Raw genomic sequence first — 57,671 nt, 5'->3', positions numbered from 1 at the left:
GGTCCTGGACGCAGAAGACCGCCTCGTTGATCGTCAGCATCAGCACGCGGTTGGTCACGAAGCCCGGCGCGTCCTGGACGACGATCCCTTCCTTGCCGAGCGCCTCGAGCAGGGCCAGCGAGGAGTCCAGGGTCTGCTGACTGGTGTGATACCCCTGGACGACCTCGACCGTGTCCATCAGCGGCACCGGGTTCATGAAATGCAGCCCCAGGACGTCCTGCGGACGCCCGGTGACCGAGCCGACCCGGGTGACCGGGACCGCGGAGGTGTTGACACCGAAGACCACCCCGGGCGCGCAGATCCGGTCGATGCTCTCGTAGACGCCGCGCTTGACGTCCCAGTTCTCCGTGACGTTCTCGACCACGAAGTCCGCTCGGGCGAGCTCGGCCAGGTCGGTCGCCGTGGTGATCCGGTCAAGGACGGCCTCCGGCTCCTCCTCCAGGTGCCGGGGGCGGAACAGCCCCTGGAGCCGGAGGTCGTCCTTCACCTGGGCCACGGCGGAGTCGAGTTGCCGCTGCGAGACGTCAACGAGCACGACGTCGAAGCCGGACTGCGCGAAGGACTGCGCCACGCCGCGGCCGATCGTGCCGGCGCCGATGACACCTACAGTGCGAATGTCCATGAGTCTCTTGTCTCTGCGAGTCGGAGGGAACGGGGACAGGGAGCGAGCGCGACCGGGTCAGCCGCGGGCCGTCTTCCGGTCGATGTGGGCCGCCAGTTCGGCGACCGTGACGTACCGGAAGAGGTCGACCATCGAGACCCTGACCCGCATGGTCTTCTGGATGCTCTGCGCGATCCGGAGCGCCACCAGGGAGTCGCCGCCGAGCGAGGTCGAGCTCTCGTTGACGTTCAGCTCGGTGAGGCCGAGCTCCCTGGCCCAGATCGCCGCCAGGCGGCGCTCCGTCTCGGTGTACGCACCGTCGTCGTGCCCGGACAACCGGACCTCGTCGACCGCCGGAGCCGGCTCCGCCGGAGCACGGCGGCCGGCCGCCGCCTGCTCGGCGGCCAGTCGGCGTCGCACGGCCTCTGAGAGGACCAGCGGTGCCCGGCTCAGCAGACGGTCCGACACTTCTGGTGCCAGGCCCGCGAGCAGTCCGTAATTGATCTCACCGACGATCACTCGCGGACAGGGCGCAGCCAGAATCTCGTCGAGGCTGCTGATCGCGTCATCGATCTCGATCGACCGGAAGAAGCCCTGGTCGCGGTGGACGCCGTGGTCGACCGCCATGCCCGTGCCGAGCCAGTCGGTCCACGCCACGGTGACCGTCGCCAGGCCCCTGGCGCTGCGGTCCTCGGCAAAATGGTCGAGGAAGCTGTTGGCCGCAGCGTAGTCGCTTTGGCCGGCGACCCCGAAGACGGCAGTGGTCGACCCGAAGTTCACCATCAGCCGCGGCGGCTCGTCTGCGGTCACCAAGTCCAGGACGGTCGCCCCCAGTACCTTGGGGGCCATGGTGCGCCGGAACGTCTCCGGGGCCTTGCGTACCAGGAAACCGTCGCCGGCCACTCCGGCGGCGTGCAGGACGCATCCGATCGGACCGAGCTCGGCGCGCACGGCGCGCACGACGCGCTCCATCGCGGTGAGGTCGGTGGCGTCGGCCTGGTAACAGCGCACCAGGGCGCCGTCGGCCTCCAGTTCCCGTAGTGCGGCGATCTGTTCGCGGTGTCGGCCGTCCGTCGCGGCGATCTCGTCCCACTGCTCTCGTGGGCCCGGTCCGCGGCGGCCGACCAGGGCCAGCCGTATGCCGGGAACAGTCCGGCTGAGATGCCGGGCGACGGCCAGGCCGAGCCCGCCGAATCCGCCGGTCACCAGGTACACGCCGTCGGGTTGCTGCCCGGTCCGCAGCGATTGCTCCTGGAGATGGACCGGCGTCAGCTCCGCGACGAACCGCTGCCCGCTCCGCAGTGCGACGTGAGATGTGCTCCATGGCCCGAGCAGTTCGCCGGCTATCACGTCGGGGTCGGCGTTCCGGTCGACGTCGAGGCAGAGCACGGCGGTGCCGTCGTTCTCCTGGCCGATCACCTTGGCCACGCCGAACAGAGTCGCATGCACCGGGGCGGTCGCCGGCTCGGTCCCGGTGACTCGCGCCACCTCCGGGGCCACCACGCACAGGTGCTCCGGCACGGCGTCCTTCGAGGCCAGGGCCTGGAAGAGGTGCAGCATTCCCTCGGCACCGTGGCGGAGCCGGTGCTCCAGCGCCGCCACGCTGCTCTGGACCCCGTCGGCGGGAGCCGCGACGACGACCACCCGGGTGGGGAGGCCGTCAGCCAAGGAGCTGAGCAGCCGGTCGAACCCATGGGCCGTCGGGGGTACCCGCCAGGAGCCGTCCACCGATTCGCTCCACTCCTCGGCGAGTTCGGCGGCGACCACCGGCACGCCTGCGGAGCGCAGCTGCGTGCACAGCCCCGGGGCCAGGCTCCCTGGCTCGCTGATGACCAGGACAGGGCCGTCAGACCCCATGCGCTCCCCGGTGGCGGGGGGCGCCGGAATCCACCGCAGCCCCTGGTGGCGGGCGTGCGGGCGCAGCTGTGCCACCGTCCGCCGCGGGTCGGAGACGCGCTTGACGGTGAATCCGGTGATCTCGACCGCGGTCTCGCCGCGGTCGTTGAACACCGTGACGTCGACCTTGCGGACCTCCGCGCTCGGTCGTTCCCCCGCATGCGAGCGGATGAGGCTGAGGCCCGTCGGCGGCAGGGCGGCGTGGATGCGGAGGCTGTCGTAGCCGACCGGGAGGAAGAACGCGCCGTCGTCCTGGTGGACGCGGACCGCCTCTTCCGATTCGAGGACGGCGAATCCGCCGAACCCGGTGGCCAGGTCCAAAAGGGCCGGATGCAGGACGAGGTCCTGACACTCGGCCCGGTACTCGTCGGGCAGCGTCAGCTCGCCGACGGCCTTGCGAACGCCCACTCGTACCGTCCGCAGGCTGTCCCGCCAGCGTCGGCCGAACTCCATGACCCGGTGCTCGGCCTGCGCCGCACCGAGGTCGACCTTCTGCAGCGCGCACTCGGCACGCAGTTCTGCGAGGTCCTGGACCGGCGGTTGCCCGGCGGCGGTCGTGGAGGTCCTGCCCTGGGCGTGCAAGGTCCAGATGTCCCGGTCCGGATCATGGCTCGCGACGGCGAACTCGGCCCGGCCGTCACCGAGATCGCGGACGGTCGTGTGCACAGTGCGTGGACCTGACTGGGTCACCAGCAGCGGCACGAGGAAGTCCACCTCGGAGAGTTCGGCGACCGCCCGGTCCAGATGGGCTGCGGCCGCTGCCCGTGCCATCTCCAGGTAGGTGGTTCCGGGGACGATCGCCTCGCCGAGCATCCGGTGCTCGGCCAGCACCCAGTGCCGGTCGAGCGAGAACTCGGTGGAGAACACCGTCTGGCCGTGCGAGCGCAGCACGATCTGGTCGAGCAGCGGATGCGAGCCCGGTTCGCCTCGTACGCGGCGGACAGGCGCGGAAGCGAGCCAGCAGCTCTCCCGCTGGAAGGGATAGGCCGGCAGGGGCACCCTGCGCCGCTGCTCGGCGGCGTAGTACCCGGCCCAGTCGGGCTGGACACCGCACAGCCAGAGCTGGCCCAGGGTGCGACGGATCGTTTCGCTGTCGCCGCGCGGGTCGCGGCGGTGCGGAAGCGACGCGGTGACGGTACGGGGGTTGTCCGTGTCCCTCAGGGTCCGGCGGGCCAGCGCCGTCAGAACCTGTCCCGGGCCCACCTCCAGCAGGACGGTCCCGGGTGCCTGGGCGACCCGCTGCACCCCGGCTGCGAACTCCACGGCGGCCCGGATCTGGCGGCCCCAGTAGGCGGGGTCCTGTGCCTGTTCGGACGTGATCCAGTCGCCGGTGATATTGGAGACGAAAGGAACCGTCGGTTCCGATCGCGCGCTCCGGGCCACAGCCGCCGTGAACTCGTCGACCACGGGCGCCATGAGTTCGGAGTGGAATCCGTGCTCGATCTCCAGCGGCCGAACCGGCCACCCCCGTTCGTCGGCGAGGGCGGCGAATTTCTCCACCAGGTCGGTGGCGCCGGAGACGACGCATTCGCGGGGGCCGTTGTGGGCCGCGAGGCTCAGACCCGGCAGTAGGGCCTGCTCGACCTCGACGCGGTCCGCCACGACGCTGAGCATCGACCCGGGGCTGCAGCGCTCCATCAGCTCGCCGCGCAGCGCCACCAGCCGCAGAGCGTCCTCCAGGGTGAACACCCCCGACACGGTGGCGGCCGTCCACTCGCCGAGGCTGTGACCGAGCAGCCGGGCGGGCTCCACACCCCACGCCCGCCACAGCCGGGCCAGCGCGTACTCGACGACGAAGAGCGCCGGCTGCGCCCAGCGGGTGCGCCGCAGCAGGGCCCGGTCGGCCGGGGTGTCCGGGAGGAGCACCTCACGGATGTCCCTGCCGGTCACCGGCTCCAGCAGCCCTGCGCACTCGTCCACCACGGAGCGGAAGACCGGCTCGGTGTCGTAGAGGCCCCGGCCCATGTCCGGGTACTGCGACCCTTGGCCGCTGAACAGGAAGACGATCTCCGGCGGGACCGAGGGGGCGTGCCCGGTCACGACCCTGGCCGGGTCCGCGGACTCGAGCGCCGCCACCGCCGAGTCGACGTCGGCCGCGCACACGGTCCGGCGGAAGGGGAAGGACCGACGCCCGCGGGCGAGGGTGAACGCGGCATCGGCCAGGGCCGGGCGCTCGCGGCGCAGGGAATCGGCCAGCCGCCGCGTCGCCTGCTCCAGTGCCTGCTCGGACCGGGCCGAAAGAGTGAGCAACTCGCAGTCGCGGGGGCTGTCCGAACCCGCCGCCGGCAGCGGCGCCTCCTCGAGGACGACATGGGCGTTGGTCCCGCCGAAGCCGAAAGCGCTCACCCCGGCGCGGCGCACCCGCTCCGAGCGGGGCCAGTCGACGAGTTCCGTACGCACCCGGAACGGTCCGGCCGAGAAGTCGATGTCGGGATTGGGGGTCGTGTAGTTCAGCGACGGCGGCAGCTGGCCGTGGCCCAGCGCCAGCACGGTCTTGAGCAGTCCGGCCATGCCGGCGGCCGCGTCGAGGTGGCCCACGTTCGCCTTGACCGAGCCCAGACCGCACTCGACCGCCCCGGTGAAGGCCCGGGACAGTGCCTGGACCTCGATGGAGTCCCCGATCAGGGTGCCGCTGCCGTGCGCTTCGACGTAGTCGATGCTCTCCGGCTCGACGGCGGCGGCGGCCAGCGCCTCGCTGATCACGGCGGCCTGTCCGCCGATGCTCGGCGCGGTGAAGCTCGCTTTCGAAGAACCGTCGTTGTTGATGGCGGAACCCCGAATCACCGCGTGCACGGTGTCGCCGTCGGCGAGGGCATCAGCCAGGCGTTTGAGCACCACGATCCCCACTCCGTTGCCGAACACGGTGCCCTGGGCCCCGGCGTCGAACGGGCGTACTTGCCCGTCCGGGGAGAGGAATCCGCCGTCGACGTAGGAGTAGCCGGTGTCGGCCGGGACTTTGTAGGACACTCCGCCGGACAACGCCAGGTCGCACTCGTAGTTGAGCAGGCTCTGACAGGCGTTGTGCAGGGCGACCAACGAACTGGAGCACGCCGTCTGGACGGGGAAGCTCGGGCCCTTCAGGCCCAGCTTGTAGGAGACCCGGGTGGTCAGGAAGGCAAGCTCGTTGCCCAGTCCGACGTTCTCCCCGCGCACTTCCTCCCCGTCATCCATGTTGCTCAGGACATTGGTGAGGTAGGCACTGCTGCTCGCCCCACCGAAGACGCCGACGCTCCCGTCGTGGTCGGTCGGGTCGTAGCCCGCGTGTTCCAGGGCCTCCCACGCCGTCTCCAGGAACAGCCGGTGCTGCGGGTCCATGATCTTCGCCTCGCGGGCGGTGTAGCCGAAGAACTCCGCGTCGAAGCGGTCCATGCCCTCGAACTTCGCCGACGCCTTGACGTAGTGGGGATCGTCGATCAGCTCACGTGGGACGCCGGCGGCCTCCAGCTCCGCGTCGGTGAGCGGGGTGATCGACTCCACGCCGTCCCGCAGGTTGGCCCAGAACTCGGCGAGGTCCGCCGCTCCCGGGAAGCGTCCCGACATGCCGATGACGGCGATGCTCTCCAGGCCGGTCTCTCCGTCTTCGACCGGGGTGTGGGTGTCGTGCCCGTCGGTCACTGCTGCCCTCTTGTCGTTCGGAAGCGTTGCACCAGTCACTGCTCTGCCCTCAGCTCCTCGATGAGCCGGCCCAGGGTGCGGACCGTCGGACCCTCGTAGACCACGGTCAGCGGTACCGCGAGCACCAGCTCCTGCCTCAGCCGGTGGACGACCTGGAGTCCGAGTAGCGAACTCCCGCCGAGCTCGAAGAAGTTGTCGTTCGCCCCGACGCTCTCCACGCCGAGCAGCTCCTGCCAGACCCCGGCGACGCGCTGCTCCATCTCCCCTTCCGGCGCGACGAACGGGTTGCGCAGATTGGGGCGCTCGTGGCGGCGGGTGGCGGGGGTCGTGGCCACGACCGGGTCCGCCCACTCGTCGTAACGCTTCGACACATCACCGGTGGACACCACCACCTGCGCCTCGGGCGCGGCGGACAGCAGGGCGTCGATCACCTGGCGGCCCTCGGCCGGTGTCAGGGCGAACTCCTGGACCGAATCACCGATACCCGGTCCGGACGCCGCTTTCCCGGCGAAGTCCCAGGCCTCCCAGTTCACGCTCGTCCACGGCTGGCCGGGACGGTGGTGGGCCTGCGCGAAGGCGTCCAGCACCGCGTTGGCGGCACTGTAGGCGGCGAAGCCGAGGCCGCCCAGCAGCGAAGCGATCGACGAGCAGAGAATGGCGAAGTCCAGCTCTTGGTCCGCCAGCACGTCACGGAGGACGTACGCTCCGGCCAGCTTGGGTGCAAAGTGCCATGAGGCCTCCTCGGCGCCGAGATCGGCGATCACCCGGTGTGCCGGGGCTCCCGTGGTCCCAGCGCAGTGCACCACACCGTTGATCCGGCCGTGAGCGGCGAGGATCTCGTCCCTGACCTCGCGCAGTCGTACGGGATCACTGACGTCTGCGGCCATGACCGTCACCGTGGCGCCGAGTTCCTCCAGCTCCGCGATGGCACGGACGAGCGACCTGACCTCGTCGGAGTGCCCGGGGTCGGCCCAGGTGGTGCGCGGCGGCAGGGCGGTCCGGCCGAGCAGCACCAGGTGCCCGTGGGTGCGTTCGGCCAGGGCCCTGGCCGTGAGCAGACCGATCTTCCCCAGCCCGCCGGTGATCAGGTAGACGCCGTTCTCGGCGGGGTCGCCATCGTTCGGCCGTAGCGCGTGCGGCACGTATGAAGGGGCCCAGCGGTGTGCCCCGCGCAGCGCCAGCGTGCGCTCGACCGCGGGGGCGGTGAGCTCGGCCAGCACCTGGTCGACCAGCGGACCGGTACCGGAGGAGCCGGGCAGGGCCAGATCCAGGTGGACGCACGTCAGCGGCGGGTACTCCTGGGGGAGCACCTTGCAGATGCCCTGGACCGCGGCCTTCGGAGGGCACAGCGACTCGTCGCCGGTCACCGAGAACACCTCACTGGACAGGACGTCCCAGCGCTGGGGCCGGCTCATCAGGTCCGACTCGGTGGCCTGTGCCCAGTGCAGCAGACTCCGGAAGCCCAGGTCCAGCAGGGTCTCGGCGTCTTGCTCCGCGCCGGCGCGGTCGGCGTCGCCCCCGACGCTCCAGCAGTGCAGCACCCGGTCGGGGACCGTGTTCGCCGCCTTCAGCGCGGCGGCGAGCCGGGCGTAGTGGTCAGGTCGGGCAGGGTTCAGGGTGTACCGGTCGCCCGGCGTCTCGGCCCACTCCTCGCCCGCCGTCACAACGCACACCCGCTCGCCCGTCTCGCGCAGACGGTCGGCCACCGCCCGGCCCAGACCGGTGCCGTCGGCGAAGACGAGGCGGCAGGACATGCCCGCCGGGGAGGGCTCGGACGCCGGGGCCGGGCCGGGGCCCAGCCTCGTCCAGGACGGGGCGTAGAACCAGTCGGACGGCCGGACGCGCCGCTGGGCGACGGTCCGCTCCGCGGCGGCCGCCGCCGGCTCCAGCCAGTAGGCGCGACGCTCGAAGGGGTAGGTGGGCAGCGGCACGCGCCTGGCCGTGGGAGAGCCGGGGAAGGGATGCTCGCGCCCGGCCATCCACAGCTTCGCCGCGGCGGCGAGCAGGGTGGCCCGGTCGGACTGGCCGTCGAACATGCCCGGCAGTGACGGTACGACGGTACGGGAGGCACCGGTGGGACCTTCCGGATGCTGGAGGGCGCCGGTGGTGAGCGTCTGGCCGGGGCCGACCTCCACCATGGCGAGGTCCGGCCGACCCCACAAGGTGGCGACGCCGGCTGCGAACCGCACGGTGCGGCGCACGTGGGAGGCCCAGTAGGCGGGGCTGGTGGCCTCCTCGTCGGTGATCCAGGTCCCGGACACGTTGGACACGAACGGTGTCGTCGGTGGGTCGAGCCTGACTTTCCGGACCAGCGCGGCGTACGGCTCGACCACCGGGTCCATCAGCGGCGAGTGGAACGCGTACCGGGTGTTCAACCGCCGGAACGGCACACCCGCGGCGCTCAGATCGGCCTCCACCTGGGCGATTCCCGACAGGGTCCCGGACAGCACACACGTCTGCGGGCCGTTCACCGCGGCGAGGGCCACGGCGTCGTTCGTGTGGCGCAGCGCCTCCTCCTCGGAGAGCGGGACGGCCACCATCGCGCCCTCGCCCTGTTCCTCGATGAGCCGGGCCCGTTCGACCACCAGGTGGAGCGCGTCCTCCAGGGAGAAGACGCCGGCCCGGCAGGCGGCGACGTATTCGCCGAGGCTGTGTCCGATCATCGCGTCGGGCTGTACACCCCACGACTCCCAGAGCTCGGCCAGCGCGTACTCCAGGGCGAACATGGCGGCGTACCCGAGCCGCGGCTGGTCGAGCGGGTGCTCGCTGCGCGTCGGCTGGAGCAGCATCCGGCGGAAGGCGTCCGGCGCCCCGGCCGGCGCCCCAGCGGGCGCCGGTTCCTCGGAGACCGGGTGCATGACGTCCAGGATGTCCTGCCCCAGCAGGGGTTTGAGGAGCTCCGCGCACCGGGCGAGAGCTTCCTGGAAGACCGGCTCACTGTCGCGGAGCCCACGGGCCATGCCCGGGTACTGTGCGCCGAATCCGGTGAACATGAAGGCGACCGGGCGGTGTGCCAGGTCCGGTGCCAGGCCGGTCAGCAGCCGGCCGCCGTCCGGGGCGTCCAGGACGCTCAATGCGTCGTCGATGTCCTCGCACACCGCGGTCCGCCGACAGGGCAGCGCCCGACGTCCCTGCTGGAGGGTGAAGGCCACGTCGGCGAGGCGGAGTTCGGGGTGGGCCCGGAGGTGGTCGCGCAGCCGGTCGGTGACGGCCTCGAGGGCCTCGGGACTCTTGGCCGACAGCACCAGCAGCTGCTCGCGGTCGGCCTGCGGCAGGCTCGGCGCGGCGGTGGGCATCTGTTCGACGATGACGTGGGCGTTGGTCCCGCCGAGGCCGAACGAGCTGACCGCGGCCCGCCGCGGTCCTTCGCCGACCGGCCAGGGCACAAGCCCGGTGTTGACGTAGAACGGGCTGTCCGCGAGGTCCAGCCGGGGGTTCGGCTGCTCGAAGTGGAGGGTCGGGGGGATCTCCCCGTGCTCTACGGCGAGCACCGTCTTGATCAGTCCGGCGATCCCGGCGGCGGAGTCGAGATGCCCGATGTTGGTCTTGACCGAGCCGAGCGCGCAGTGGCCCGTCGGCAGTCCGGTGTAGACCGAGGCGAGTGCCTTCACCTCGATGGGATCGCCGAGCGCGGTGGCTGTGCCGTGCGTCTCGACGAGGCGGACGCTGTCCGGTTCCACATCGGCGTTGGCCAGTGCCGACGCGATGACAGAGGCCTGCGAGGCGGCGCTCGGCGCACTGAACCCCGCACGCTCGGCACCGTCGTTGTTGACGGCCGAGCCCTTGATCACCGCGTGGATGTGGTCGCGGTCGGCGAGGGCGTCCTGCAGCCGCTTGAGGACGACCATGCCGACGCCCTCGCCGCCCACGGTGCCGTTCGCCTTCGCGTCGAAGGTGCGACATCGCCCGTCGGAGGAGAAGATGCCGTCCGGCCGGTACGTGTACCCGTCGCGTCGCATCACGTCCACGGCGACACCGCCGGCAAGTGCCATGTCGCACTGATAGCTCAGCAGCGCCTGGCTCGCCTGGGCGACGGCCACCAGCGAGGTCGAGCAGGCCGACTGGATGTTGAAGCTCGGACCTTTGAGGCCGAGTTTGTACGACACCCGGGTGGTGAGGAAGTCGGATCGGTTGCCGATCACCAGTTGGTTGCCGCCCATCACCTCGACCGTGTCGCGACGCGAGGCGATGTTGAGAAGCAGGTACGTGTTGTTCCCGGCACCGGCGTAGACGCCGATCAGGCCGTCGTAGCGCTGGGGGTCGTGTCCGGAGCTCTCCAGCGCGGCCCAGGCGCACTCGAGCAGGACGCGGTGCTGGGGGTCCATCAGCTCGGCCTCGCGCGGCGAATAGCCGAAGAACGCGGCGTCGAACTTGTCGCTGTCCTCGAGCAGGTAACCGACCGGCACGAAGTTCGGGTCGGCCAGCGTGGATGCGGAAACGCCCCGGTCCAGCAACTCCTGTTCGCCGAACTCCGTGGCCGAGCACACGCCCGCCCGCAGGTTCTGCCAGAACTGCTCGACGGTGTCGGCCTTGGGGAAGCGGCCGGCCATGCCGATGACCGCGATGTCCAGACTGTCGTCCTCGGGCTCGGGATCGAATTCCGGGAGCTGCTGTTCACTCACCGCGGCCTCGCTTCGCTCGCATCTGCTGTTCCCGTCGTTTCATCAGCGCGTTGCGCCGGACATCGGCTGCGCGGTCGGAGGGCACGGGCTGGTCCGGGTCCGCCGGCCGAGAGAGGTAGGCGGCCTGGGACCGCACGGTCGGGTACTGAAGGAGGTCGAGCAGGGAGATGTCCCCCACGCTCAGCCTGAGCCGGTGCTGGAGCTCCACGAGGAGCAGGGAGTGGCCACCGAGATCGAAGAAGCTCTGCTCGGCGCCGACGCTCTCGATGTCGAGAAGCTCCTGCCACACGGCCGCGACCGCGCGCTCTGTCTCGTTGCGCGGTGCACCGCCGGATCCTGTGGCCGGAGTCGGCGCGACCGGCGCGGGCAGGGCCGAGCGGTCCACTTTTCCGTGCGCTGACAGAGGCAGGCGGTCCAGGACCACGTAAGCCTGCGGCACCATGTGGGGGGAGAGCCGCTTTCGCACGTACAACTTCAGGGTGGCGAGTTCGAAGGCCGCCCGGTCACGCGGCTGGACGTACGCGACGACCCGGCGTTCACCCGGTGAGTCCTGGCGCACGATGGTCAGTGCTCGGTCGACCGAGGGATGGGCGGCCAGCGCGGAGTCGATCTCGCCCAGGGTCACCCGGTAGCCGCGGATCTTGATCTGGTCGTCGCGGCGTCCCAGGAACTCGATGGTCCCGTCGGGCAAGCGGCGGACGATGTCGCCGGTACGGTACAGGCGGCCGTCCGGGCGCCCGCTGAAGCGGTCCGTCGTGAACGCCCTGGCGGTGAGCTCCGCCCGGTTGTGGTAGCCGCGCGCGACGTAGGCGCCCGAGATCAGCAGCTCGCCCGGGACACCGGCCGGGACCACTTGGTCGGACCGGTCGACCACGTACACCTGGGTGCCAGCCAGGGGAACGCCGATCGGCGCTGTCTCCCAGTCGGCGTCCAGATGGTCGGACACGGACAAGGTCAGCACACCCACCGTGGTCTCGGTCGGGCCGTAGTGGTTGAACACTCGGCAGTGCGGAACGCGATGCTGCAGGTCGCGCATCCAGCGCCATTCCGACGCCTCGCCGCCGATGACCAGCAGGCGGCGCGGCAGCAGCTCTTCGAAGCGGGGGGACCCCTGCAGGGCGCGCAGGTGGGAGGGGGCGATCTTCAGGCAGTCGACACCGTGCTGCTGCACCCAGTCCGCGAACAGCTCGGGGTCGAGGGCACACTCGCGTGACACCACGTGCAGTTCACCGCCGGTGATCAGCGGCGGCACCAGCGCGGTGAGGGTGGAGTCCACGGTGAGGGGCTGCACCATCAGGTGCTTGAGCGGGGCGTCCATGCCGAGGCGCCGGATGGCGCCGGAGGCGTAGCTGATCAGCTGCCGGTTCTCGACCACCACTCCCTTGGGAGCGCCGGTGGATCCCGAGGTGTAGAGCACGTACGCGGCGTCGGCGAGAGCCGAGGGAGACACGGGGAGGTTGTCCGGGGCCGCTTCCGCCAGGACACTCCACGCGTCGTCGAGTGCGACGACCGGAATGTCACCGTAGGTCCCGCCGTCCGCGGGGAGGCCGTCGACCACTACGACACGTACCCCGGCGTCCCGCAGGATCGTCTCCCGCCGCTGGGCTGGATCGCGAGGATCCACCGGGACGTACGCCCCGCCGGCTTTCAGGACCGCCAGGACCGCCACGATCAGCCGGACGCTGCGGTCCATGCAGATCGCGACCGTTCGTTCGGGGCCGATCCCATGGCCGCGCAGGATCCGGGCCAAGCGGTTGGCGTGCTCGTTGAGATCGCGGTAGATGAGGGAGGCCTGGTGGGAGCGGACGGCGATCGCGTCCGGGGTTTTCTCCGCCTGCTTTTCGAAGAGTTGGTGGAACGTCAGCTCCGGTGTCTCGGCGGCGACCCCGTTCAGCGTGCCGACGGTCTCCTCCTCCGCGAGGGTGAGGAGCGGGAGGGCGGACACGGGCGCGGCCGGGTGGGCGATCGCGCCGGCCAAGAGGACGGACAGGTGGCCGACGGCCCGTTCCGCCGTGGACCGGTCGAGGACCTCGGTCGCGAATTCCAGCCTGCCGGACAGGTGGTCGCCGTCCCACACCAGGTGCAGGGATAGGTCACCCGGGGTCGTGCCGGCCTCCACCGGCAGGAACCGTGCCCTGAGCCCATCAGGGGTGGTGATCGGCGGGACATGCCGGGCGGTGAAGGCGGGCCGGGTGAGGATGTCCATCGGGGCCGTGCCGACAGGCCGGAGCAGCGCGTTGCGCACCCGGTCCAGCAGTTCATGGAAGGTGAGGTCGCCGTCGATCTCGCACAGCAGTGCGGTGGTCATCCCACCGGCGTCCGGATTCCCCGGCCCTTCCGGGGTCAGGCCAGCGGGTACGGCTGTGGCCAGGCGTGCCTCGCCGCTGTAGCGGTGCAGCAGCAGCAAAAAGAGCGCCAGGACGACCAGGGTGGGGTCGACACCGTGCCCGGAGCCGAGTCGGCGAAGCGCCGCGACCACTTCCGTGGGCAGTTCCACAGGCACCGATTCCGCCGCGAAGGTCCGTTGAGCCGGCGTGGGGCGGCTGAACGGCAGGGCCGGCGCCGGCGGCAAGGCATCCGGTTCGGCAGCCGGTTCCTCAGCGTCAGGGTCCGGATGTGTCGGGAACGGGTCCTCGGTGTGCCCGGCACCGTCCCGGATGGCCGTCTCTCCGGCGATCATGCGTCCGTAAGTGTGTAGGGCGTCCGCGAGCAGGGCCTCGGCCAGCCGCACATCGCCGGCTGTCCGGTGCAGGACCAGGAGGACGACGTGCTCTTTGTCGTCCGTGGTGATCAGACGGGCTCGGGCCGGCGGGTCGGTGGTCGGCACGAACGGTGTGCGGACCATTTCCTCGATCAGCTCCGTCAGGTGTGCCGAGCGCTTGGATGCCGGCAGGCCGGTCAGGTCGTGGTGGTCGACAGGCACCGAGGCCGACTTGGCGCCGCCGTCCACCAAGCGGCCGTCGACGACGGTGAGCCGGCGTACCAGGCGCGGGTCGGTGGACAACGCTGTGCGCAATGCGTCTTCGAACACAGTCTCCAGCGGCCCATTCAGCCGGATCATCGCAGGAGCATGCGCGATCGTAGTGCCGATGCCCGCATTGGCGAGGAACCAGCCCTGCTGCTGTGCATGGCGAATCGCCCGAGAGGACAAGGTCATTGAGCGCTGTTTCTCCCCGTTACCAGCCGCGTTCATCCGACCGCGACTGTTGAAGACTGAATAGGTCCGCCGGCCGCACACGCCTGCATCAGCGAACTTCTGTGGAATTTTCCATGGGTGAGACGCAATGAAAAAATAGCCGGTGGACACGAAAGGGGCAATGAATGACGGCCCGCTTTGCGGTGGCTTTCCGCAGCCACCTCGTGTGTTCGCGAATCCCTCGACCGTATCGCCAGTCGGAGATCGAACTCGAGGGACGTTAGCCCGATTGTGATCTACCGACAACCACTTGCAGTGTGGCTTGCGTCACACGTCTTTCACGAATCTTTCAGTCGTCTTTCTGTTGATTGACAGAACGGGGCCTGCTCGGGTTTCGTGCCACTCGACCGTGTGCGCTGCAGCCCAAGATGGTGCGGAGGAGTGGATGAATGTCGGAAGAAAATCGGCTCCCTGGACCCGGCGACTGTCCGGAATGGGCTCAGGGGGGCGGATCCGACTCTTCTGCTTCCCTTATGCGGGTGGTGGCGCGTCGACTTTCCGAAGCTGGGCCGAGCTGCTCCCGGAGGAGGTCGATGTCTATGCGGTCCAGCCTCCCGGTCGCGAGGACCGGCTCTTCGAGACTCCGGTCGACGATATCGCCGTGGTCCTGCGCGAAGTTGTCCCCGAAATTCTGGAGTTCTCCAGCGAGCCGTTTTCGCTGTTCGGGCACAGTCTGGGAGCGGTGGTCTGCTGGGAGGTCGCCCGCGCGCTGCGTGATGACCACGGTGTCGAGCCGGAGCACTTGTTCCTCTCCGGGTGCCGAGCGCTGCCGACGCTGCACGATGGGCGACGGGACCTCTACGCGCTCTCGGACCGGGAGTTGGTCGCCGCGCTACGAGAGATGAACGGCACTCCTGAGGAAATCCTCCAGAACGACGAGTTCATGCGCCTGTTTCTGCCTGCGGTCCGCGCCGACTACGCGATGCTGTCGCGTTACCGCTTCGTCCGCGGCACCGCTCCGGCATGCAGGGCCACCGTGTTCGGCGGCGCGGAGGACCCGGCGGTGAGCAGGGAGCAACTCGAGCGGTGGGTGGACGACCTGCCGGACGGATCGCAGACCTTGGTTCTGCCGGGCGACCACTTCTTCCTGCACTCCTCGCGGGTCCGGCTGCTGTCCGAGATCGGCAGCCGGCTGTCCTCGGCGGAGCTCTCCGCCTGAGCCGATCGGCGGCAGGCCCTGATCAGTCCACCCCACGTTGCGAAGGCGTCGTCATGACCACCGAAGCGCATCAAGAAGCAAGAGCATGCCGAGAGGCCGTCCTGCGGGCTTGGCTCGACACCCTCGAGCGCGTCCCTGAGTCCGACGAGCAGAACTTCTTCGAGGCGGGGGGCAATTCGATCCTGGCGGTGCAGTTCCAGCGTCGGCTCGCCGGGGCGCTGGGCCGCCGGATCTCCCTCAAAGAGATCCACGAGAACCCGACCGTGCGCGGGCTGCTCGGACTGCGGGCGCTCCGCGGGCGGCAGGAGGCTGCCCGCGACGCCGGCCCGGCGTCCGTGCTGAACCTGTACTGCCTGCCGTACGCGGGCAGCTCGGCCCGGATCTACGCACCATGGCAGGACGAGCTGCCCTCACGGGTGACGCTGGTGCCGTTGGAACTGCCGGGACGGGGAACCCGTTGGTCCGAGCCTGCGAAGTCCGATCTGAGTGAGCTGCTCGACGACCTGGCCGGACATGTGCAGCAGGCGCGTCAGACGCCGTATGCGATCTTCGGGCACAGCTTCGGTGGAGTTCTCGCCTTCGAACTTGCCAGACACCTTCGCACGCTGGGTTTCCCGGCACCCCGGCGGCTACTGGTGTCCGGATGCCCGGCGCCCCACCTGGCCGTCCCCGACGAGCCCAGCCATGACTTGCCGGCCGAGGAGTTCGTGCGCCGTCTGCGACAGCTGCGGGGCACACCCGAGGAACTACTGGAGAACGACGAGCTCATGGAGCTCTATATCCCGGTCATTCGAGCCGATTACATCATCCTTGACCATTACAAGGCACCTCGCGCAGAACCCCTGAACTGTGCTATCACTTCCTTTTACGGGAGAGATGACGAGGATGTCGATCGGGACGCGGCCGAAGCGTGGAATTCATACAGTGACGATGGCTTTTCGGTCGAAGAGATAGCTGGCGATCACTTCTTCCTACGGGATTCCCAGTCGGAGCTGCTGGCAGGGGTGACTCGATATCTGACAGATGACGCCGACGGGTGATCTGCCTACATTTTGATTTTCTCAAGATCCGTATCCGTGAACGGCGAGATGGGTCGAAGGTCGTGCCCTCGCCAGCAGGTCGGCGTGTCTGTGTCGTGCGCTTTTCTGTTCACGCGGTATCCCTTCCTATTCAAAGAGCTGACCTCATGACGACGATCCGAGATGCCTTCGAGGCCCAAGCGGCCCGCACGCCCGAAGCGGTGGCCGTCCGGGCGACCCGCACGTATACCTACCGAGAGCTCTCGGCCCTGGTGGACGCTCTTCGCGAATCGATCCTTGGCCGGACGCCGGCCGGCTCCCTGATCGCCCTCGACGCCGAGGGCCAGGCCAGCGGAGTGGTCGGCATCCTCGCCGCAGCCGCCGGCGGATGTGCCGTGCTCCCGTTGAACCGGGAGAGCCCCTCCGCCCATCGCGCACGGATCCTTGCAGACGCGCGACCAGCCCTGCTCCTGACGGAGACCGCAGAGTGCGCCTTCGATCTGGAGTCACTGCCCGATAGCCGCGAGCCCACCATGAGCGACATCGCTTACGTGATGTACACGTCGGGTTCGACTGGCCGGCCCAAAGGGGTGCTGGTCCCCCACGCCGCGCTGCTGGACCGGTTGGCCGGGCTCGCGGTGACCCCGGGACTGCGGGAGGGCGACACGATCGCCGCACTGACCGCCATGTCCTTCGACATATGCATGGCAGAGCTCCTGCTGCCGCTGACCGTCGGTGCATCCTTCGCGACGATGCCCGACGACGTACGTTACGACCCCGGCACTTTCGAAGACTTCATGGCAATGCACCGCCCTCAGGTCGTCCAGGCCACGCCCAGCTTCTGGCGCATGATGATCGCTGCGGACTGGTCCGGCGCCCCCGACACCGTCGTCTGGTGCGGCGGGGAGGCGCTGACACCCGAACTCGCCCGTCGGCTGCTGTCGCGCTGCGCCGAGCTCTGGAACCTCTACGGACCGACCGAGGCGACCATATGGGTCACGGCGGCGCGAGTTGAGTCACCGGACGCCATCTCCCTCGGTGAGCCGCTGGCCGGTGTCGGCCTCTACCTGGAGGCCGCTTCGGACGGCGTGGCGACGGACTCGCAGCCGACGGCCGCGCAGATGGGTGAGATCGTCTTGTACGGGTCCGGCCTCGCCCGGGGCTACCTCGACCGCGCGGACCTGACAGCGGAGCGTTTCCCGGTGGTGGCGGCGCCGGACGGTATCACCCGGCGCGTCTACCGCACCGGCGATCGCGCCCGCTACCGGCCCGACGGTTCCTTGGAGTACCTCGGCCGGATGGACGACCAGATCAAGCTGCGCGGACACCGCATCGAGCTCGGCGAGATCGAAGCCGTGCTGGAGGAGCACCCGGCCGTGACCTCGGCAGCGGCGGTGCTCAAGGACGCGGGCCGGCCGGACCACTCGTCGATCGCGGTCTTCGTGACCACCCGCGGGGACGCCCCGGCTGAACGGGCCCTCAGGCAGTGGCTGGCGCAACGCCTGCCGGCCAGCCACCTGCCCAGCCGGATCGCCGTGCGGGACGTCCTGCCGCGCACCCCGGCCGGAAAGGTCGACCGCGTGCTCCTGGCGAGCGAATGACACAGACATCCCCACCTCATGGAGGAAACGAGTGAACCAGGAGAAGACCGCTCCGATGACCTTCGGGCAACTGTCGGTCATCAGGGACCTCGACCTCTCCGGTCCCGACGAGCAGAGCGACGGCAACCTGCCGCTCGTCCTCCCGCTGCCGCCCGGAACGTCGAAGGAGACGGCGGTCGCGGCCTGGGCCCGGCTGGTCGAACGACATGAGGCCTTGCGCACCGTCTACGACCGCGGAGCGACGCAGCCGACTCAGACCGTGCGACCCTTCGAGCCCTTCGAGCTCGATACCGTGGAGTTGGCCGACGCCACTGAGGACGCCGCGCTGAACGCGGCCGCCGACTGGGCGAAGCAGGAGATCCACATCGACCGCGAACACTCCTGGCGAGCTGCGGTCGGCATGCACGAAGGCGCCACCACATATCTGGTCTGTGTGGTGCACCACCTGGCCGCCGACAGCGCCGCCTGCGCGTTGCTGGAGCAGGAATTCGCCACGCTTATGGCCGGTGGCACGTTGCAGCCCGACCCGCCGCAGCCGTTGGAGCTCGCCCTGGAACAGCACGGTGACGCAGATCAGCGCGAGCAGACGATCGAGTACTGGCTCGAGGAATGGCAGGGCTTCGTCGACGAGGACCGACAGGGCGGTGACGCCAGTCGGCGGGTCCGGGCGGCGCTCTACTCGGAGCGTGCCCTGACAGCCGCGCACCGTGTGGCCGAGCGCCTCTCCGTGTCCGTGCAGTCCGTGATCTTCGGTGCGTCAGCACTGGTGCTGTGCCGCTTGAAGGACCGCGAGCGGGCCACCTTCGGACTGCTAGCGGGCAACCGCGCCGAGAAGCGCTGGCAAGGCCTGCTCAGCAGCATGAACCAGCTCGCCCCGATCACGGTGGAGGCACGCCGCGAGTCGAGCCCGGACGTGTTCCTGCGCACCCTCTACCTGCGCAGCCTGGAGCGGCTGTTGTACGGCGCCTACAGCATCGACGAGCTTCGCCGTCGCCTCACCGAGGCTGAGCATGCCAACCCGGACCCGCTGCAGTTCGATTGTTACTTCAACTTCCTCGGCGATATCGCCGAGCCGCCGGCTACGGGCTCGCCGGCGCTGGACGACGTCGAGTGGTTCGACGACGCCTGGCAGGGAGGCCCGAGCTTCAACCTCAGGGCTTCCATGGGCGCGGGGCTCTACCTCTCCCTGACTGCCAGCGACGCTTACCTGGGCACCGAGGCGGTCGGCCGCTTCCTCACCGCGACGGAGGCCGCCTTGGTGAACCTCGCGGACGACACGCCTGACACGCTGGCAGAGATGAGCCTGGCACCGCTGCGGCAGGTCAGTCTGTCCAGGGAACCAGGACTGCGGACCGTCGACCATGAGTGATCGGGAACGGACGGCACCGGGCATCCCAACGCCGGGACGGTGTCCCTACCAGACGACCGGCCGCACACAGCCCGACCCGTGTATCGACTACCTGCACCTGCGGTCGGACGAGCCGGTGCGGTGGGACGAGGACTTGGGGGTGTGGTTGGTCACCGGGTTTCAAGAGGCCACGGAGCTGCTACGCCACCCGCAGCTGTCATCCGCCTGGCCCGAGCGCGGCAGGACGCCGTTGCACGCCTCGGACACCAACCGCACCTCGGAACTGGTGCGAAAGTGGTTCATGTTCACCGACGATCCGGTGCACGCCGAGGCCAGGCGTGTCGTCGCGCCCCTCTTCACGGCCCGGAGCCTGGCGCGACTGCGCCCGTTCGTCGAGCAGACCGTCGACGAGTTGCTGGCACCGCAGCGCGAGGCACTCGATGTCATCGCCGATCTCGCAGCGCCGCTGTCGAGCCGGGTCATCTGCCGCATCATCGGGCTGCCGCAGGAGGTCGCACCCCGTCTGGCTGTCTGGGCACCCGACATAGCCGCCCTGCTGGTTGCCGACTACCTCCCCGAGGTGGTCACCCGGGGGCACAGCGCGCTGCGAGAGGTCACCACGGCGGTCGACCAGGCACTCAACGGGGAGGTGCCCGAAGACTCGGGCCTGTGGCTGCTCCGTGAGGCGCAACGGCGCGGGGTGATCGCCTCGGAGGACGTGTGGGCCACGGCGAGTCTGCTGATCTATGCCGGCTTCGAGACGACGTCCACCTTCATCGGCAAGGCCGTACGAGCCGCCCTCCACGCCGGGGCCTGGGACGCCGTCCGCAAAGCGGAACCACGCATGTCAGTGGACGAGTTGCTGCGCTTCGACACCTCGGTCCAGCAGGTTGCCCGGTTCGCGACCCGCCCGGTCACGGTGGCTGGTAAGCGCATCGCACCCGGAGACCTGGTGCTGATCATGCTCGGGGCGGCCAACCGTGATCCGGCCGTCTTCGAGGACCCGAATCTGCTCGACACCGACCGTCGCATCGGGCGGCACCTGACCTTCGGATACGGCGTCCACTATTGCCTGGGAGCGGCACTCGCCCGGCTGGAGGCCGAGGTCACCCTCGAACGACTCGCCGCCCGCTGGAGCGCGATGGAGTTGTCGGGTGCTCCCACCACTCGTTCCCATCACGGCATCACGGTCCTGGAGCATCTCGTGGTACACCGGAGAACCGAAGGCGAGCGGATATGACTCCCCACCCCTACGCGTGCGGAGAACTCATCCACGAGGCGGTGACCCGGCAGGCGCGCGATTTTCCCGAGCGGCCGGCGCTGGTGCAGGGCCGGGTGCGCCTGTCGTACCGGGAGCTGGACGCCGCGAGCGACGACTACGCCGCCGAACTGCGCAGCCGAGGGGTGGCCGAGGGACACCGCGTGCCGGTCCTGACCGGACGCACCCCCCAGTACGTGGCCCTCATTCTGGCGGTCCTCAAGTGCGGGGCGGCGTACGCGGCGCTGGACCCGCGCTGGCCCGAGGAACGGCTGCGGTCTGTCGTAGAGCGCCTCCAGCCGCCGGTCACCGTCCTGGACCGAGCTCTCGGTGATCTGGGCGTGCCGGTCTGGCGGGCGGACGGGCTTCCGCTCGATGCAGCCCTGCGCAGCGGGCGCCCGGCTCCGCGGGCGGTGTGCGACGGCGGCGACGAGGCAACCATCTTCTTCACATCAGGCAGCACCGGTGTCCCGAAAGGCGTGGTCACCCCGCACAGGGCGACGACCCGGCTCTTCCGGCCCGACAGCTTCGCCGACTTCGGTCCGGGCCACGTCACGGCGGCGTCGGCCGCACTGCCCTGGGACGCGGCCAGCATGGAGGTGTGGGGGCCCCTGGTCAGCGGCGGCACCGTGGCTCTGATGGAGGACGAGTACCTGCTCCCGTCCGGCCTCGCCGCGCTCGTACGCGAACAGGGCGTCGACACGGTCTTTCTCACCACCTCCCTGTTCCATGCGTTCGTGGCTGAGGACCCGGCATGTTTCCTGGGCATCGGGCACGTCATGACGGGCGGCGAGCGGCTGTCCCCGCGCCATGTGCGGCAGTTCTTGAGGGCCCATCCGTCGGTGCGGCTGACCAACGGCTACGGCCCGGTCGAGTCCTGTGTCTTCGCTACCACCCACGACGTGCGGGAAGAGGACACCGAACGCCCGGACGGCATCCCGCTCGGTCGGACAGTGCCCCGCACCACGGTCCACGTGATGCGGGACGCCCGGCTCTGCGCACCGGGAGAGACGGGAGAGATCTGCATCGGCGGCGACGGCCTTGCCACCGAGTACCTGGGCCTTCCGGAGGAAACAGCGGACCGGTTCGTGTCGGCAGAGGTCGACGGCACGGCTGTTCGGCTCTACCGGTCCGGAGACCTGGGTTATCTGTCGGCCGACGGACTTCTTCACTTCGTCGGCCGCGGCGATCGCCAGGTCAAGGTTCGGGGCCGGCGAATCGAGCCTCAGGAGATCGAGAACGTCTGCCACGACCTGCCCGGGGTGCAGCAGGCGGTCGCCGTGCCGGTCCCCGGGCCGGAGGGCTCGTACACCGGGATGGTCCTGTTTTACGTGGCGGAGCCCGGCGAGATGGGCACAGTCCCCGACCCTACTGCGGTCCGCGCGCGCCTCGCGGCCGAGCTGCCTGACTACTGCGTACCCGACCAGGTGCGGAGGCTCGACACGGTCCCGCTCATGCCCAACGGGAAGACCGACACCGCGAGCCTGCTCGCGTCGGCCGCCGCGCCCACAGAAGCTGCCGCGAACTCGTCGGCGGAACTCACGAAAGCGCCCGGGGGGCGTTGGGGGGCCGTGGTGCTCGACGAGTTCCGCCGACTCCTGGGGCCGGGCGTGGCGACCGACGCTCCGCTGGCACTCATGGGTGGTACGTCCATCGACGCCATCCGGCTCTGCGCCCGGCTGACCGCCCGCACAGGAGTGACTGTTCCGGTCTCCGCGTTCTTGCGCCGACCCACCGTCGAGGGCCTTGCCGCATGGCTGGAAGAGCGCTCCGGCTCCGGTAGTGAGCCGGACTCCTGCCAGCCGGACAGCCACGACGGAGTTGGCCCTCACCGCGTTCAACTGAGGGGAATGCGAGCGCACTTCAGCTTGCTGCATGAACTGGACCCAAGTGACTCGACGGCTCTGTGCCACCTCGTGTGGAAGGTCACCGGCCCGCTGGACCCGTCGGCGCTGGAGGATTCCCTCAACGACGTCCAGCAGCGTCACCAAGCGCTGCGCTCGCGTTACGTCCTCGACCCCGTGCCGGTGGCGGAGCCACCCGGAACCGTCAGACGCACGCGTGTCCAAGTTCTCGCCCCCAGCGGCACGTCGGAGCGCGCGGCCGACGCGATGGCACGGGAACTGAACCGACCGCTGCACATCGAGGACGCGCAGGTGTGGCGGTGCGTGTACGCCCCGGTGGACGACCGGACGGCGCACCTCGGCCTCACCATCCATCACATCGCCGTCGACAGCTGGTCTCAGGACCTGATCGTGGCGGACTTGGAGCGGGCTTACAGGGCCCGCAGCCGGGGCGAGACACCACAGTTCGACGACACTCCCCCGACGCTCCGTGACATTGCCGACGAAGCAGCACAGCTCGCCGAGTCACAGGACTCCGGGGCGCAACTGCGGTATTGGACAGACCTGCTCGTAGGCCTGCCGGACCTCCGGCTACCGGCACCGTCGTCGGAACAGGGTCGGCGTCACGGCCAGGTCGGGTTCACCGTCGACGCGGCTGTGTCCGCCCGGCTGCGGGTGGAGGCCGGTGAACTCGCCTCCACCGTCTTCCTCCCCCTGCTGGCCGGCTACGCGGCATCGCTCGCCGCCGTCACCGGACAGGAGGACTTCGGTGTCGGAGTCCCGCTGGTGCGGCGCTCCGGGCCACGTGCCATGACGGCCGTCTCCTGTCTGGTCGACGTGGTGTGCCTGCGACTGCCTGATCGCCTCGGCGCGGTGGATCTGAGGGAGCTGGCCCAGGCGGCGCGGCCGATCGTGGAGGGGGCCTTCGCCCACCAAGACGTGCCGTTCGATCAGGTGGTGGCTGCGGTGAGCCCGCCCCGCACCGGCCGTAACCCCCTGTACCAGACCATGTTCGCCTGCCAGAACGTACCCGTCCGGCAGCCGGTGTTCATCGGCTGCTCGGTCGAACCGCTGTCCATGGCGCCGCCGGCCGCCATGCACGAGATCGTCTGCGAGGTCTGGCCACTGGCCGACGGCGGGATGCGGGTGGATCTCAGCTTCCGGGCGGATCAGGTCGCGGAGGGCCTTATGCACCGGCTCGCCGGGGTCTACGAGGAGCTTCTGGTCTCCGGCAAGTTGTCCGATCCGCAGATTTCCTGACCGACTATCAGCTGAAGGGCTCCACCTTCCCATGCAGACAAGCCCCAAGACGCTGACCGCCGATCAACTGATCCGGCTGCGCGTCGACCTCCATCCTGATGCCACGGCGATCGAGTGCGGTGAGCAGACCCTGACGTACCGCGGCTTGTGGCAGCAGGCCGGTGACCTGGCGACGCGGATCCAGCAGGCTGAGGGATTCGAGCCGGGCTGCCTCATCGGCGTGCTGCATCGGCGCGGCATACGGTGTGTTGTCGCCCAGCTCGCCGCGTGGCGCGCCGGAGCGGCTTACCTCCCCCTCGACCCGGACCTGCCCGACGGGCGCATCGCGTCGGTCCTGGTAGACGCGGCGCCGACAGCGGTCCTGGCGTCCGCGGACCTGTTCGGCCGGCTGCCCTCCTCGGTCGCCGCGATCGACAGCGCCGTCGGTGATCCGATGCGTGAACCGGCCCCGTCGTCCGCCGCGCTCGCCTATGTCATCTACACCTCGGGCTCCACCGGGACACCGAAGGGCGTCGAGGTCGGGCACGCGAGCCTGGTGAACCTGCTGCAGTGGCACCGGGAGACCTACGCGACAGGCCCCGGCACACGCGTGGGAGCCCTGGCCGGCCTCGGCTTCGACGCCTCGGTCTGGGAGACCTGGGCCGCGCTCGCCGCCGGCGCGACCCTGCTCCTGCCGGAGCGGTCGCCAGGTGCCGACATCGAAGCCGTCGCTGATTTCCTGCGGGCCGGTGCGGTCGAACAGTGCTTCTTGAGCACGCCGCTCGCGGAGGAACTGCTGCGCCTGGAGTCGCCGCCCGACACGCTGCGCGTCCTTCTCACCGGTGGCGACCGGTTGCGCGTGCGGCCGTCGCCCTCGTTCCCGGCCACCGTCCACAACCACTACGGTCCGACCGAGGCCACGGTGGTCACGACGGCCAGTCATGACCTGCGGGGCGATCACCTGCCCGACCGGCCGCCGGTCATCGGCACGCCGATCCCGGGGGCGTTGGTGAGGCTGGTGGACCCCGCAGGCGACGAAGTGAACGTGCCCGGCGTCGCCGGCGAGCTGCTCATCGGCGGGACGGTGCTGTCCACCGGCTACCGCAACGATCCGGCACTCACCTCAAAAAAGTTCCTCGGTACGGACGACGCCGCCCGCTGGTACATCTCCGGTGACGTCTGCCGCTGGACCGAGAACGGCGAGCTGGAGTTCGTCGAGCGCCGGGACCGGCAGATGAGTGTGCGGGGGAACCGCATCGAACCCGTCGAGATCGAGCATGCCGTCCTCGCGGTGCCCGAAGTGCAGCAGTGCGCCGTCGTCCTGCGGGACGACGGCGCCGGCGGCACTCTCGTCGCGTTCTGCACGGGCGGGGTGGACGAGCGGACCGTGCACGAGGCGCTGGCGGATCGGCTTCCCCCCTACATGGTCCCGTCACGGATCCGGGTCCTGGACGCTCTGCCCCTCACCCCCAACGGCAAGATCGACCGCGCGGCCCTCCTCCTGCTCTCCGCTCCGGAGGAGTCGGCCGAACCGGCGCGGAGACAATTCCCACCGGGTTCCGCCGAACAGGTCATCGCCGAGATCTGGGCGGAGCTCCTGGCCGGGACAGAGCCCCGGCCCGGTGACAACTTCTTCGAGCTCGGCGGTCACTCGCTGCTGGCCGCCCGGATGATCGGTGAGGTGCGAAAGCGGCTCAGTATCCAGATCGGTCTGCAGGCGGTGTTCGACTTTCCCGTCCTCGCCGAGCTGGCCGCCAGGGTCGACGAGCTGTCGCGGACCGGGGGATGAGCCAGATGCCCGCCCCCCTGCGCAGCGGCGACGACACCGAACGACCGGTCCTCCTCCTGGAGTTCGGCAACGAAATCCCCGCCCGGACATTCGACCGGATTCTGCCCCCGCAGTCGCACGCGCACCGCACAGTGATCGACCCGCTCGGTTTCCCGGGGCTGGCCGACTCGGTGCCCACCCTCGCGGAGCAGGCCGCACACTGGGCCGAGTCGATCATCGCCCGGCCACGCGCGGTCCTCGCCTACTGCTCCGGTGCCGAACTTGCAGTGCTCCTGGCGGCAAGGCTGGGGGTGCCGCAGACCTCCGTTCTCGTCTTCGACCCCGTGCTCCCGGCCCCCGGGACCCCAGGGGAACTCCTGCTGGACCTGGCAACGGGCATGGACGCCGCTCTCGGCCCGGACGAGATCCCGGACATCGTCGGCCTACCCGCGGATGAGGCCTTGGCGGCGGCCGGCTCACTGCTGCACTCGATCGTCGCCCGGACGGCGCCCGGCCTGGACGCCGACATCGTCGAGGAGCTCACGGTGGGACAGCGTGCCTGGCTCTCCTTCACGCTCTCCGCCGCTGCTCCCCGCCCACGCCCACACCCGCCGAGGTTCGGACACGTCCTGCTCGGCACGGATTCGGCCGGTGCGGAGGTGGAAGCGGGCTCGCTGCACCACACCGGGCTGTCCTCGGCCGAACTGTTCGGCACCAGTGCTGTGACACCGCTGGTCGAACGGCTGCTGATGTCCCCCGTCGCCACCGAGATCGCCCAAGAAAGGTAAGCACTGTGCAACAGCATTATGTGGAACGAGATGCCACGGAGGCCGTGGTCGCGGCTCAGTGGTCGCGTGTGCTGGGCCACCCACCTGCCTCTCTCGACACCGACTTCTTCGCCGCCGGCGGAACCTCCCTCCTGGCCGCGAAGCTGGTCTCCGCCCTGCGCGGCGCGCTCGGGACACAGCTTCCGCTGAAGGCGGTCTTCGAGGCTCCCACCTTCCGCGGACTCAGCACCCGGATCAGAGAGGGCGGTTCCTCGCCGCACACCCGCGTCCTCACCCTCAACGCATTCGGCCGAGGGACACCGCTGCTGCTGGTGCCGGCCGCGAGCGGCGGAGTCGTGGGCCTGCACCGTCTCGGCGGCGCCCCCATTGACCGCCCGGTTCTGGGCCTGCAGGCCCGCGGCCTGGACCCGGCCGACGGTGCGCCCTGCGCCACGCTCGATGACATCGTGGACGACTTCGCGACGGTTCTGGAGAAGGCGGAGGCGCCGCGGAGCCTGCACCTTGCCGGCTACTGCGTGGGAGGGATCCTCGCATACGAGCTGGCCTGCGAGCTCGACCGCCGAGGATGGGACGTGCGCTCGGTCGTGCTGCTGAACACTTCGCTGTACTGCCCTCCGCTGGAGGCGGCCGACGGTGCCCGGGAGAAGCTGCGCTCCATCGTGGACGAGGCGGGACTGACCGTACCCGAGGGCGAGGAACCAGACACCGTTTCGGTGTTCCGTCTGCTGACGTCGGACGATGCCGACACGCTGGAGTCCGACTTCGCTCAGTTCGAGGCACGTCTGAAGGTGTTCGGGTCGGTCGGCGCGGCGATTTCCGGCTACGTGCCCCGTCAGGTGGTTTTTCCGGTGCGGCTCTTCTCGACGGACGACCGGGACGATCCGGCCGACGTGGAGCGGACCCCGCACGAGGTGACCGACTGGCCGGACCTCGGGCTGCCCGACTTCTGGCAGCACCACGTACCCGTCGATCACTTCGAGATGATCGCCCACGAGCCGACACTGCGGGCCGTGGAGGAAGTCCTGACGGAGCTCGACGACCGCTGACGCGCCCGTACCGCTTCGGAGCGGCTCCACGGCGGCGCCCGTCGATCCTGCTCCGAGGCCGATTCCACACCGGGATCGCAGCCGGTCGGACCGGACGTGCCCGGATGCCGTGACCGACCGGCGCGGGACCGTGGCTTCGTGCCGCACAGCAGTGTCTCGGCCTGCGTGCGGCGGAGCAGCGGGAGAGCAGGACCAGCCACCCAGAGATCCGCGGGGCGATCACGCCTGGAGGGAAGGAGCCACCATTCATGCCCACGACGTCCACCCTGCGGCCCCGGATGAGCCGCCTCGTCACGGAGATCCGAGACGCGCTGCGCACTCCGAGGTCCGGCACTGAAGCAGTCGCACGCCGGGTCGCCGGCCTGGTGGGCGACTGCCTCCATCATGACGATCTGCTGACCGCCGATCAGCTGGCCCCCGACCCGTCCGCCTACCGCCAGCACGTGCTGCACGTCGAGCCCGACGGCTCTTTCTCGGTCGTTGCGTTGGTGTGGTTGCCGGGTCAGAGCACCCCCATACACGACCACGTCTCTTGGTGCGTGGTGGGCACCTACCAGGGCGCCGAGGAGGAGATCCGCTACCGCCTGATCGACGACCGTGGCTCTGCCTGTCTCGAACCCGTCGACATCGCGGTGAACCGGACCGGCGAGGTCGCCTACCTCGTCCCGCCCGGCGACATCCATGAGGTCCGCGGCGTGGGGGAAAGCACGACGGCCTCTCTGCACGTCTACGGTACGGATGTCACAAGGCTCGGAACAAGCATCCGTCGCCGCTACGACCTTCCGGTGCGGGTCACGTCCCGCCCGGCATCGGCGGGCCGAACGTGATGGGTACAGCCGCCGGACCAGTTGGGTGGACCTGTTCGCCGGACTGAACAGCGCCAGGTCCGCAAGCTCGTCGAGGTCGTGCGGTGAGGATCAGGGCGACGGACACCATTTTCAACAGGAGGCGGCCTCCCAGCGAGGCGGCCAGCAGCCGGGCGCGGTGCCGGTGGCGCAGGGACGGGCCGCTGCCGCACCAAGCCCAACAGCACCGGCGCTTTCGCTTCGACGCCGCATCCCCGCTCGCGGTCCGCTGGAGGTGCGGATGCCGTCCCCTCGCCCGGCCCCGTGCCGGACTGTTCCGCCGTGCGGAGGGCGGTGTTGGGCGGTGGGGCGGCCCGTCAGTGCGATACAGCAGGTGGCTACCGGTGGGTTTGCGGGCCGGACGAGGATGCGGTGATCCGTGCGTGATGGTGGATACCCCGTGGGAGCGGATCCGCGAGGGCTTGCGTTTCGGACGGGTCTTTGCGGGCCCGGTGATCGGTGTTCCCCGGCCCGGCGCGATCGGGATCCTTGTGGGCATCGGCCCGGGTGGGGGAGCTTCGTCGATGTCGTGTTGCTGCCGGAGGAGGCCAAGGACTGGCTGGCAAGAGGCACGGTCGCCGATTTCAAGATCTGATGGGCTGGCGAACGCCGGCAGATCCCTGGTGTTCCGCCAGGCGGGTTCGGTCCGGCCTTCTGGAAGCGTCGGACCGTGACCGGGCGAAGGGGCCGCGGCGGCATCAATTGTTCAGGAGGTCTGCGAGGCATCAGACATGCGCTGAGTGCTGGCCGGCAGCACATGGGTCATTGCCATCGGGGCGTCGGCGTACCGTCCGGGTCCAAGCCGTACGGCCACAGCCTTTTGAGCACTTCCCTTGTCCCGTAGACGCCCAGGATGCCGGTGCGGCCGTGGTCGGCGGCCTGCCGGGCCAGCGCTTCAGCACCCTCCCCGTCCCCGGCCTCCTCCCGCAGCTCGGCCAGGTGGTACAGGGCGGTGGTGTCGCCGTGGTCGGTGGCCTGCCGGGTCAGCGCTTCAGCGCCTTCTCCGTCCCCGGCCGCCTCCCGCAGTTCGGCCAGTCGGTACAGGGCGTTCGTGCTGCCGTGGCCGGCGGCGCGGAGCCGGAGGTGGTGGGCCCATCGCAGGCGGTGCCGGTCTTCGGCTGCGCGGGTGAGGTCGTACAGGTCGTCGGGGTGGGTGAGGTGGGTGTGGGCGGCGTGCCAGAAGGAGGCGGGTGGGCACAAGCGGCGGCGGCCGGTGCGGCCGTGTTGTTCGAGGTAGTCGGCGAGGCGGAATGCCGGTCCCGATGGTCGCGGTGAGGGGGCGTCGGCAGGTGTGGTGGGGCCGGGTGGGCGTCGTTGTGGTCGGGGGGTGATCTGGCTCAGGGGGGCCTGTTTGCCGTGGACCTGCTCGGCGAGTTCTGCGTATGCCTTCGCTGCCCAGTCGTCGGTGAGCTGGTTCCAGTCGGTGTCGTTCAGGTAGTCGGGGGCCGCGTCGGTGAGGAAGGCCTGCGGCAGGTGCAGGCCGACGCCGAGGCGGCGGGCGTCCATCGCCGCTTCCACCAGTGCTTGGGCGGCCGGGCTGGCGGTGCGGTAACGCTCCAGGAGCGCGGGGCCTCCGGCGAGGTCCCGGGTGAGGCGTCCGCCGGCGCGGGCACGGGTGAGGGCGTCGGCCGGCGGCCGGTCACCGCCCTCGGCCAACGCCGTCGCCGCGGCCAGGGCTCGGGGGTCGAAGGCGGGGGGGGAACGTTCACGATGCGTCCGGCGAGCAGTTCCCTCACCTGACTGTGCGGATCCTCCCCCCCCGGGGGTGAGCAGGGCGGTGTACTGCTTGACGTAGTCGTCCCACAGCGTGCCCAGGACGAGGACCGGTCCGCGCTGCGGGTCGGTCAGCAGGTGGTGCACGGCCGCGGCGATCCGCTCACCGGCCGACGGGTCGCCGAGATAGTGCTGGGCCTCGTTCAGCCACACGACTGTGCGCGGGCCGACACGGTGCAGGTCCTCCAGCGCGGCTTCCGCTCGGGTGGGATCGAAGGGATGCCACAGTTGCCATCCCTGCTCCGCCAGCGGCTGCACGGCCTCCCAGCACGCCCGCGTCTTCCCCGTCGAGGACTCGCCCGCCAACACCAGCATCCGGCTGTGGCCCTGTCCGGCCTCCCGCACCGTCTCCGCCAGAAGGCGGTCGTGTTCGCGGCGCACGTAGCCGGGCAGTAACCGCTGCTGAGGCAGGCCGAAACCGTCCTGGGCGGTGCCGGCCGGGTGGACCTCCAACATGTGCGGATCCCACTGCCCGATCGGCCGGCCGGGCCCCGGCCGTTCTCCGTTCCCGCCGCCGGCCGCGCTCCGCTGCAGCGCCAGGAGCTCCCCCACCGGCAGTTCCAACGCGCCGGCCAGCACCGTCACCGTCGGTGCAGACGGCACCGGCCCGTCGGCCTGGAACGCCAGCTGCACGGTCGTACGGCTCAGCTCTGTCCGCGGGGCAACCTGCGTCTTGTTCAGCCCAGCCCTGGCCAGCCCGCCCGCCGGCCTCCTGCGCAGTTCGGTCAGAGCCGCGTCCGGAGTGTGACTGATCCGTTCCTGGTGCACGTGCTCGCCCCCGGGTGGTGCGGTGTTCGCCGGTGTTCATCTTCGTCCCGGCGCACCATGGCGCACACCGATTCCGAGACCTTTGTCAGGCCGTTGACATGGCGCAGTTGGACATCGTCGACGTCGGGCACGCGTACGCGCCGGGCGTGGAGGAGGAGCGGTGGGCTCTCAAGCCGCTGAAACCGACCTTCGAGTCCGGCAAGACCTATGCGCTGGTCGGACCCTCGGGCTGCGGCAAGTCGACGTTGCTGAACATCCTGTCCGGCCTGGTCAGACCGTCCCGGGGACGGGTGCTGTTCGACGGCGCCGACGTCACCGTCCTGCCCGCGAAGGCGCACAACATCGCCCAGGTCTTCCAGTTCCCGTCATCTGCAAGTCGACGACGGTCTACGACAACCTCGCGTTCCCGCTGCAGTGCCGGCGCTGGGACAAGGCGAGGGTCGACGCCAAGGTCCGGCAGGTCGCCGAGGCCCTGGACCTGCATGACCGGCTGAAGCAGCCCGCTCGCGGGCTCACCGCCGACGACAAGCAGCTGATCTCACTCGGCCGCGGCCTGGTCCGTGACGACGTGGCGGCCGTCCTGATGGACGAGCCGCTCACCGTCATCGACCCGCAGCTGAAGCACTCGCTGCGGCGCAAGATCCGAGAGATCACCGAGCAGTTCCGGCCCACGGTGATCTATGTGACACACGACCAGTACGAGGCGATGAGCTTCGCGCAGGAGCTGCTCGTCATGAAGGACGGCCGCGCCGTGCAGCAAGGCACCCCTGAGCAGTTGTTCGAGGCACCCAGCGCCACCCGCGTCGGCTGCTTCATCGGCTCCCCGGCGATGAACTTCCTGACACCGGACCGCGGCGACGGGCCCTTCGCGCTGGGCGGCCGGCCGCTGTCCGTCGCCTGGGACGTCCCCCGGAGCACGGCCGAGGTCCAGGTCGGCGTCCGGCCGGAACACGTCAAGATCGTCACGGACCCCGGCCCCAACACCTTCCCCGGCCGGCTGCGGGACGTCAGCGACCACGGCGCGCAGCGCGTGCTCGAGGTGGAGGTCGCCGGGCAAACCGTCAGGGCCAAGAGGCCCCGGGAGGAGGGAGTTCCGGTCGGCGAGAACGTCCTGGTGCGCCTGCCGCGCGCCAAGGTCCTTCCGTACGCGGACGGCAAGTTGCTCCTCCGGTCGTGACTCGGGACGCGACGATCCGTCCCCTAGCGGCGACGCGTGCGGAATCGTGGAGTCCGCTCGTCGGCACCGGCCAGCCGCTTTCGTACGATTGCGTCGCCTTGAACCCTGTTTTTCCTGACAGCCCGCCTGCCCTTGGGCTGGGCGCACAGACATCAGCGAAGGAATCCCATGATCTTCATCACGGCCAAGTTCCGGGTCCGTCCCGAGCACGCCGACCGCTGGCCCGAGATCACCGCAGACTTCACCCGGGCGACGCTCGACGAGCCCGGCTGCCTGTGGTTCGAGTGGTCGCGCAGCCTGGCGGACCCGACGGAGTACGTCCTGGTCGAGGCCTTCCGCGACGACGAGGCCGGGGCCGCACATGTGCAGTCCGCGCACTTCAAGGCCGCACAGCGGACGCTGCCGCCGCACCTGGTCGAGACGCCGCGCATCGTCAACGCGACCGTTCCCCAGGACGACTGGTCGCTCCTCGGGGAGATGGCGGTCCCGGGAAAGGCGTAGTCCCCCGTCCGGGCGTCAACGAGCATCGCGCTCAGGCATGACCGACACGGCTGCCCGCTCCGTCCCCGGGGCGGGCGGCCGGGGGCCGGGAGGCCGGCCACGCACGTGAGCCGCATGCCGCAGCGGACGCGCCCTTGGCCCGGACCGCACAGCACCCGTACGCTCACTCACCTACCGACGGGACGGCAGGTCCCCGAGAGCGTCGCACCCGCCCTGTCGCCAGGGAGGTCGCGGCTCGCCGGATCCGCGCCGACCTGGTCGCGCCCCGCCTGATCGACACGCCCATGGGGCGGCAGGCCTCGGCCGGGAGGGCGTCCCGGACAGCCTTCCTCGAGCGCATCGCGCTGGGCCACGGGCACCGCACGGGAAGGCGCAGCAGCCGTCACGTTCCCGCTCTCCGACCGCGCCGCTCACCTCACGGTCGGAGCCTGGTGGTGGACGGCGGGCCCAGTGCCGCATGTCCCACGCCATCCCGGCCGGTCGGCCACGGCCGAAGGGGAGCGGCGAGTCCGCGGGCGACCGGGAGCCCGGTCGTCGCCCCGCGTCGACGTGAACCAGGGCACCAGCACCTCGTGGGCGGCCGGTGCGATGTCGGTCGGGCGGAAGCGGGTGGAGTCCAGCTGACACCGCTGGAGCGCGGGGCGCGCGAAGCGCTCCGCCAGGAAAGCGCCTGCGCGACCGCATCCAGGTCCGGGTGGGGGCTTCCGTCCGCGATCCCCGCCGGATGTCCTCCGCGACACCGTTCCGTCCAAGGCCGAGATGCTCGGCCGTTCAGCCTTGACCCCGTCGGCGCTGCCGACCGCCCCGACGAGGAGCACCGGCAACGCGCGCGCCCGAAGCTCCGGCCGGGCTCGGCCCGCCGGGCGAAGAACTGGTCGAGCTCAGCCCGTACGGCTTCGAGCCACTGATCCGCGCGTATCCGGGCGACGCCCGGAACACGTCGAAGAACGTCTCACGGATATCGGCGACCACGGCTTCCACGAGCCTCGCCGGCGAGGTGAAGCGGTGCTCGACCATGCCTCGGCTCACCGCGGCACGATCGTCGGCCGACCTCACCGTCGGCCCGGGACAGCCCTCCTCCGCAAAAATCTCCACCGCCGCCTCCAGATGACTGCGACGGGAGCCCTCTCGCTGCTCATCACGCCTGGTCGCGGGGCGTGTGGCCGCCTCGCTTCGTTCGCTCACCGGACCCGCAGGACGCCATCGACGGGTCGGTCGTCCGGCCGACCTCCTCTCACCGACGCCGCGACGTCACCATTCGGCCATTTCCCCGTCCGCCGGTGGACACAGGACAGCCTGAATGGAACGCTCGCTCCAGACCGCGGACGGTACCCGGGAGGCACGCCCCGGCCGCGCCGACGCCGTTCCCCGTACGAGCCGCGCATCGCGCACCAGCACAAAGTTCTCGCAGCAGCCGAGCCCTGGTACGCCTGAATTCCTCACCGAGAGGGGTTCCACTTGACTTCCTCACCGCCTCGAGGCCGGGGGTCGCAGCGGTCGCCCGCTGGGCCTCCTGCTTCACCGACGACTGCCCCGTCCGGGACGACTCCCGTTGAGGTCCTGCACCGTCCCAGCTCGCCTGCCTGCTCGTCGGTGAGGCAGAAGCGGTACTCGAACGCCCGCCGGACCTGCTGCATCACGCCTCACATGCCCTCAGTTTCCGCGTGACTCAGGCGCGTCGGCCGATCGCCGGCGACACCGAACCGCCCTGGCGCCGATTCGGCTTTCCCTGCCCCGCTCCGCAGGAGTCCGTTTCCTCCCCGGCCTGAAAGCCGGGGCGTCCACGAAGGAGTCCCGATGAAATCCACAGCCGTCACGGCCGCGACCGCGGTCGTCCTCCTTGCCATCGCCGCACATCCCGCCGCGCATGCCGCCGCCCGTCCCGTCGCCCGTGCCGCCGCTCCCGCGGCCGCCGGGCCCGCGGAGTTCACCGTGGACACCACGTCCGACGCGGTCGACGCCGACGGGTCGGACGGCCGGTGTCTCACCGCCTCGGGCGCGTGCAGCCTGCGTGCCGCGGTGATGGCCGCCAACGCCCGGCCGGGCAGTACGATCACGCTGCCTCCGGGCCACTACCGGCTGACGATCCCGCCCGACCCGCGGCTGATCATCGGCGACCACCCCGACCCCACCACGGGCGACCTGAACGTCGCCGCCCCCGTCACGATCAAGGGCGCCGGCGCACGGTCCACGGTCATCGACGCCAACCACCTGGACCGGGCCTTCCGCATGCAGGCGGACAGCCGGCTGTCCGATCTGACGATCACCGGAGGCGTGACCAGGCAACGCGAACTGCCCATCACCGACACCGGTGGCGGCGCGATCGCCAACGGACATCACATGACGCTGCGACGGGTCGCCGTGACCGGGAACTCGGCCGGCTACGGCGGCGGCATCTTCAACATCCCGGGCTCGCACCTCGATCTGGTCGACAGCACCGTCAGCGGGAACGTCGCGGGAGAGGCCGGGGGCATCAGGTTCGACGCCACCGGCACCGTGACCAACTCGACGATCGCGGACAACCGGGTGACGAACCCCGGTGACCGCCCCGGCAGCCTCGCCGGTTACGGCGGAGGCATCGACATCCGCGGCAGGGGACCCGTGGAGATCCTCAACTCGACCATCACCGGGAACCGTTCCAGCGATGGCGGGGGCGGGATCAACATCGCCCCCGCCTACCTCGACAGCCTGCCCTCACCGATCCCCGATGTCATCGATCTGCCACTGGGGCGCATGACGCTGCGCAACTCCATCGTCGCGGGCAACACCGTCGACGGCGCGCCCGCCGACTGCAAGAAGGCCTTCGCCACCATCACGTCGCAGGGGCACAACCTCGACGGCGACGGCAGCTGCCGACTCGCCGCAGCCGGCGATCTGCCCAGCCGTGCCGCGCTGATCGGACCGCTCGCGGACAACGGCGGCCCCACCGACACCGTCGCCCTGCTGCCCGGCAGCCCCGCCCTGGAGGCGGGCAAGGACTGCACGGCCACGGATCAGCGCGGTGTCGCGCGTCCCCAGGGCGCTTCCTGCGACATCGGCGCCTACGAGCGAACGCCGTGACCCCCGCCCCCCGCACCGGCCCCTGGAGCTACGCATGAGAGCCCCGAGCCTGCGTCCCGCTCTGGCCCGCGCCACAGCCGCCCTGTCGGCCCTGCTGCTGTCACTGACCGTTCCCGCGCCCACCGCCCGCGCCGCCTCCGGCCCCGACACCCTGGTCGTGCGCACCGACCAGGGTTGGGTGCGGGGCGCGGCCGTCCGCGACGGCGGGCGGGTCTTCCACGGAATCCCCTTCGCTGCCCCGCCGACCGGTGTTCTGCGCTGGCGTCCGCCGCGACCCGCGGCGCCTTGGCCCGGCACCCGGGACGCCACCGCCCCGGCCCACCCCTGCCCCCAGTTGCCGCTGACGCTGCTGCCCGACGGCGGCCCCGTCCTGCCCGGCGAGTCCAACCGCACCGGCAGCACCGTGGAGGACTGCCTGTACCTCAATGTCTGGACACCCGCCCGCAGCAGCGGCCGGCGTCTCCCGGTGCTGGTGTGGTTGCACGGCGGCGCGAACGCGTACGGCGCCGGCAGCGACTACGACGGGGCCGCGCTGGCCGCACGGGGTGTGGTCGTGGTGACGGTCAACTACCGCCTCGGGGCACTGGGGTTCCTGTCCCATCCCGCCCTGTCAGCCGAGAGCGCGGACCACGCCTCCGGTGACTACGGTCTGATGGACCAGCAAGCCGCGCTGCACTGGGTACGGCGCACCATCGGCGCCTTCGGCGGCGACCGGAACCGGGTCACCCTCGGCGGCCAGTCCGCCGGATCGGCGGACACCTGCCTCCACATCGCCTCCCCGACCGCGAAAGGCCTGTTCCACCGGGCGATCCAGCAGAGCGGAGCCTGCGCCGGGGGCGGCGGTCTGACGCCCCTCACACTCGACGAGGCCGAACGGCGGGGAAACGGCTTCGCGGCCTCGGTCGGCTGCACCGATCCGACGACTGCGGCCCACTGCCTGCGTGCCGTGCCCACCACCGAGCTCATCCGCGCCACCGGGACAGGGACCGCCTCCCTGTGGGCCCCCAACACCGGTCCCCCGATCCTCCCGCGCCCTCCGGACACGGCGTGGGCCGAGGGACGCGTGAACGCCGTCCCCACGCTCAGCGGCAGCACCCATGACGAGTACCGCTACTTCACCGCGCTGTACGTGGATCTGCTCGGCGGCGGCCCGCTGACCCCCGACTCGTACGCCGCCCTCATCAGGCTCCAGTACGGCAACCGTGCGGGCGCGGTCCTGCAGACGTATCCCGCCTCGGCGTATCCGTCCCCCGATCTGGCCTACTCCGCCGTCGGCACCGATCAGCGGTTCGCCTGCCCGGCACGGGCCGACAGCCGGCTGTACGGCGCCCGGGCGCCCGTCCATGCCTACGAGTTCGCCGACCCCCAGGCACCGCCCTTCATCCCGGCACCGCACACGCCGCAGGGCGCCTTCCACGCCTCCGAACTGGCCTATCTCTTCCCCACGGAGGCACTGGCGCCCCTGACGCCCGCCCAGCGGCGGCTGTCCGCCACGATGACCGCCTACTGGGCCCGCTTCGCCGCCACCGGTGACCCCAACGCGCCCGGGACTCCGCCCTGGCCGCGCCACACGGCCGCCGGGGACCGCATCCAGGTGCTGGCACCGGAGCGGGTCGGCCCGACCACCGGGTTCGCGGCCGACCACCACTGCTCGTTCTGGGACCCCTCCCCCGTTCCTCGGGGAGCCGTGCGATGACATCGGCACTCGCCCTGTTCCGGGACGGGCGCCGGACGCTGCGGCAGGGCCCGGAGGCCCTGGCGCAGCGTCAGCGGGAACGGCTGGCCGCGATGGTCGACTTCGCCCGTTCCCGCTCCCCGTACTACCGCGAGCTCTACCGGTCCTTGCCCGAGCGCGTCGAGGATCCCGCCCTGCTGCCGGTCACCCGCAAGCCGAACCTGATGGCGCACTTCGACGACTGGGTCACCGATCCCGAGGTGACCATCGATCGTGTGCAGGCCTTCATCGCGGATCCCCGACGGGCCGGCGAACGCTTCCTCGGCCGATACCTGGTCACCACCACGTCGGGAACCACCGGCCATCGGGGCCTGTTCCTGCTCGACGACCGCGCGGCGGCGGTGGTCAGGGCCTTGTCGTTGCGGGCCGCCGGGCGCACCCTCACCCCCATGGTGACGGCACGGTTGCTCGCTCATCGGGGTCGGTCGGCGCACATCGTGGCCACCGGTGGCCATCTGGCCGCGTACTCCGTCATCATCCGCACCCGCGCGGCCGGTCGGCTGCCCGCCCGGGGCAGCCGGGTGCTGTCGGTGCACAGTCCGCTGCCGGAGCTGGTGGACCAGCTCAACCGGCAGCGCCCGGTGTTCCTGGCCGGCTACGCCACGGTGATCGCGTTGTTGGCCGGCGAGCAGCTGGCCGGCCGGCTGCGCATCAGCCCGGCCGTGGTGTCGCTGCTGGCCGAGGGGGTCAGTGACCGCGACCACGAGAGGATCCGCTCTGCCTTCGGGGCACACCTGATCAACACCTATGGCTGCAACGAGAGCCTCGCCCTGGCCTACGGCTGTCCGTTCGGATGGCTCCACGTCCACAGCGACTGGCTGATCCTGGAGCCCGTCGACGCAGACCACCGCCCCACGCCGCCGGGCCAGGAGTCCCTCTCCGTGCTGCTGACCAGCCTGTGCCGATGGGCGCAGCCGATCCTGCGCTACGACCTCGGCGACAGCGTTCTGCTGCGTCCGGACGCGTGTCCGTGCGGGGACCCGCTTCCCGCGATCAGGGTGCGCGGCCGCGCGGCCGACCTGTTGTCCTTCCCGCGCGGTGACGGCGGCACCGTGCGTATCGTGCCCATGGCTTTCGAGACCCTCCTGGAGAGGATCCCGGGCATCGACCTGTTCCAGATCGTCCAGACGGCGCCCACGTGCCTGCGGGTGCGGCTCCGCTCCGCCGCCGCAGCCGATGCCGACCAGCTGTGGACGGCGGTGCGAAAGGAGATGGCCGGCCTGCTCACCGCCCACGGTGCGGGCCAGGTGAGCGTCGAACGCGCCCACGAGCCACCCGAGCAGTCTCCGGGCGGTAAGTACCGGGTCGTCATTCCCTGGTCGTGACGCCGTCCGAGGGGGCGTCCTCCCCAGGGACGTCCCCCACCGGAACGCCGTGGTGACGTGCCAGCGCCAGCAACGCCACGCGCAGCGGTCCGGTCTCCAGGACCGTGTCCGGCTCGAACCAACGAGCCACCGCGGTTCCGCTCGCCATCCTCAGGGTGAAGCGCGCCAACTCGTCCGCCACCTCGGGACGGTCACGCAGGGCGAAGACGGAACCCACTGACTCCCTTGCCCAGGCCACCAGCTCGTCGCGGTAGTGACGCACCTCGGCCACGGCCGCAGCGCTGGCGTCCTGCTGCACCAGGCCCAGCCCCAACAGCAGTTTCACGCAGCCCGGTTGGCGCTGGACGGCGACCCCGACCTCCGTGAGAAAGGTGTCCAGACGCTGCGCGACGTCGGCGCCCGGCACCTCGGCCGGGGGCAGGGCCGCCAGCAGTACGGTCCTGGCGCGCTCCAGCACCGCGACGTAGATCCCCTCCTTGCTGCGGAAGTGCCAGTAGATCGAACTGACCGGCAGACCGCATGCGGCGGAGATCATCGAGATGGACGTGGCGGCGTAGCCGTGGCGCGCCATCAGGTCGCCGGCGGTGTCGAGTATCGCGTCACGGGACCGCGCGCCGCGGTCCAGGGCCGGTGCCTCCGTCATAGGGCCGACTCTAGACGAGAGACAGGCCGACGGTGCCTCGGACTCCGCGCCGCCGCGGCGCCCGCACGGTCGCAGCGGCGGTTCCGCGGCCGTCGTTCCCGGCAGGCTGATCGCCGTCGCGCCCGTTCACCGGCCGAGTCCAGGTCGGCCACGGCCGGATGAACGGCGCGCACACGGACCTGCTGCCTCCCAGCGGCGGGGTGACCGGCCCGCGGTCTCGGCGTCACGTGCGAACAGGAAGGTGGCGTTTGCGCACCTGTCCCGGGCCCGGTCTGCGCGTGGGCGTCGCTGTCCGGGCACCAGCGGAGCGAGAAGTTCTCCCTCAGAACGCGGAGTTGGCGAACCAGTGGGTCAGCAGTTGTTCGTCCCCCTCGTGGGCAAGGGCCTCTGCCTCGTAGGGCAGTCGGCCGTAAACGAGCAGGAGCAGGTCGGCCGCGGTTCCCTGGACGGTCGCGTCAGCGGCGGCCGTGGGCGGGTGGGCCGTGTCGAGCCCGAAGCCGTCGGGCCGCAGGCGGACGACCCAGACCTCGTCGCCGTCGGTCACACGGAAGCGGAGGGTCTTGTCGGGGCCGCGCAGGTCGGCCACCTTCGGGGCGAAGAAGGTGGCGAAGGGCAGATTGACGAGGAACTCGTCGATCCCGTCGACCGCGAGCGGGCGGTCGATCGCGGGCCGGCGTCCGAGGGCGAGCTCCGCGTCGGCCCGGTGCAGCAGAGTCTCGAAGAGCATCCGGCGTGCCCAGAACCGGGCGTGCTGGTCGGCGCCCCATGCCCACATCGGCAGGTCCGGATCGGTGGCCGCGAAGGCGTCCGCGGCCACGGTCGCGCTCTCGGCCAGCCAGTCGGCGTATCCGTCCTCCTGGTCCGGGAGCCGAAGGTCCACTTCACGCTTGCGCGGGGGTTCCTGGATGCGCGTCCGCAGCAGGACGGAGAACCAGCGCTGGACGCTGCCCGTGTGCTTGACCAGGTCGGCCAGTGTCCAGCCGGGGCAGCTGGGCACCGCTGCGGTCAGGTCGGTGTCCTTGATCGTTGCGACGAAGCGGGCGGTCTCCGCCGCGACCGCCGTGCGGTGATCGACGGAGGTGAACACGGACGCTCGGTGGGTCCCGTGCTGGGTGTGGTCAGACGTCTTCATCGTGACATGCCTTTCGGGGAGATCGCTGGTTCGACCGGTCCGGGAGCGGCCGTCGGGCGCTGCCGGCCATGCGCACGGACGCGTGGCACGAGGAAGGAGCGGTGACAACGGCGCGCTGACCGGCCTCCTGGAGCCGCCGCGCGACCGACTCGACACCTGACGAGTACGAGGTGCCGTTCCCGGTCGGCGGCGGCGCGTGAAGCGCGGTCACACGAGCTCGGCACCGGCTTCCGCCTCTGCCGGCCCCGCCGCCCCGGAGTCGGCGACCTTCCTCGACACGGGCGTACGAGGCGCATGCGCCGACGTGATTCCGGCGAGGGCCACGGCGACGACCAGGCCGAAGGTCGCTCCGGCGATCACGAAGCTCATCGTGAACCGGCTCTCCTGGGGCAGTGCGGGCCCTCCGTTCGGCAGCGGGATGGTCTTCGACGCCAGCAGCGAGGTGATCACCGCGCTGGCCACGGCGCTGCCGACCGATCGGGAGATGGAGTTGATGCCGTTGGCGATGCCTGACTGGTGGGCCGGGACGCTGGCAACGATGAGCGCGGGCATGGAGGCGTAGCCGAAGCTGATCGCGAGACCGATGACCATGCCCGCGCCGATCACCGAGGCGGTCGCATCGTGCGCGACGCTCAGCCACGTGAAGCCGAGCACTCCGAAGCAGGCCCCGGCGGCCAGGGTGAAGCGTGCGCCGAGTCGGCGCACCAGTACGCCGCCGAGCTGGGCGCCCACGAGCGAGACGAGTGTGGTCGGAAGCAGATACACGACGGACGCTTCGAGCACGGACGCGCCGAAGCCGTAGCCCGTGACGTCCTCGGGCATCTGCACGAGGTACGAGACGCCGATGAACTGGGCGAACATCGCAAAGCCCAGCAGCAGCCCGGCCACGTTGGTGAAGAGAACAGGCCGGTGGGCGAACATCTTCATGTCCACCATGGGCTCCTTGACCCGGCGCTCGGTGATGACCCACACGACGGCCATGACGACCGCGCCGGCGAAGGAGCCGAGAGTGCGGCCGGACGCCCATCCCCACTCGTGCCCCTGCGAGACAGGCAGGAGCAGCAGTACCAGCAGCATCGCCAGGGTGACCGCGCCCAGCCAGTCGGTCCGTCCTCCCGTCGTGCTCCGGGAAGCGGGCACCGCGAACAGCACACCGGCCAGGGCCACCACCGCGAGGACCACGGCGAGCCAGAAGACCCGGTGGTAGTCGGGGTCGGAGCCGCGGGTGAGGAGCCCCGCGCCGACCAGCGCGAGCCCGCTGCCGAACGCGAGCGTGCCACTGACCAGGGCCATGGCGCCGTGCAGCTTGTCCGGCCTGATCTCCTCGCGCAGGACGGAGAGGGCCAGCGGAAAGATCGCGGTTGCCGCACCCTGCATCACCCGGCCGACGATCAGCCACGTCAGCGAGGTGGTGGTGGCCGCGAGCACCGATCCCGCGATCATCACGAGCAGTACGCCTACGAGGGTGGACTTCTTGCCGTGCTGGTCGCCGAATCGGCCGAGCAGCGGGGTGAAGACCGCGGCTGACAGAAGCGTGGCGGTGGTCACCCAGCTGACGTTCGCCGTAGTGGCCCGCAGATCGCTCTGGATGATTCCCAGGATCGGGACGACCAGGGTCTGCATCATCGAGACGACCATCGCGGCGAGGCCTAGCACCAGGACGACCACGGCGTCTGCCGGCTGCCGTCGGGGCGCCGTGTGCTGCGTATGGGACACGGAATCTCTTCCCTGAGTGAGGGCTCGACGAACTACTTGAGAACATCGAAGCTTGAGAACTTCAAGTAATGGCCCAGACCGTAACCACCGATATTTGAGATCGTCAAGTTTCGGGGCGTAGGGTGAGGCCCATGACAGCACCCTCCCGCGTCGACACCGCCCGGCTCATGGAGCTGCTCTCGGTGTCACTGGCTGCCTACTACGGCGACTTCACGGTCGCCGCCGCGAGCGAGAACCTCACGGCCAGCCAGGGCAAGACACTCAACGTGCTGCGCCGGGGACCCGCCTCCATGAGCGTGCTGGCCACCACGTTGACCTGCGACGCCTCCAACATGACCGGGATCATCGACCGGCTGGAGAAGCGCGGCTTGGTGCGCCGCGAGCCCAGCCCTTCCGATCGGCGGGTCAAGAACGTCCTGCTCACCGACGAGGGCGAGCGGGTCATCGACGTGATTCGCGGGAAGATGCACCACACGCTCGCCGGGCTGAGCCGACTCAGCGAGCAGGAGCAGGACACCCTGTACGCGCTGCTGGAGCGCGCCTTCGTCGCGCGGCCCGCGACCGCCTGACCCTCCGGTCGTCCTGCGGGGCGCGGGCTGCCGGGAGCGGACGCGAAGAGCCGGCCGGGCGGCCCGGCCGATCCCAGGCGGCTCGCCGAGGACGGCGAGCCGCCCAGCACCTCCGCGCCCCGATCCGTCCGGCGCGTCCGGACGGATCGGATCCCCTCCTTCTCGGGTGCCTGCAGGCTCCTTCTCAGGTGCCTGCAGGCCGGCCCGGACCGGGGACGGTACGGAACCGGAAAGGCTCCGGGTCACGGCCGGGCTGGATGAACCAGCACTCCCCCGTGCCGTCACCCGTGACGATCCGCAGCACCGTGTCCGCCACGACCTCAGCCGGGATGATCGGCAGTTCCTGTTCGGAGAGCATGCCGCGCAGCGGATCGATGATCCGCGACTCCGCGAAGCCCGGGCAGACGGCGTTGAAGCGCACGTTCTCCGCGGCAAGAGCCGGCCCCAGGGAGCGCGCGAGCCCCACGACCGCGTGCTTGTTGGCCGCATAGAGGGGATCGAGCGGTACGGCCGTCAGACCCGCCAGGGACGCGGTCGCCACGATCACCCCGCCGCCCCGGGCCCGCAGCGCCGACAGCACCGCATGGGTGCCGAAGACCACACCGTCGAGATTGGCTCCCATCGCGCGACGGTAGCGCGCCAGGTCGAAGTCCTCACCGAGGCCGCATCCGGTCGCCACCCCGGCGTTGAGCAACGCGATGTCCACCCCGCCGCACTGCTCCAGGGTGTAGTCCACGAGCGCGCGGTTCGCCTCGGGGTCGGAGACGTCACAGGCGCGGAAATGACCGCCGACCATGTCGGCCACCTCGCGGCCGCCCCGCGCGTCGAGGTCCGCGACGACCACGCGCGCCCCCGCCTTCGCCAGCGTCAGTGCCGTGGCCCGGCCCAGTCCGCCGGCACCGCCGGTGACGACGGCCACCTTGCCCTGCAGCGGGGCGCCGTCCGTCTGCCCCGGCCGGGCGACGACGTCGTCCTCGACGACGCTCACGCCAGCTCCAGGACGAGCTTGCCGACGTTCTCCCCGCGGAAGAGCATCCCCAACGTCTCGGGGAAGTCGTCCACGCTTCCGGTCACCACGTGTTCCTTGACCTTGATGCGGCCGGCGCCGATCCAGGCGGAGATGTCCTGCGCGGCCTGCGCGTAGCGCTTGGCGTAGTCGAAGACGACGAAGCCCTCCATGCGGGCGCGGCGCACCAGCAGCGAGAGGTAGTTGGACGGGCCCTTCACCGGCGTGGCGTTGTTGTACTGGCTGATCGCACCGCAGACCACGACGCGCGCGTGCATCGCCAGCCGCGTCAGGGCCGCGTCGAGGATGTCCCCTCCGACATTGTCGAAGTAGACGTCGATGCCGTCGGGGGCCTCCCGGCGCAACGCCTTCCTGACGTCCTCGGCGCGGTAGTCGATCGCCGCGTCGAATCCCAGTTCGTCGATGAGCATGGCGCACTTCTCCGGCCCTCCGGCGATGCCCACGACCCGGCAGCCCTTGGCCTTGGCGATCTGACCGGCGATGGTGCCGACCGCTCCGGCCGCCCCCGACACCACGACGGTCTCACCGTCCTTCAGCGCTCCGACGTCCAGCAGACCGAAGTAGGCGGTCATGCCGGGCATGCCCAGCGCTCCGAGATACGTCGAGGGCGGGGCGAGGGAGGTGTCGATCTTCAGGGCGCCCTTGCCGTCGGAGACGGCGTACTCCTGGACGCCGAAGGTGCCGACCACGTGGTCACCCGGCTGGAAGTCGGGGTGGTCGGACGCGGTGACCTCGATGACCGATCCGGCGCGCATCACCTCGCCGATGCCCACCGGCGGCAGGTAGGAGGGCCGGTCGTCCAGCCAGCCCCGCATCGCCGGGTCCAGGGAGATGACGCGCGTCCGGCCTACGAACCGGCCCGGGCCCGGCTCGTCGACGGGCTCTGAACAGTGCTGCCAGTCATCGGGTTTGACCTCGCCCACGGGGCGGGCTGCCAGACGGATCTGGCGGTTGGTCGCAGACATCGCGCCTCCTGTAGTTCACGGCTTCGCCGCAGGGTACCGACCGGTAGGTATGCCAGGGTGCGTGACGTTCACCACAAGCCGAGCCGTACCGCCCCCGAAACGTGACATGACCCGCCTGGACATCGACCACCTGCCCAGCGGCGCGGCGGCAAGTACGCGATGGTCCCGCTCGGCTTCTCCTACCGCCGACAGACCGTGCAGCAGACGCCGAAGGGCTTCGACTGGCAGGTGCCGCCCGCCCCCGCGGGAGCCGAGGGGCTCACCCAGGGCGTCAGCCCGCAGCCGCTGTCCATCGCCGAGGACAGCCCGCACCAGCGGGAGGCCGCCGAGTTCGTCGGCTTCCTGCCCCGCCCCGACAACATGGTGCGCCTGGCGCTCGGCGACTGGATGCCGCCCACCGGCGCCGAGGCGCTGAAGGACCGCGCCCTGCGCACGCCCGAGGACGACTGGAACATCGGCACCGCCCTCGCCACACATCTCCAGCCGGCGCCCGCCCCGTCGGTGCGGGGCTGTCCGGCGTGGAAGGACAAGGTCGCCACTCCCGCCTTCCAGAAGTACTGCAGCGGCGCCATCGACCTCGAGGAGCTGCGCGAACGGCTGGAGGAGGACGGGAACCCGGTGCTGGCGCGCTATCAGCGGTGAGGAGGGTTGCGCAGCACTCCTGTGGGTTCCGCCGTGTCGGGTTCGGGGACTTTCGGGAGGCAGGAGTGGGTAGTCTCACTCGGTGGTGGACATCACTCGGGCGGAGTTGCGTTCCTGGCTGTCGCAGCTGACCACAGAGCCCATTGACCCATACCGGGAAGGGGGCGAGGCGCGGTACGTCGCCCTGGAGGACTCGGGGCGCGACGCCGTCGACTCGGTCTTCTCCCGGATCAGCCTTGCGGTCGACGCGACGACCCAGCTGTTGTCCGGGCCGGAGGGGTCGGGCAAGACGACCGAGCTGTACCGGCTGCAAGGCATGTTGCGCGACGAGGGCCACACGGTGGTACTCGTGCAAATCTCCGACTATGTCAATCAGTCCTCGGAGATCGATGTCACCGAGTTCATCATCGCCCTGGGCCTGGCGTGCGGCCGACAGCTGGGTGATCCCGGGGCCGGGGAACAGGAGAGCTTCGTACGGCGGCTGTGGGGATTCCTGCAACGGGTCGGGGTCTCGTTGGACCTCGGCCCGTTCCGGGGGGAGATTTCCGCGGACCGGGCGCGGGCGGCCGTCGCCGGGGTGTCGTTGGAGGTGGACCTCCAACGGGAGCTGAAGAGCAGCAAGCCCTTCGTCGAGGAGCTGCGGGAGAAACTCTCGTTCCAGGTGGGGGCGTTGTACGAGGAGGTCGCCGACTACATAGGCGGGCTGGTGGCAGCCGACCGGGCGCGGCGACCGGAGTCCGCCGGTGTCGTGGTCATCGTGGACAGTCTGGAGAAGCTGCGCGGCACGATCGCCAACGACAACTCGGTGCAGGCCTCCGTGCAGGCGCTGTTCGTCCACCACAGCAGCAAACTGCGGTTCGCCACACACCACATGGTGTACACCGTGCCCCCGTTTCTGCTGTTCACCGACCCGGGCATGCTGCCGTACGACGGCACGGTCCGTGCGGTTCCCGTGCCGCCGGTGCGCAGCCGTCTCGGTGAACGGGACGCAAAGGCCCAGCGGATCCGCGCCAATCTGGTCAGTGCGGTCTCCCGCCGCATCCCGTGGGAGAGCCTCCTCGAGGAGGAAGCCGCCCTGGACCGGATCATCTCCGCATCCGGAGGGCACCTTCGCGACCTGTTCAAGATCCTCCAGGAGTTGATCACGCTCGCTCACGCGCAGCGGCTCACCTTTCCGGTGGGGACGGACATCGCCGAGGAGGCGATCATCCGAGTGGGCCGCGGGTTCTCCAACATCACCAATGAGGATGCGCAGTTCATGCGGTTGATCCACGGCAGACGGGGTCTCGTGGAACCGCGGGAGAGCGAGGTGCACCGGCTGGCCCGGCTGATGAACACCCACATGGTGCTCGCTCATCTCAACCATGAGAACTGGTACGAAGTGCACCCGCTGGCCTGTCGCACACTCGGCCTGGAGTGAGGACCGCCACGGGAACAGCGTGAGGGACAGGGGGGATCGACGGTGCTGTCGGCGTGGGCGGAGCAAGCGTGGGAGCAGATCCGTGGGCAGCTGGACCTGCGTTCCGGCCTCTGGACGGGCTGGGTCTTCTCCGACGACCGTACGACCTTATCGGAGTTGCTGCGACGCTCCGGCGAACACACGCGCGGGCTGGCCGTTCATACCATGCACCGGGAGTTGGCCGGCGACGACGAAGTCAGGGGTGCTCCGGAATGGCTGCTGGGCCTGGTCGGGCTCACGGAGACGCCACTGGCGGCCGTCTGGCTGACCGACCCCGGCGGACGGGACACGCCCGGACATCGCAACGCCTGGTCGCAGGCGTTGGTCAGGCTGGAGGAGACGCGTGACCTGCTGGGTGAGGCGCTGCCCTGCGGCGTTCTGATCGGCGGGCCGCCCTGGCTGCTGTCTCTGGTCCGTGATCTCGCCCCTGGTCTGTGGACCCTGCGGGCGGTCGTGGCTTCTGCCGAAGGCTCCGCTCCGTTGCTCAGTGCCTCCGGCGACGGAGGTGCTGGTGGCGTCGGCGAGAATTCCGTGCAGCCCTCGGGCGACGAGGCGCTGCGGGACTGGCAGAGCGTCCTGACCCTCGAACTCGCTCTCGCAGATGCCGTCGAGCCGTCCGCCGAGTTGGTGGATCAGGTGACACAGGCGGTGGCGGACCAGCCGGAAGGTCCTGGCACGGGACTGGCCGAGACCGTTGTCACCGGCATGGAGCGAGCGCGGGACGCGACCGATCGCGCGTGGTGCTACGCCTGGCTTGCGCAACTGCGCAGCCGACAGGGCGATCTGGTCGCCGCGCAGGACCTCGCGACGAGGGCGCTGGGCTGCGGTCGTCCCCTTGGGCCGGAGATGACCGCCGATCTCCTGTACCTCGTCGCTGCCGGCGGCTCGCCGTCCGCCGTGCCCGCCTCCCGACTCTGTCTGGAGCTGAGCAGAGCTCAGTTGGCCGCAGCCGGGAAGAGCCCGGAGGAAGCCCACGAGGCCCTCGGCCGACTGTGGTCCGACCTGATGAACGCGGCACGATGTGATGCCGAGCAGAGCGTCCTCCATCTGGAGGAAGCCCTGACCGTGGCTCGCACCCTGTACCGGGAGCACGGGTCGAGCCTCGACCACCTGGAGGACGTGGCGAAGACCGCGGCCGAGCTGGCGCATGCGCTGGTGTACCAGGCCCGCGAACCGGACCGCGCGCATGAGTTCGCCACCGAGTCCGTCCGCCTCGCCCGGGAGCTCGTCGTGCGCAGCGGGGACGACGACGAGGGCAGGAACCTGCTGGGCTCCCACCTGTGGACGCTGGCGCGGGTCGAAGAGGCGCGGCAGCGGCCGGACGCTGCCCTGCGCGCCTACGGAGAGGCATTCGAGGTGAAGTACGCCCTGTTCGGACGGCGGGTGAAGGTGCCACCGCACAAACTCGCCGCCCTGTGCCTGGAGTTCGGCACGGCGCAGCTGAACCAGGACCTGGTCGAGGAGGGGGCCGACAAGCTGGCCTACGCCCTCGAACTCTCCCGCCATGCCTATGACGCTCACGAAGAGACGCTGCCCACGATGGTCGGGCTGGCCGATGCGCTGTCCGCCATGGCGCGCGTGCACGCCATCCGGGGACGCATCGACGACACCTACGAAGCCCTCGCGGAGTCGGTGCGGCTCTCCCGTCGGCTGGTCGAGCGGTCGGGTCCCCGCCACCGAGCCGCGCTGCACCAACGCCTGACGCTCTTGGGTGACGCCGCGCTGGCGCGGAACCGGCACGAGGAAGCCTCCCGGCTCTACGACGAGGCCCTGTGGATCAGGCCGACGGACGACGAGCTGCTCGAGGGGTTCACCTTTCCCGACCTGGTGATGCGGCAGATGAAGGCCGGTATGGCTGCCGCCGGTATCGTGCGGTACGCCGACGCCGAGTCGTCCACCGATGGGGAGGCGGACCCCACAGCACCGGTGGAGCGGCGCTGTCCCCTGCACAGCATCCCGCCCGGCGCCAGCGACCTGGCCGCGTTGCGCGGCCTGTGGACGACACTGAACGCGTTTCCGGCCGTCCATTCCTGCCGCGACATCGAGGTCCATGCCGAGGCGGTGGTCAGCGCCCGCCGCCTGGCCGCCTCGCTGGGCGACACCCCCCTGGCGCTCGGCGCGTTGTGGCGAGCCCTGTATCACCACGCGATGCTCCTCGTCGACAGCGAGCCTGACACCGCGATCGACACGCTCGGCGAAGCCGCCCGAGTCGCCGAAAGCCTGCACGCCCGGGTCGGCGACGTGCCCAGCGTCCTACTGGGGCTCTACACCATCTACGACCGGATCACGGATGTCCCCATCTGGTCCCGCAGCGCGGTCGATTCCGTCAGCGGCGAGGTCATGACCCGTGCCCACGAGTGGCTGAACCACTACATGGAGGTCGTCGACCACCGTCCGGGAGCGTTCCTCGGCCCCGGTGACCGGCCACCGCCTCCACCCGTCGAGATCCGATATCCCAAGCTGCGCCGGTGGCGGCTGCTGCGCGACCTGCTGCGCGCGGTGCTGCGCGACCTGCGGCACCCTCAGTGAGCCGCAAGGACGGGGTGACCCGGCGGCTGTGCGCGTCGGTCCCTCTCGACGACGACTTCGCCTTCGAGGCCGACCGCGACCTCCCCGGGGACCGGCTGACCGCGATCGGGCCAACCCTCGGCGTGAACTTCGTGGCCCTCGCCCGGCACGCGCGCGTGGCCGGGCGGCGCCGGCTCGGACTCGCGTCGGTGGTGTCCCTGCTGATCGGGCTGGGCGGACTGACCGGCGGCGTCGGATCGGTCGCGCAGGTCGGTCTGTACGGCCCCGTCGGCATCCTCGCGGCCTGCTGGTGGCTGGTCCACCGCGCGCAGGCCCGGGCCCGCGCGGTGGACCAGGAGGTGTACCGCGACCCGGACAGCGCCGAGAAGCTCGCCCGCCGGTCGAACCGGAGGCGGAGGCCTGGCTCCAGGAACACGCGTACAAGCGCGCCAACGTCCTGCAGTACGCCGACGCCGCCGCGCTCACCAACCCGCTCGTCGGCAGCGGCACCGCGATCAGGAAAGCGGCGTCTGGCAGCCCGTCGACGTCAGCAAGCCCGCCGAGGGGCCGGGCGGCGGCAGGCTCCCCATGAAGCCCTTCGACGCCATCGACCTGCACACCTATGTGGTCCGGCACATGGAGGGCGCCTCCGGCCTCGACGGACTGCGGGTCGAGAACCGGCTCTACGTCCTCGGCAGCAACGCCCACCTGCTCGGCGAACTGGTGCCCGACCGCACCCGGCGCCCGACCGCCCGGATCCCCAAGCAGCTCGTCCAGGCGGACCTGCTCAAGCCGGGCGCGGGCATGCGGACCCATCTCCGCCTGGAGCGGGTCGGGGACGGCGGACGGACGCCGAGCTCGTGGAGCCTTGGTGCGACAGCCAGGTCTCGGCGTTGAGGGTGCCACGGCCGTCGACGGCTCACGGGCTCACGGCGCGTGCGGTGAGCCGGCGCGGGTCGCTCCGGGAGTACTGCGACCACTCGGTCGGGTGCAGCAGCAGGAAGGAGCCGCGACTGGAGGCCCTGCGCGAGTGGTGGGCCGACGCCTGGGGCGACGGCGGCTTCCTGCCCGATCGCTGGGAGGACCTGCGCCGCGCCCCCGAACTCGGCTGGCACGGCATGGCGAACTTTCTCCGGACTGCGAGGTGTCTCATGAGACACCGGCGGCGGATCTGCCTCTCTCACCGCCAAGTCATTGGCTCGGCCTGCACTGGCGGCCGTGCCCCGCCGGTCAGCAGACCGTCAGCACGAACCATCGGTGCCCTGAAGGCGAGAACCCTTGTTCCTTGTGACTGGCAGTGCCGTCATCTTCCTGTGACTGTTCCTCTTCGCGTGGGTCGGCTGGCGGTGGCGGAGCATCCACCGCTGAGGCGTGGGCCGGGCTCTTCCATCCGTCACAGCGACACGTGCAACAGGAGCGGGAACGCCAACTCGTCCTCCGGGACGACGCCGAATCCGGTGCTCCCCCCAGCTCTGTTGACCTCGACGCCGGCAAGGCGGTTACCCGCCCCGTGCAGAGCGCCACGAGCAGGTACGACGCGCCGTAACGGTTCGTTACCTCACCATCCGTCCGTGCACGACTGCCAGTAGTTCTCGGATTCCTCCCCGTGCATCCGCTGAGCCGGCAGAAGCTGGTCGTCCTGCCGGACTGTTTCCCCGGCACCAGCACCGGGTCCATGCCTTGGCGGCCGACAGCCGATCAGCAGGTCGGGGTGGTCTGCTTGCCGACCACCGCCGTAGGCGCATGAGTTCGGAGTGTATTTCTACTCCAGCAGCTTTTTCATGGCGCGGTAACGTGCCAACACCCCCTGGGAATGACCAGCTGCCGTGGAGCAGGACAACCGGAGGATCATCCATGCCCCGAGAGGCGCCGTACCTCGCAGTAGCCGACGTGCTGCGCGCACGGATTCTCGCAGGAGAGTGGGAGATCGGGGAGCGCCTGCCGTCCCGGGCACGGCTCGCCGTGGAGTACGGGGTCGGACGCAACGTCATGCAGAGGGCCATGGACCGTTTGATCATCGACGGTCTCCTCGAAGGACGCGCCGGCTCTGGCACCTACGTTCGCATGCCGCGAGAGCGCCTGCGGCTGATCCGCTCGCGGCACCGGGAACGCCGGGAGGGCTCTCCTCCCTGGCGGGACAGGAGGGAGCGGGGCAGGGCCGACGCCTGGGATTCACACAGCCAAGTGCGCGTCCCCGCCCCCGAGCCGATCGCCGAGCGGCTCGCCATCAGTCCCGGGGATCCCTGTGTCCATACGCATTACGAGTTCCTCGCCGACGGGCAGCCTGTCCAGCTTTCCGCATCCTGGGAGCCGATGGCTATCACGGATGGAACGCCGATCGTGCTGCCCGAGAAGGGTCCCCTGGCAGGTAAGGGGGTGGTCGAGCGCATGCGTTCCATCGGCGTGGCCATCTCGACCGTGGTCGAGGTGCCGCGCCCGGCTCGTGCCACCCAGGCGCAGGCGAACCTTCTGGGGATCAGCGTGGGAGACCTCGTGCTGCAGATCGAGCGGACCATCTTCGACGCGGACGGACGTCCGGTGGAAACGGCCGACATGGTCATCCCGGACATGCGCCGGGAAGTGGTCTACGAGTTCGGAGTCGACCGTCCGTAGTCATTGAAGTCGTTCAGAGGGATATCGAAAATTCGACAGCAGGGTATTCCATGGCGAAATCCTCCCGGCTCGGCCTCATGCGCAATCGAGACTTCGGGCGATTGTTTGCCGCCACCGCGCTCGGTCAGTCAGGCGACCGCATCATCTTTCTGGCCCTGCCTCTGGTTGCCATAGCGGAATTATGTGCCGACGAGTTCCAGGTGGGCTTACTGACCGCGATGACTTCGGCAGGATCGCTCCTGGTCGGGTTGCCGGCGGGCGCGTGGGTGGACCGCATGCGGAAGCGATCGGTGCTGATCAGCACTGATCTCGCTCGCGCGCTGTTGCTCTCGACGGTTCCGGTGGCTTGGTGGGCGGGTGTTCTCACCATCTGGTGGCTCTGTGCAGTCGCCTTGGTTCATGGAGTCTTGACCGTCTTCTTCGATGTTGCGTACGTCAGCTATCTCCCGCACCTGGTGGGACGTGGAAATCTCGTGGAAGGAAACTCAAAACTGTCGGCCGTACGCTCGGTGACCAGTATCAGCGGGCCGACGGTGGCGGGGCCACTGGTCGGCCTGGTTGGAGCTCCGGCAACGCTTTTGGTGAGTTCGGCCGGGATGGCCATGTCGGGGCTGCTCGCGATTACCATCCGGAAACGCGAAGAGAAGCCCGAGCCGAGCGAGCGTCCTCAATTGGCTCGCGAGATCAAGGAGGGGCTGAAGTTCGTGGTCAAGTACCCTGCCCTCCGTGCGATCATGCTGGGGGATGCGGTATTCAACCTCTTCCTGGTCATGTATCAGACCATGTTGCTGGTCTTTTTGGAGCGGGAGATCGGTCTCCAGTCCTTTGGGCTCGGCCTCATTTTCTCGGGGATGGGTTGCGGTGCCTTGCTGGGTGCGCTGTTGGCAACCAGGGTCTCCAAGCGGGTGGGGCACGGCCCGGTCATCTGGCTGGCGTCGCTGGTCAGCTGTCCGTTGACCGCGCTCATGCCGTTGGCGCGAGCGGGTTGGAGCGTGTATGTGGCTGCGATCGGACTCGCGGCTCTGTCGCTGGGCGGAGTCGTCCGCGTGGTGGCTCAGTCGAGCTTCCAGCAGGCCCTGACGCCGGATCGGCTTCTGGGTCGGATGAGCGCAACGGCTCGGTTTGTTTCCTGGGGTGGCATTCCTCTTGGTGGGCTTCTGGGTGGAGCCTCGGGCTCTGTGTTCGGAGCGGCAGGCACTTTGTGGATCGGTGCAGTGGGTATGACGCTGAGTTTCCTTCCCAACTTCCTGTCGCCGCTTCGAACAATGCGCACGTTGCCCACGGAGAAGGCCCCTGAGTTCGCATGTTGAGGTGACGCTGACAGCGGCTGACACAATGACCTGGGTTGTCGGTGGGTGATCAGGCAGCAGGCGAGTTCGAGGAAGGCTTCGTGGATGTCGGCTCGTCTCTCCCAGCGGATGCGGAGCCGCCGGTAGCCGTGGAGCAGGCGATGGTGCGCTCGACCACCCACCGGTAGGTGCCCAGTCCGGTGCCGTGGAGGGTTCCGCGTCGGGCGATGGCGGGGATGACGCCGCGGGCCCGGACCTGGTCCCGGTAGACGTCGTGGTCGTAGCCGCGGTCGGCGAACACCGAGTCGAACCTGCGGCGTGGATGTCCGACCCTGCCGCGCACGGGCGGGACTGCGTCGAGCAGGGGCATCAACTGGGTGACGTCGTTGCGGTTGCCGCCGGTCAGCAGGACGGCGAGCGGGGTGCCGTGTCCGTCGGTGATGACGTGGTGCTTCGATCCCGGCCGGCCCCGGTCGACCGGCGACGGGCCCGTATGGAGCCCCCTTTCAACGCCCTGACGTGCGAGGAGTCGACCACGCACCTCGACCGGTCCAGGTGTGCCGCCGCATTCAGTTCTGCCAGGAGAACTTCGTGGAGCCGCTGCCACACGCCGGCCTCGTTCCCGTCCCGCAGCCGCCGCCAGCACGTCATCCCCGACCCGAACCCCGGCTCCCGAGGGAGGCGTTCCCACTGGATCCCGGTGTGCATGACGTACAAGATCCCGCACGGCACTTCCCGGTCCGGCAACGGTTTCCGCCCCGGGTACCTGAACCTCCTCGGCCGCTGCAGCAGCAGCGGCTCCAAGCGGTCCCACAGTTCATCCGGCACGATCCACGGCGACGCCCCCATGCCCGACTGAACGCTCGACTCCCGCCATGGGCACGGCCAGCAGCACCGATCCACCTCATTGTGTTAGCCGCTGTTACACCGTCAGCCGCGCGCGCTGCGGGCCAGCCAGGGCGTCAGGTTGAAGTCCGGGATCAGCTCCTTGTAGGTCTCATCGCCGGGCAGCGGCACGATGAGCCACTGGCCGGGGGGAAACAACCGGCCCTTCGTAGAGGCAAGTCCGCCGTAGACGGACCTGAGAAACGCAGGAACGGAGTCGCGGGGGACGTCATGGAACTCCACACCGTCGACGGTGATCTTCGCGTCGTCCTCGGGGAAGAACTGGACACTCACCGACGGCGATCCCCCCAGCTCCACGAACGCCTCGTGCGGCAGCGAACCGTCGGAGTCGAGCACCGTGAAGAGTTCGGCCGACGTACGGCGCGACGTCTGGTCCGCGCCGATGTCGTCGGTGACCGACATTGACACTGCGAATTCCTCTGCGATCTCGCGTATCGCGACGACAGCGGCCTCGGTGGTCGGCAGGTGCACTTTCTCCATGACTTGATCGTGCCCGACGGAGAAGACGGGCACGAGCAGGTTTTCGGACCGGCCCCGACCCCGACCACCGCAGATGGCTACCGGCAACCGCTCGTCCGAGAGCCATCAGAAACGCCCTGTTGCTGGCTGGTGGAGGGCGCAGACGACAGAGATGCGACCAGGCGCGGAAAGAACGTGCCCAACGTGACAGACACAGCGCATAGCGATCTACCTGGAGGTTTACTTGCCCACCCCTGGACAGGCGGGGCTGGGTGCTGCTGCACGCGGGCAAGGCCACCGACCGGCCCGCGCTGCGCGTCCCGCTGGTCGCCCGCACGATCCGCGGCCGCGACCTGGTCACCGGTGCGGTGATCGGCGTCGCCCGTCTCACCGACTGCCACCAGGGCCCCGACGGCTCCCCGCCGTGCTCAAAGTGGGCGCAGCCCGGGGCCTGGCACCTGGTGCTCGCCGACGTCCGCGAGTTGCCGCTTCCGGTGCCCGCCGACGGGCAGCTCGGTCCGTGGAAGCCCACGCCGGACCTGGTGGCCCGCGTGTTTCAGCAGCTGCCCGGCTTCCGGCCGTGACCCGCACGCGGGGCAGGAAGCCGCTGTTCGAGCCGGGGCTCATCCCGGCTCCCGGTGGCCTGCTGCACTGGCGCGACGGTCGGCACTGCGACCGGTGGCAGGACCTGCCGTGCGTGCTGTGCGAGCGGCCCACGCCGATGCGGTCCCCCTACGAAGAGCCCGTGCACAAGGCGTGTGCCGAGGCCTGGATCGCCGCGAACCCCGCCGAAGCCAGCCTGGGCCGGTTCGCCTCCGACGCCCAGCCCAAGCGTCGGCACAACGATGACCACGCCTGACGCCCCCTCTCCTCCCCCACATCTCTTCGCGGCGCCGGCCACGCCCGGTGCCCGCCCCCGTATGTATGGAAGGACCCTTCATGGCGACCTCTCCTTTCACCGACCGGCCGACGCTCACCGTCGGTCAAGCCGTCACCCTGACCCTGCTGCGTGACGGCTACACCCAGCGGGCCGTCCAGGCCGGCACCGGCGTCGCCCCCGGCGACCTGTACCGGCTGGCCGCCGTGCACGGCATCAGTGCTCCGCACGGCACCAGCGAGGGCCACGCCTGCCACGCAGCCCGCGGCGAAGACCCCTGCGGGCCGTGCGAGACGGCCCGGGCCCGTGCCGACTCCCGCGCCCGGGCCCAGCAGCGCAAGAAGACCCCGCCCGCTCTGCGCGCCCGCCTGCTCACCGGCGCCCGCCGCACGGCGGTGACCCGATGAGCACCGAGACCGACGCCCGCATCGCCTTCCCCCGCGCCGACGCGCCCCTGGCCTGCCAGGCCCACCCGCAGTGGTTCGCCCACGAGCAGACCAGCGCCCCGGCCGAACCGCCAAGCTGCCCAGGTGGCCTGCCTGGTTCAGCCCTGGAGGGTGGCGAGCCAGTCGGTCAGCAGGCGGTTGACCTCGTCGGGGCGCTCCTGCTGGATCCAGTGGCCGCAGGCGTCCAAGAGGTGGGAGGCCGACAGACCGGGGAGGGTGGTGGGGTAGGCGTCGATGGCGTCGGACATCCAGGTGGTGGAGGCGTCCAGGGCGCCGCCGATGAACAGGGACGGCTGCTCGATCGGGGCTCCGCGGTGCGGGGCGAGTTCTTCCCAGTCGCGGTCCATGTTGCGGTAGCGGTTGAGGGCGCCGGTCAGGCCGGTGCGCTCGAACTCCCCGGCGTAGACGTCGAGGTCGTCCTTGCTCAGCCAGGCCGGGAGGACCCCCGTGGGGAAGCGGTCGCGCAGCCGGCCGCCGGCACGGGCGACGAAGTGGGGGTCGGGCTCGCCCTGGGCGGGCATCGTGTCGGCGGACAGGGCCGCGTAGAAGCCCGCGAGCCAGCCCCGCACGTCGGGCTCGATCTCCGCCTCGGCGCGGCCGGGCTCCTGGAAGTAGGAGACGTAGAACTCCTGTTCGGGGCCGCCGATCCGGCCGAAGATGTCGGTCGGGCGCGGGCCGCCGGGCGGCGCGTAGGGGACGCTCAGCAGGCCGACGGCACGGAAGACCTCGGGGCGGAGCAGGGCCGAGGCGGAGGCAATGTTGGCGCCCCAGTCATGGCCGACCACCACCGCGCTCTCCTCGCCGAGGGCACGCACGACGGCGACGTTGTCCTCCACCAGGTCGAGCATCCGGTAGGCGTCGGTCGCCTCCGGCTTGGAGGAACGGCCGTAGCCGCGCACGTCGATCGCCACCGTCCGGTAGCCGGCCGCGGCGAGGGCCGGGAGCTGGCGGCGCCAGGAGTACCAGGACTCGGGGAAGCCGTGGACGAGCAGGACCAGCGGGCCGGTGCCCTGCTCGACCAGGTGCAGGCGCCCGGCCGGGGCCTCGACGGTGCGGTGGCGGAGCTCGGCGGTCGGCTCGGGCTGCATGGGCTTCTCCTCGATTCGCGGGCGGACGCGGCTACCCGTCGATCATGCGGCGCGGCACCCGCCCGACGCGATCAGCCTTGCCCTTCTGGCAAACTCGCAGGACAGAACGGTGGAGCGGCACGGCAAGAAGGAGCGGGAAAGGTGGCAGTCGACGACGTGGACGGCACACTGGCCGCGATGGGGCCCCGGTTGCGGGCCGCGCGCGAGCACCACAGCGCGACGCTCGCCGGTGTCAGCTGCGCGACCGGCATCTCGACCAGCACGCTGTCCCGGATCGAGACCGGCCGGCGCAAGCCCACCCTGGAGGTGCTGCTGCAGCTGTCGAAGGAGTACGGCGTCTCCCTGGACGAACTGGCCGGCACCGCGCCCGCCCCCGCGGCCGAGCCGCGCGCTACGGCGCCGCTGAGCTTCGGGGATGACAAGGCGGTACTGCCGTTGACCCGGTACGTCGGCGGCCTGCACGCCCACAAGCACGTCCTGCCCGCTGTCGAGGGTCCGCCCGCGCGGCCGCGGCAGGTCTCCCACGAGGGCCACGTGGCTGTGCGTCCTGTACGGGCGGCTGTGGCTCGCGCTCGGCGACCAAGACCTCGTCCTGACTGCCGGGGACGTCGCCGAGTTCGACACCCGCACCCCGCATGGGGTGGCGAGCGCCGGCTCCGGCGGGCCTGTTGAGTACCTGATCATGTTCGGGCCCCAGGGCGAGCGCCTACGGCCGCGCACCTCTCCGGCCGTTGGCCGCGGGAACCGCCAGCCGGATCGCGCCCAGGCCGGCCGCGAAGCGCAGCCGTAGGACCCGGAACCCGTTCCGACAAGACAGCGAAACCGCGACGTGCGCGCAGGTTCGCGGCCAAGGGCCGCCCAGATTCCTGGAACCCTCGCGCTTGCGCCCGCACCGACGGCAAGGCGTCCTTGCTCCTCGCCTTCACCGGCGCCGCGCTCGCCGAGCTCGCGTCCGTCGCCGACCAGGACCTGCCGCCCATGGCCCGGGCGTTCGGCTCCATGGCCGTCCTCGCCTTCGGTGCGGCGGCGGCGCTGCTGCTCCTCGTTGTCCGCCCCCCAGCCTCAGCGGCACCGACCGGGCGTCCTTCCCCTACCGGGCGCGGCTCGACGAAGAGGAGAGCCGCACCTGCACGGACGGCGACATCCGC

General features: G+C 70.3%; 37 protein-coding genes and 5 pseudogenes (1 of these 42 running past the window's edge). 29 read left to right on the top strand and 13 right to left on the bottom strand.

Translation table 11 applies throughout. The annotated features are described in order from the left end of the window. The 4 genes in view from ACH4F6_RS32430 to ACH4F6_RS32415 are tightly spaced (at most 57 nt apart) and all read right to left on the bottom strand, a layout consistent with a single transcriptional unit that may run on beyond the window. Positions 1 to 622, bottom strand: partial view of a 3-hydroxyacyl-CoA dehydrogenase family protein gene (locus ACH4F6_RS32430; protein WP_397963954.1) — the 5' portion only. The gene continues 230 nt to the left of window position 1, outside the view; the window shows 622 of its 852 coding nt (coding positions 1-622); it begins with the start codon at positions 620 to 622; the stop codon falls past the left edge of the window. Positions 623 to 679: 57 nt separating this feature from the next. After that, positions 680 to 6,112, bottom strand: a complete 5,433-nt coding sequence (locus ACH4F6_RS32425; RefSeq protein ID WP_397963953.1) for an SDR family NAD(P)-dependent oxidoreductase — start codon at positions 6,110 to 6,112, stop codon at positions 680 to 682. Between the two features lie 35 nt (positions 6,113 to 6,147). Then, positions 6,148 to 10,734, bottom strand: a complete 4,587-nt coding sequence (locus ACH4F6_RS32420) for an SDR family NAD(P)-dependent oxidoreductase (protein WP_397963952.1) — start codon at positions 10,732 to 10,734, stop codon at positions 6,148 to 6,150. After that, entirely contained in the window at positions 10,727 to 14,041 is a 3,315-nt protein-coding gene (locus ACH4F6_RS32415) for an amino acid adenylation domain-containing protein (protein ID WP_397963951.1), read from the bottom strand. Before ACH4F6_RS32415 ends, ACH4F6_RS32420 begins: the two co-directional genes overlap by 8 nt. 274 nt (positions 14,042 to 14,315) lie before the next feature. Here ACH4F6_RS32415 and ACH4F6_RS32410 point away from each other — a divergent pair, with 274 nt between their 5' ends. The 10 genes from ACH4F6_RS32410 to ACH4F6_RS32365 all read left to right on the top strand — a co-directional run bounded on the left by ACH4F6_RS32410 (position 14,316) and on the right by ACH4F6_RS32365 (position 27,827). After that, positions 14,316 to 15,089, top strand: a complete 774-nt coding sequence (locus ACH4F6_RS32410) for a thioesterase II family protein (RefSeq protein WP_397963950.1) — start codon at positions 14,316 to 14,318, stop codon at positions 15,087 to 15,089. A gap of 53 nt (positions 15,090 to 15,142) precedes the next feature. Continuing rightward, positions 15,143 to 16,129, top strand: coding sequence for an alpha/beta fold hydrolase (locus tag ACH4F6_RS32405; RefSeq protein WP_397963949.1), 987 nt, complete (start codon positions 15,143 to 15,145; stop codon positions 16,127 to 16,129). A 146-nt stretch (positions 16,130 to 16,275) separates the two neighbouring features. Next, positions 16,276 to 17,709, top strand: coding sequence for an amino acid adenylation domain-containing protein (locus tag ACH4F6_RS32400; protein ID WP_397963948.1), 1,434 nt, complete (start codon positions 16,276 to 16,278; stop codon positions 17,707 to 17,709). Between the two features lie 31 nt (positions 17,710 to 17,740). Further along, positions 17,741 to 19,078 (top strand): condensation domain-containing protein, encoded by a 1,338-nt coding sequence (locus ACH4F6_RS32395; RefSeq protein WP_397963947.1) that lies wholly within the window; start codon positions 17,741 to 17,743, stop codon positions 19,076 to 19,078. Further along, on the top strand, positions 19,071 to 20,297 hold the full coding sequence (locus tag ACH4F6_RS32390) for a cytochrome P450 (protein ID WP_397963946.1): 1,227 nt from the start codon (positions 19,071 to 19,073) through the stop codon (positions 20,295 to 20,297). Before ACH4F6_RS32395 ends, ACH4F6_RS32390 begins: the two co-directional genes overlap by 8 nt. After that, positions 20,294 to 23,419, top strand: coding sequence for an amino acid adenylation domain-containing protein (locus ACH4F6_RS32385; RefSeq protein ID WP_397963945.1), 3,126 nt, complete (start codon positions 20,294 to 20,296; stop codon positions 23,417 to 23,419). The genes ACH4F6_RS32390 and ACH4F6_RS32385 overlap by 4 nt, the downstream gene beginning before the upstream one ends. Positions 23,420 to 23,450: 31 nt before the next feature. Next, entirely contained in the window at positions 23,451 to 25,187 is a 1,737-nt protein-coding gene (locus ACH4F6_RS32380; RefSeq protein WP_397963944.1) for an amino acid adenylation domain-containing protein, read from the top strand. Beyond that, complete coding sequence (locus ACH4F6_RS32375; protein ID WP_397963943.1) at positions 25,184 to 25,954, top strand: hypothetical protein; 771 nt, start codon at positions 25,184 to 25,186, stop codon at positions 25,952 to 25,954. The genes ACH4F6_RS32380 and ACH4F6_RS32375 overlap by 4 nt, the downstream gene beginning before the upstream one ends. Positions 25,955 to 25,959: 5 nt before the next feature. After that, positions 25,960 to 27,000, top strand: a complete 1,041-nt coding sequence (locus ACH4F6_RS32370) for a thioesterase domain-containing protein (protein WP_397963942.1) — start codon at positions 25,960 to 25,962, stop codon at positions 26,998 to 27,000. 248 nt (positions 27,001 to 27,248) lie between these two features. Next, positions 27,249 to 27,827 (top strand): hypothetical protein, encoded by a 579-nt coding sequence (locus ACH4F6_RS32365; RefSeq protein ID WP_397963941.1) that lies wholly within the window; start codon positions 27,249 to 27,251, stop codon positions 27,825 to 27,827. A 780-nt stretch (positions 27,828 to 28,607) separates the two neighbouring features. On the opposite strand, the gene ACH4F6_RS32360 is transcribed toward ACH4F6_RS32365, so the two are convergent. Beyond that, complete coding sequence (locus tag ACH4F6_RS32360) at positions 28,608 to 30,386, bottom strand: tetratricopeptide repeat protein (RefSeq protein WP_397963940.1); 1,779 nt, start codon at positions 30,384 to 30,386, stop codon at positions 28,608 to 28,610. A 98-nt stretch (positions 30,387 to 30,484) separates the two neighbouring features. On the opposite strand from ACH4F6_RS32360, the gene ACH4F6_RS32355 reads away from it, so the two are divergent. From ACH4F6_RS32355 to ACH4F6_RS32330, 6 genes are all read left to right on the top strand, one after another. Beyond that, positions 30,485 to 30,880 carry an ATP-binding cassette domain-containing protein gene (locus ACH4F6_RS32355; RefSeq protein WP_397963939.1) on the top strand — a complete coding sequence of 132 codons (396 nt, stop codon included), beginning with the start codon at positions 30,485 to 30,487 and terminating at the stop codon, positions 30,878 to 30,880. Positions 30,881 to 30,954: 74 nt separating this feature from the next. Continuing rightward, the gene (locus ACH4F6_RS32350) at positions 30,955 to 31,563 is read left to right on the top strand and encodes a TOBE domain-containing protein (RefSeq protein ID WP_397963938.1); all 609 of its coding nucleotides are present in this window, start codon (positions 30,955 to 30,957) and stop codon (positions 31,561 to 31,563) included. Positions 31,564 to 31,731: 168 nt separating this feature from the next. Further along, the gene (locus tag ACH4F6_RS32345) at positions 31,732 to 32,064 is read left to right on the top strand and encodes a putative quinol monooxygenase (RefSeq protein WP_397963937.1); all 333 of its coding nucleotides are present in this window, start codon (positions 31,732 to 31,734) and stop codon (positions 32,062 to 32,064) included. 1,797 nt (positions 32,065 to 33,861) lie between these two features. Next, complete coding sequence (locus tag ACH4F6_RS32340; protein ID WP_397963936.1) at positions 33,862 to 35,124, top strand: choice-of-anchor Q domain-containing protein; 1,263 nt, start codon at positions 33,862 to 33,864, stop codon at positions 35,122 to 35,124. Positions 35,125 to 35,158: 34 nt separating this feature from the next. After that, entirely contained in the window at positions 35,159 to 36,820 is a 1,662-nt protein-coding gene (locus ACH4F6_RS32335) for a carboxylesterase/lipase family protein (protein ID WP_397963935.1), read from the top strand. Further along, entirely contained in the window at positions 36,817 to 38,184 is a 1,368-nt protein-coding gene (locus ACH4F6_RS32330) for a phenylacetate--CoA ligase family protein (RefSeq protein ID WP_397963934.1), read from the top strand. Before ACH4F6_RS32335 ends, ACH4F6_RS32330 begins: the two co-directional genes overlap by 4 nt. Here ACH4F6_RS32330 and ACH4F6_RS32325 read toward each other — a convergent pair. The 3 genes from ACH4F6_RS32325 to ACH4F6_RS32315 form a co-directional block, all read right to left on the bottom strand. Beyond that, positions 38,168 to 38,827 (bottom strand): TetR/AcrR family transcriptional regulator, encoded by a 660-nt coding sequence (locus ACH4F6_RS32325; RefSeq protein ID WP_397963933.1) that lies wholly within the window; start codon positions 38,825 to 38,827, stop codon positions 38,168 to 38,170. The genes ACH4F6_RS32330 and ACH4F6_RS32325 overlap by 17 nt on opposite strands. A 322-nt stretch (positions 38,828 to 39,149) precedes the next feature. Beyond that, positions 39,150 to 39,959, bottom strand: coding sequence for a maleylpyruvate isomerase family mycothiol-dependent enzyme (locus tag ACH4F6_RS32320; protein ID WP_397963932.1), 810 nt, complete (start codon positions 39,957 to 39,959; stop codon positions 39,150 to 39,152). A 207-nt stretch (positions 39,960 to 40,166) separates the two neighbouring features. Beyond that, positions 40,167 to 41,675, bottom strand: coding sequence for an MFS transporter (locus tag ACH4F6_RS32315; protein WP_397963931.1), 1,509 nt, complete (start codon positions 41,673 to 41,675; stop codon positions 40,167 to 40,169). 131 nt (positions 41,676 to 41,806) lie between these two features. On the opposite strand from ACH4F6_RS32315, the gene ACH4F6_RS32310 reads away from it, so the two are divergent. Beyond that, positions 41,807 to 42,244 carry a MarR family winged helix-turn-helix transcriptional regulator gene (locus ACH4F6_RS32310; protein ID WP_397963930.1) on the top strand — a complete coding sequence of 146 codons (438 nt, stop codon included), beginning with the start codon at positions 41,807 to 41,809 and terminating at the stop codon, positions 42,242 to 42,244. Between the two features lie 184 nt (positions 42,245 to 42,428). Here the strand turns inward: ACH4F6_RS32310 and ACH4F6_RS32305 are convergent, their stop codons facing one another. Together ACH4F6_RS32305 and ACH4F6_RS32300 are read right to left on the bottom strand one after the other, a co-directional pair. Next, entirely contained in the window at positions 42,429 to 43,232 is an 804-nt protein-coding gene (locus tag ACH4F6_RS32305) for an SDR family NAD(P)-dependent oxidoreductase (RefSeq protein ID WP_397963929.1), read from the bottom strand. Then, on the bottom strand, positions 43,229 to 44,236 hold the full coding sequence (locus ACH4F6_RS32300) for an NADP-dependent oxidoreductase (protein ID WP_397963928.1): 1,008 nt from the start codon (positions 44,234 to 44,236) through the stop codon (positions 43,229 to 43,231). The genes ACH4F6_RS32305 and ACH4F6_RS32300 overlap by 4 nt, the downstream gene beginning before the upstream one ends. Positions 44,237 to 44,380: 144 nt before the next feature. Between ACH4F6_RS32300 and ACH4F6_RS32295 the strand changes: the two are divergent. From ACH4F6_RS32295 to ACH4F6_RS32265, 7 genes and pseudogenes are all read left to right on the top strand, one after another. Next, a pseudogene (locus ACH4F6_RS32295) lies at positions 44,381 to 44,878 on the top strand (extracellular solute-binding protein); the annotation flags it as partial. A gap of 82 nt (positions 44,879 to 44,960) precedes the next feature. Then, positions 44,961 to 46,298: a hypothetical protein gene (locus ACH4F6_RS32290; RefSeq protein WP_397963927.1), complete on the top strand. Its 1,338-nt coding sequence runs from the start codon at positions 44,961 to 44,963 to the stop codon at positions 46,296 to 46,298. 216 nt (positions 46,299 to 46,514) lie between these two features. Continuing rightward, positions 46,515 to 48,866, top strand: a complete 2,352-nt coding sequence (locus tag ACH4F6_RS32285) for a hypothetical protein (protein WP_397963926.1) — start codon at positions 46,515 to 46,517, stop codon at positions 48,864 to 48,866. Positions 48,867 to 49,433: 567 nt separating this feature from the next. Further along, the gene (locus ACH4F6_RS32280) at positions 49,434 to 49,742 is read left to right on the top strand and encodes a hypothetical protein (RefSeq protein WP_397963925.1); all 309 of its coding nucleotides are present in this window, start codon (positions 49,434 to 49,436) and stop codon (positions 49,740 to 49,742) included. A gap of 400 nt (positions 49,743 to 50,142) precedes the next feature. Continuing rightward, positions 50,143 to 50,391: a DUF6191 domain-containing protein gene (locus tag ACH4F6_RS32275; protein WP_397963924.1), complete on the top strand. Its 249-nt coding sequence runs from the start codon at positions 50,143 to 50,145 to the stop codon at positions 50,389 to 50,391. 308 nt (positions 50,392 to 50,699) lie between these two features. Beyond that, on the top strand, positions 50,700 to 51,458 hold the full coding sequence (locus ACH4F6_RS32270; RefSeq protein ID WP_397963923.1) for a GntR family transcriptional regulator: 759 nt from the start codon (positions 50,700 to 50,702) through the stop codon (positions 51,456 to 51,458). A gap of 50 nt (positions 51,459 to 51,508) precedes the next feature. After that, entirely contained in the window at positions 51,509 to 52,768 is a 1,260-nt protein-coding gene (locus ACH4F6_RS32265) for an MFS transporter (RefSeq protein WP_397963922.1), read from the top strand. A gap of 26 nt (positions 52,769 to 52,794) precedes the next feature. Here ACH4F6_RS32265 and ACH4F6_RS32260 read toward each other — a convergent pair. Both ACH4F6_RS32260 and ACH4F6_RS32255 read right to left on the bottom strand, forming a co-directional pair. After that, positions 52,795 to 53,596: pseudogene (locus ACH4F6_RS32260) on the bottom strand (IS5 family transposase); the annotation flags it as partial. A gap of 81 nt (positions 53,597 to 53,677) precedes the next feature. Beyond that, a complete protein-coding gene (locus tag ACH4F6_RS32255; RefSeq protein ID WP_397963921.1) occupies positions 53,678 to 54,133 on the bottom strand; it encodes a hypothetical protein in 456 nt (151 codons plus the stop codon). Between the two features lie 239 nt (positions 54,134 to 54,372). On the opposite strand from ACH4F6_RS32255, the pseudogene ACH4F6_RS32250 reads away from it, so the two are divergent. The 3 genes and pseudogenes from ACH4F6_RS32250 to ACH4F6_RS32240 form a co-directional block, all read left to right on the top strand. After that, positions 54,373 to 54,696 (top strand): annotated as a pseudogene (locus ACH4F6_RS32250) (hypothetical protein); the annotation flags it as partial. Next, the gene (locus ACH4F6_RS32245) at positions 54,693 to 54,971 is read left to right on the top strand and encodes a hypothetical protein (protein WP_397963920.1); all 279 of its coding nucleotides are present in this window, start codon (positions 54,693 to 54,695) and stop codon (positions 54,969 to 54,971) included. The pseudogene ACH4F6_RS32250 and the gene ACH4F6_RS32245, both read left to right, overlap by 4 nt. A gap of 80 nt (positions 54,972 to 55,051) precedes the next feature. Further along, positions 55,052 to 55,396, top strand: a complete 345-nt coding sequence (locus ACH4F6_RS32240) for a hypothetical protein (protein ID WP_397963919.1) — start codon at positions 55,052 to 55,054, stop codon at positions 55,394 to 55,396. 137 nt (positions 55,397 to 55,533) lie between these two features. On the opposite strand, the gene ACH4F6_RS32235 is transcribed toward ACH4F6_RS32240, so the two are convergent. Next, on the bottom strand, positions 55,534 to 56,523 hold the full coding sequence (locus tag ACH4F6_RS32235; protein WP_397963918.1) for an alpha/beta fold hydrolase: 990 nt from the start codon (positions 56,521 to 56,523) through the stop codon (positions 55,534 to 55,536). Between the two features lie 141 nt (positions 56,524 to 56,664). Here ACH4F6_RS32235 and ACH4F6_RS32230 point away from each other — a divergent pair. Beyond that, positions 56,665 to 57,313 (top strand): annotated as a pseudogene (locus ACH4F6_RS32230) (helix-turn-helix domain-containing protein). Between the two features lie 119 nt (positions 57,314 to 57,432). Further along, positions 57,433 to 57,671: pseudogene (locus ACH4F6_RS32225) on the top strand (hypothetical protein); the annotation flags it as partial.

This window comes from Streptomyces sp. NPDC017936, assembly GCF_044328485.1.
GTDB lineage: Bacteria > Actinomycetota > Actinomycetes > Streptomycetales > Streptomycetaceae > Streptomyces.
Note: the sequence above shows the minus strand (reverse complement) of the source record. Positions and strands in the feature narration are given on the sequence as shown.

Excerpts from the sequence above, each read along its gene's own strand:
- ACH4F6_RS32330 (WP_397963934.1), top strand. The coding sequence starts at position 36,817 with ATGACATCGGCACTCGCCCTGTTCCGGGACGGGCGCCGGACGCTGCGG.
- ACH4F6_RS32255 (WP_397963921.1), bottom strand. The coding sequence starts at position 54,133 with ATGGAGAAAGTGCACCTGCCGACCACCGAGGCCGCTGTCGTCGCGATA.
- ACH4F6_RS32335 (WP_397963935.1), top strand. The coding sequence starts at position 35,159 with ATGAGAGCCCCGAGCCTGCGTCCCGCTCTGGCCCGCGCCACAGCCGCC.
- ACH4F6_RS32405 (WP_397963949.1), top strand. The coding sequence starts at position 15,143 with ATGACCACCGAAGCGCATCAAGAAGCAAGAGCATGCCGAGAGGCCGTC.
- ACH4F6_RS32300 (WP_397963928.1), bottom strand. The coding sequence starts at position 44,236 with ATGTCTGCGACCAACCGCCAGATCCGTCTGGCAGCCCGCCCCGTGGGC.
- ACH4F6_RS32380 (WP_397963944.1), top strand. The coding sequence starts at position 23,451 with ATGCAGACAAGCCCCAAGACGCTGACCGCCGATCAACTGATCCGGCTG.
- ACH4F6_RS32390 (WP_397963946.1), top strand. The coding sequence starts at position 19,071 with ATGAGTGATCGGGAACGGACGGCACCGGGCATCCCAACGCCGGGACGG.
- ACH4F6_RS32340 (WP_397963936.1), top strand. The coding sequence starts at position 33,862 with ATGAAATCCACAGCCGTCACGGCCGCGACCGCGGTCGTCCTCCTTGCC.
- ACH4F6_RS32385 (WP_397963945.1), top strand. The coding sequence starts at position 20,294 with ATGACTCCCCACCCCTACGCGTGCGGAGAACTCATCCACGAGGCGGTG.
- ACH4F6_RS32270 (WP_397963923.1), top strand. The coding sequence starts at position 50,700 with ATGCCCCGAGAGGCGCCGTACCTCGCAGTAGCCGACGTGCTGCGCGCA.
- ACH4F6_RS32320 (WP_397963932.1), bottom strand. The coding sequence starts at position 39,959 with ATGAAGACGTCTGACCACACCCAGCACGGGACCCACCGAGCGTCCGTG.
- ACH4F6_RS32400 (WP_397963948.1), top strand. The coding sequence starts at position 16,276 with ATGACGACGATCCGAGATGCCTTCGAGGCCCAAGCGGCCCGCACGCCC.
- ACH4F6_RS32235 (WP_397963918.1), bottom strand. The coding sequence starts at position 56,523 with ATGCAGCCCGAGCCGACCGCCGAGCTCCGCCACCGCACCGTCGAGGCC.
- ACH4F6_RS32375 (WP_397963943.1), top strand. The coding sequence starts at position 25,184 with ATGAGCCAGATGCCCGCCCCCCTGCGCAGCGGCGACGACACCGAACGA.
- ACH4F6_RS32365 (WP_397963941.1), top strand. The coding sequence starts at position 27,249 with ATGCCCACGACGTCCACCCTGCGGCCCCGGATGAGCCGCCTCGTCACG.
- ACH4F6_RS32345 (WP_397963937.1), top strand. The coding sequence starts at position 31,732 with ATGATCTTCATCACGGCCAAGTTCCGGGTCCGTCCCGAGCACGCCGAC.
- ACH4F6_RS32280 (WP_397963925.1), top strand. The coding sequence starts at position 49,434 with ATGAAGCCCTTCGACGCCATCGACCTGCACACCTATGTGGTCCGGCAC.
- ACH4F6_RS32265 (WP_397963922.1), top strand. The coding sequence starts at position 51,509 with ATGGCGAAATCCTCCCGGCTCGGCCTCATGCGCAATCGAGACTTCGGG.
- ACH4F6_RS32310 (WP_397963930.1), top strand. The coding sequence starts at position 41,807 with ATGACAGCACCCTCCCGCGTCGACACCGCCCGGCTCATGGAGCTGCTC.
- ACH4F6_RS32410 (WP_397963950.1), top strand. The coding sequence starts at position 14,316 with ATGAATGTCGGAAGAAAATCGGCTCCCTGGACCCGGCGACTGTCCGGA.
- ACH4F6_RS32325 (WP_397963933.1), bottom strand. The coding sequence starts at position 38,827 with ATGACGGAGGCACCGGCCCTGGACCGCGGCGCGCGGTCCCGTGACGCG.
- ACH4F6_RS32240 (WP_397963919.1), top strand. The coding sequence starts at position 55,052 with ATGGCGACCTCTCCTTTCACCGACCGGCCGACGCTCACCGTCGGTCAA.
- ACH4F6_RS32355 (WP_397963939.1), top strand. The coding sequence starts at position 30,485 with ATGGCGCAGTTGGACATCGTCGACGTCGGGCACGCGTACGCGCCGGGC.